At 30.9% G+C, this 57,671-nt stretch carries 53 protein-coding genes, 3 tRNA genes and 2 riboswitches (2 of these 58 only partly in view); of the genes, 48 read left to right on the top strand and 8 right to left on the bottom strand.

All coding sequences use genetic code 11. The features are described 5' to 3' along the window. From GQS57_RS12315 to metK, 5 genes are all read right to left on the bottom strand, one after another. On the bottom strand, positions 1-361 hold the beginning of the coding sequence (locus tag GQS57_RS12315) for a polysaccharide lyase family 7 protein (protein WP_165733145.1). The gene continues 767 nt to the left of window position 1, outside the view; only the first 361 of its 1,128 coding nucleotides appear in the window; its start codon is at positions 359-361; its stop codon lies off the left edge, out of view. Positions 362-368: 7 nt separating this feature from the next. Beyond that, positions 369-1,097 (bottom strand): FadR/GntR family transcriptional regulator, encoded by a 729-nt coding sequence (locus GQS57_RS12310; protein ID WP_165733144.1) that lies wholly within the window; start codon positions 1,095-1,097, stop codon positions 369-371. Positions 1,098-1,141: 44 nt separating this feature from the next. Further along, entirely contained in the window at positions 1,142-2,419 is a 1,278-nt protein-coding gene (locus tag GQS57_RS12305) for an Nramp family divalent metal transporter (RefSeq protein WP_165733143.1), read from the bottom strand. A 21-nt stretch (positions 2,420-2,440) separates the two neighbouring features. Then, positions 2,441-4,339 (bottom strand): NADP-dependent phosphogluconate dehydrogenase, encoded by a 1,899-nt coding sequence (gndA, locus tag GQS57_RS12300; RefSeq protein WP_205860262.1) that lies wholly within the window; start codon positions 4,337-4,339, stop codon positions 2,441-2,443. Between the two features lie 450 nt (positions 4,340-4,789). Then, positions 4,790-6,046 (bottom strand): methionine adenosyltransferase, encoded by a 1,257-nt coding sequence (metK, locus tag GQS57_RS12295; RefSeq protein ID WP_165733142.1) that lies wholly within the window; start codon positions 6,044-6,046, stop codon positions 4,790-4,792. A gap of 420 nt (positions 6,047-6,466) precedes the next feature. After that, a riboswitch (SAM riboswitch) is annotated at positions 6,467-6,590 on the top strand. Between the two features lie 123 nt (positions 6,591-6,713). On the opposite strand from metK, the gene GQS57_RS12290 reads away from it, so the two are divergent. From GQS57_RS12290 to GQS57_RS12160, 27 genes are all read left to right on the top strand, one after another. After that, entirely contained in the window at positions 6,714-7,988 is a 1,275-nt protein-coding gene (locus GQS57_RS12290) for an O-acetylhomoserine aminocarboxypropyltransferase/cysteine synthase family protein (protein WP_165733141.1), read from the top strand. Between the two features lie 87 nt (positions 7,989-8,075). After that, complete coding sequence (gene thrA / locus GQS57_RS12285) at positions 8,076-11,480, top strand: bifunctional aspartate kinase/homoserine dehydrogenase I (RefSeq protein WP_165733140.1); 3,405 nt, start codon at positions 8,076-8,078, stop codon at positions 11,478-11,480. Between the two features lie 152 nt (positions 11,481-11,632). After that, positions 11,633-12,802 carry an O-succinylhomoserine sulfhydrylase gene (locus GQS57_RS12280; protein ID WP_165733139.1) on the top strand — a complete coding sequence of 390 codons (1,170 nt, stop codon included), beginning with the start codon at positions 11,633-11,635 and terminating at the stop codon, positions 12,800-12,802. A gap of 137 nt (positions 12,803-12,939) precedes the next feature. Then, complete coding sequence (locus tag GQS57_RS12275; protein ID WP_205860261.1) at positions 12,940-14,145, top strand: polysaccharide lyase family 7 protein; 1,206 nt, start codon at positions 12,940-12,942, stop codon at positions 14,143-14,145. Between the two features lie 144 nt (positions 14,146-14,289). Beyond that, positions 14,290-14,703: an Rrf2 family transcriptional regulator gene (locus GQS57_RS12270; protein ID WP_165733138.1), complete on the top strand. Its 414-nt coding sequence runs from the start codon at positions 14,290-14,292 to the stop codon at positions 14,701-14,703. 384 nt (positions 14,704-15,087) lie between these two features. Beyond that, a complete protein-coding gene (locus tag GQS57_RS12265; RefSeq protein WP_165733137.1) occupies positions 15,088-15,351 on the top strand; it encodes a DUF2061 domain-containing protein in 264 nt (87 codons plus the stop codon). Beyond that, entirely contained in the window at positions 15,351-15,965 is a 615-nt protein-coding gene (locus GQS57_RS12260; RefSeq protein ID WP_165733136.1) for a phosphoadenosine phosphosulfate reductase family protein, read from the top strand. Before GQS57_RS12265 ends, GQS57_RS12260 begins: the two co-directional genes overlap by 1 nt. Before the next feature lie 10 nt (positions 15,966-15,975). Continuing rightward, positions 15,976-16,881, top strand: coding sequence for a sulfate adenylyltransferase subunit CysD (cysD, locus tag GQS57_RS12255; protein WP_165733135.1), 906 nt, complete (start codon positions 15,976-15,978; stop codon positions 16,879-16,881). Between the two features lie 186 nt (positions 16,882-17,067). Beyond that, positions 17,068-18,315, top strand: a complete 1,248-nt coding sequence (locus tag GQS57_RS12250; protein WP_165733134.1) for a sulfate adenylyltransferase subunit 1 — start codon at positions 17,068-17,070, stop codon at positions 18,313-18,315. 49 nt (positions 18,316-18,364) lie between these two features. Further along, positions 18,365-20,458, top strand: a complete 2,094-nt coding sequence (locus GQS57_RS12245; protein ID WP_165733133.1) for a HEPN domain-containing protein — start codon at positions 18,365-18,367, stop codon at positions 20,456-20,458. 16 nt (positions 20,459-20,474) lie between these two features. Further along, positions 20,475-21,245 carry a uroporphyrinogen-III C-methyltransferase gene (cobA, locus tag GQS57_RS12240; protein WP_165733132.1) on the top strand — a complete coding sequence of 257 codons (771 nt, stop codon included), beginning with the start codon at positions 20,475-20,477 and terminating at the stop codon, positions 21,243-21,245. Between the two features lie 4 nt (positions 21,246-21,249). Next, positions 21,250-21,834: a bifunctional precorrin-2 dehydrogenase/sirohydrochlorin ferrochelatase gene (locus tag GQS57_RS12235; protein ID WP_165733131.1), complete on the top strand. Its 585-nt coding sequence runs from the start codon at positions 21,250-21,252 to the stop codon at positions 21,832-21,834. A gap of 1 nt (position 21,835) precedes the next feature. Continuing rightward, positions 21,836-22,891 carry an NAD(P)/FAD-dependent oxidoreductase gene (locus GQS57_RS12230; protein WP_165733130.1) on the top strand — a complete coding sequence of 352 codons (1,056 nt, stop codon included), beginning with the start codon at positions 21,836-21,838 and terminating at the stop codon, positions 22,889-22,891. Positions 22,892-23,055: 164 nt separating this feature from the next. Next, positions 23,056-23,388 (top strand): 2Fe-2S iron-sulfur cluster-binding protein, encoded by a 333-nt coding sequence (locus GQS57_RS12225; RefSeq protein WP_165733129.1) that lies wholly within the window; start codon positions 23,056-23,058, stop codon positions 23,386-23,388. 8 nt (positions 23,389-23,396) lie between these two features. Beyond that, complete coding sequence (gene epsC / locus GQS57_RS12220; protein WP_165733128.1) at positions 23,397-24,155, top strand: serine O-acetyltransferase EpsC; 759 nt, start codon at positions 23,397-23,399, stop codon at positions 24,153-24,155. A gap of 1 nt (position 24,156) precedes the next feature. Beyond that, the gene (gene cysM / locus GQS57_RS12215) at positions 24,157-25,044 is read left to right on the top strand and encodes a cysteine synthase CysM (protein ID WP_165733127.1); all 888 of its coding nucleotides are present in this window, start codon (positions 24,157-24,159) and stop codon (positions 25,042-25,044) included. Positions 25,045-25,105: 61 nt separating this feature from the next. Beyond that, positions 25,106-25,231: riboswitch (SAM riboswitch) on the top strand. A gap of 51 nt (positions 25,232-25,282) precedes the next feature. Continuing rightward, complete coding sequence (locus GQS57_RS12210) at positions 25,283-26,299, top strand: homocysteine S-methyltransferase family protein (protein ID WP_165733126.1); 1,017 nt, start codon at positions 25,283-25,285, stop codon at positions 26,297-26,299. A 46-nt stretch (positions 26,300-26,345) separates the two neighbouring features. After that, positions 26,346-26,627 carry an antibiotic biosynthesis monooxygenase gene (locus GQS57_RS12205; RefSeq protein WP_165733125.1) on the top strand — a complete coding sequence of 94 codons (282 nt, stop codon included), beginning with the start codon at positions 26,346-26,348 and terminating at the stop codon, positions 26,625-26,627. Next, positions 26,627-29,302, top strand: a complete 2,676-nt coding sequence (metH, locus tag GQS57_RS12200; protein WP_165733124.1) for a methionine synthase — start codon at positions 26,627-26,629, stop codon at positions 29,300-29,302. The genes GQS57_RS12205 and metH overlap by 1 nt, the downstream gene beginning before the upstream one ends. A 56-nt stretch (positions 29,303-29,358) precedes the next feature. Further along, entirely contained in the window at positions 29,359-29,595 is a 237-nt protein-coding gene (locus GQS57_RS12195) for a hypothetical protein (protein WP_165733123.1), read from the top strand. A 178-nt stretch (positions 29,596-29,773) separates the two neighbouring features. Next, positions 29,774-30,730, top strand: a complete 957-nt coding sequence (gene metF / locus GQS57_RS12190; RefSeq protein ID WP_165733122.1) for a methylenetetrahydrofolate reductase [NAD(P)H] — start codon at positions 29,774-29,776, stop codon at positions 30,728-30,730. A 215-nt stretch (positions 30,731-30,945) separates the two neighbouring features. Next, the gene (gene trxA, locus GQS57_RS12185) at positions 30,946-31,263 is read left to right on the top strand and encodes a thioredoxin (RefSeq protein ID WP_165733121.1); all 318 of its coding nucleotides are present in this window, start codon (positions 30,946-30,948) and stop codon (positions 31,261-31,263) included. Positions 31,264-31,343: 80 nt separating this feature from the next. Then, a complete protein-coding gene (locus GQS57_RS12180) occupies positions 31,344-33,905 on the top strand; it encodes a M1 family aminopeptidase (protein WP_165733120.1) in 2,562 nt (853 codons plus the stop codon). Position 33,906: 1 nt separating this feature from the next. Next, complete coding sequence (locus tag GQS57_RS12175; RefSeq protein WP_165733119.1) at positions 33,907-34,821, top strand: DUF58 domain-containing protein; 915 nt, start codon at positions 33,907-33,909, stop codon at positions 34,819-34,821. 66 nt (positions 34,822-34,887) lie between these two features. Then, positions 34,888-34,961 (top strand) — tRNA-Asp (locus GQS57_RS12170). A gap of 153 nt (positions 34,962-35,114) precedes the next feature. Then, positions 35,115-35,188 (top strand) — tRNA-Asp (locus GQS57_RS12165). Between the two features lie 926 nt (positions 35,189-36,114). Then, positions 36,115-36,261: a PID-CTERM protein-sorting domain-containing protein gene (locus GQS57_RS12160; protein WP_240915471.1), complete on the top strand. Its 147-nt coding sequence runs from the start codon at positions 36,115-36,117 to the stop codon at positions 36,259-36,261. Here GQS57_RS12160 and GQS57_RS12155 read toward each other — a convergent pair. Then, on the bottom strand, positions 36,251-36,835 hold the full coding sequence (locus GQS57_RS12155; protein WP_165733117.1) for a riboflavin synthase: 585 nt from the start codon (positions 36,833-36,835) through the stop codon (positions 36,251-36,253). The genes GQS57_RS12160 and GQS57_RS12155 overlap by 11 nt on opposite strands. A gap of 59 nt (positions 36,836-36,894) precedes the next feature. On the opposite strand from GQS57_RS12155, the gene pdxA reads away from it, so the two are divergent. The 10 genes from pdxA (at position 36,895) to GQS57_RS12105 (ending at position 43,916) form a co-directional block, all read left to right on the top strand. After that, positions 36,895-37,929: a 4-hydroxythreonine-4-phosphate dehydrogenase PdxA gene (gene pdxA / locus GQS57_RS12150; protein WP_165733116.1), complete on the top strand. Its 1,035-nt coding sequence runs from the start codon at positions 36,895-36,897 to the stop codon at positions 37,927-37,929. 71 nt (positions 37,930-38,000) lie between these two features. Further along, the gene (locus tag GQS57_RS12145; protein WP_165733115.1) at positions 38,001-38,537 is read left to right on the top strand and encodes a DUF177 domain-containing protein; all 537 of its coding nucleotides are present in this window, start codon (positions 38,001-38,003) and stop codon (positions 38,535-38,537) included. A 1-nt stretch (position 38,538) separates the two neighbouring features. After that, complete coding sequence (gene rpmF / locus GQS57_RS12140) at positions 38,539-38,736, top strand: 50S ribosomal protein L32 (protein ID WP_165733114.1); 198 nt, start codon at positions 38,539-38,541, stop codon at positions 38,734-38,736. Between the two features lie 154 nt (positions 38,737-38,890). Further along, positions 38,891-39,886 carry a beta-ketoacyl-ACP synthase III gene (locus tag GQS57_RS12135; RefSeq protein WP_165733113.1) on the top strand — a complete coding sequence of 332 codons (996 nt, stop codon included), beginning with the start codon at positions 38,891-38,893 and terminating at the stop codon, positions 39,884-39,886. Positions 39,887-39,911: 25 nt separating this feature from the next. Continuing rightward, the gene (gene accB, locus GQS57_RS12130) at positions 39,912-40,373 is read left to right on the top strand and encodes an acetyl-CoA carboxylase biotin carboxyl carrier protein (protein ID WP_165733112.1); all 462 of its coding nucleotides are present in this window, start codon (positions 39,912-39,914) and stop codon (positions 40,371-40,373) included. A gap of 76 nt (positions 40,374-40,449) precedes the next feature. Next, complete coding sequence (gene accC, locus GQS57_RS12125) at positions 40,450-41,787, top strand: acetyl-CoA carboxylase biotin carboxylase subunit (protein WP_165733111.1); 1,338 nt, start codon at positions 40,450-40,452, stop codon at positions 41,785-41,787. A gap of 90 nt (positions 41,788-41,877) precedes the next feature. Beyond that, on the top strand, positions 41,878-42,327 hold the full coding sequence (locus tag GQS57_RS12120) for an Lrp/AsnC family transcriptional regulator (RefSeq protein ID WP_165733110.1): 450 nt from the start codon (positions 41,878-41,880) through the stop codon (positions 42,325-42,327). A 123-nt stretch (positions 42,328-42,450) separates the two neighbouring features. Next, positions 42,451-42,861, top strand: a complete 411-nt coding sequence (locus tag GQS57_RS12115; protein ID WP_165733109.1) for a response regulator — start codon at positions 42,451-42,453, stop codon at positions 42,859-42,861. Between the two features lie 15 nt (positions 42,862-42,876). Continuing rightward, positions 42,877-43,194 carry an Hpt domain-containing protein gene (locus tag GQS57_RS12110; RefSeq protein WP_165733108.1) on the top strand — a complete coding sequence of 106 codons (318 nt, stop codon included), beginning with the start codon at positions 42,877-42,879 and terminating at the stop codon, positions 43,192-43,194. 14 nt (positions 43,195-43,208) lie between these two features. After that, positions 43,209-43,916, top strand: coding sequence for a LytTR family DNA-binding domain-containing protein (locus GQS57_RS12105; protein WP_165733107.1), 708 nt, complete (start codon positions 43,209-43,211; stop codon positions 43,914-43,916). 160 nt (positions 43,917-44,076) lie between these two features. On the opposite strand, the gene GQS57_RS12100 is transcribed toward GQS57_RS12105, so the two are convergent. Continuing rightward, positions 44,077-44,149, bottom strand: a tRNA-Phe gene (locus GQS57_RS12100). Positions 44,150-44,271: 122 nt separating this feature from the next. Between GQS57_RS12100 and GQS57_RS12095 the strand changes: the two genes are divergently transcribed. The 7 genes from GQS57_RS12095 to GQS57_RS12065 all read left to right on the top strand — a co-directional run bounded on the left by GQS57_RS12095 (position 44,272) and on the right by GQS57_RS12065 (position 51,888). Beyond that, positions 44,272-45,003 carry a type III pantothenate kinase gene (locus tag GQS57_RS12095; RefSeq protein WP_306772028.1) on the top strand — a complete coding sequence of 244 codons (732 nt, stop codon included), beginning with the start codon at positions 44,272-44,274 and terminating at the stop codon, positions 45,001-45,003. Then, positions 45,000-46,289, top strand: a complete 1,290-nt coding sequence (locus GQS57_RS12090; protein WP_165733106.1) for a hypothetical protein — start codon at positions 45,000-45,002, stop codon at positions 46,287-46,289. The genes GQS57_RS12095 and GQS57_RS12090 overlap by 4 nt, the downstream gene beginning before the upstream one ends. 15 nt (positions 46,290-46,304) lie before the next feature. Next, positions 46,305-47,627 carry a lipopolysaccharide assembly protein LapB gene (locus GQS57_RS12085; protein ID WP_165733105.1) on the top strand — a complete coding sequence of 441 codons (1,323 nt, stop codon included), beginning with the start codon at positions 46,305-46,307 and terminating at the stop codon, positions 47,625-47,627. 4 nt (positions 47,628-47,631) lie between these two features. Continuing rightward, a complete protein-coding gene (gene lptC / locus GQS57_RS12080) occupies positions 47,632-48,195 on the top strand; it encodes an LPS export ABC transporter periplasmic protein LptC (protein WP_165733104.1) in 564 nt (187 codons plus the stop codon). Position 48,196: 1 nt separating this feature from the next. Further along, a complete protein-coding gene (locus GQS57_RS12075; protein WP_165733103.1) occupies positions 48,197-48,394 on the top strand; it encodes a hypothetical protein in 198 nt (65 codons plus the stop codon). 15 nt (positions 48,395-48,409) lie between these two features. After that, positions 48,410-49,675, top strand: coding sequence for a hemolysin family protein (locus GQS57_RS12070; protein ID WP_165733102.1), 1,266 nt, complete (start codon positions 48,410-48,412; stop codon positions 49,673-49,675). A 122-nt stretch (positions 49,676-49,797) separates the two neighbouring features. Further along, positions 49,798-51,888 (top strand): peptidylprolyl isomerase, encoded by a 2,091-nt coding sequence (locus tag GQS57_RS12065; protein WP_165733101.1) that lies wholly within the window; start codon positions 49,798-49,800, stop codon positions 51,886-51,888. Positions 51,889-52,205: 317 nt separating this feature from the next. Here GQS57_RS12065 and rho read toward each other — a convergent pair whose 3' ends face one another. Then, positions 52,206-53,915, bottom strand: a complete 1,710-nt coding sequence (gene rho, locus GQS57_RS12060) for a transcription termination factor Rho (protein WP_165733100.1) — start codon at positions 53,913-53,915, stop codon at positions 52,206-52,208. 196 nt (positions 53,916-54,111) lie between these two features. On the opposite strand from rho, the gene GQS57_RS12055 reads away from it, so the two are divergent. From GQS57_RS12055 to GQS57_RS12040, 4 genes are all read left to right on the top strand, one after another. Continuing rightward, a complete protein-coding gene (locus GQS57_RS12055; RefSeq protein WP_165733099.1) occupies positions 54,112-54,543 on the top strand; it encodes a DUF4293 domain-containing protein in 432 nt (143 codons plus the stop codon). A gap of 289 nt (positions 54,544-54,832) precedes the next feature. Then, a complete protein-coding gene (locus GQS57_RS12050; RefSeq protein WP_165733098.1) occupies positions 54,833-55,498 on the top strand; it encodes a response regulator transcription factor in 666 nt (221 codons plus the stop codon). A gap of 168 nt (positions 55,499-55,666) precedes the next feature. Further along, entirely contained in the window at positions 55,667-56,362 is a 696-nt protein-coding gene (locus GQS57_RS12045; RefSeq protein ID WP_165733097.1) for a hypothetical protein, read from the top strand. Between the two features lie 33 nt (positions 56,363-56,395). Next, positions 56,396-57,671 carry the 5' portion of a tetratricopeptide repeat-containing sensor histidine kinase gene (locus tag GQS57_RS12040; protein WP_165733096.1) on the top strand. It continues 515 nt past the right edge of the window, so only the first 1,276 of its 1,791 coding nucleotides appear in the window; the start codon lies at positions 56,396-56,398; the stop codon falls past the right edge of the window.

The raw sequence follows: 57,671 nt of genomic DNA, 5'->3' as shown, positions 1-57,671 counted from the left end.
CAGTTTTAGGATACCATTTTTTTACTTGCGCTAATTCTGTTCTTGTATTGTTAGATGTTCCGTGTGTGTTTCCACCGTTAGGTGATTTAAAAACAACCCAATCTCCGCTTTCATCGCTTGTAGCGTAAAAGAAATCTTTGTTTTCAAGGTTGTTTGCAACACCAACATTAGTACCGTCTCCTAATATTAATTTCCAATGATCGAAAAACGGAATAACGTCATTTGCATAAACTGTTTTTTTAGTTTCTTTTTTAATTTCACTTTTATCAGCCTTTTTAGGCTTGCTATTACAACTATTTAATACTAGTAAAATGGTAAGTACAAATATGGTTGATGCAGATTTAATCATTTTTTTATTCATTTTATTTTTATTTAAGTTCAACTTTGTTATCATTTAAATCGCTACTTTTAATATGTGTAGATAATTTATTAAAATGTTTTTTCATCATATTAGTAGCAAGGTTAGAATCTTGAGACTCTATGGCTAAATAGATATCCTCGTGTTTTTTTATTTCAGAAATCAATTTATCTCCTTCACAAACCGTTTTTCTGTCGTAAGTAGCAAGAATAGGTGGCGTAATTAAAAGCATTAACGAAATCATTGTATTGTTTTTACTTGCTTTTGCGATTGCCAAATGAAATAATAAATCCTCTTCTAAATAATCATCTCCTTCAGTAAGTTTAGCCTTAAAATCATTTAAAGTGTCTTTTATACGTTTTAAGTCTGTTTCTGTTCTTCTTTGAGCAGCTAAACTAACAGTCTTTAACTCTAATGATATTCTGGTTTCTACGAGTTCATTAAAAGTAGGAGTGTTTAGAGAAATAATTTCATCTACCATTCCATTAAAACCTGTTAATCCAATACTTAGAATAGTACCGCTTTGAGACATTGATTTTATAACTCCATAAAACTCTAATTTCCTGATTGCCTCTCTAATGTGATTTCTTTTTACATCAAACTTTTCAGACATAATTCTCTCGGAAGGTAATTTGTCTCCTCGTTCTAAATTTTTAGAGTTAATTAAATCTCTAATCATGCAAATTACATTGTTTTCTAAGGTTTTCTTTTCGTTATTATCTATCAGGCTTATCTTCATAAAATTGATTATTCTATTATTTTTAGGGGTTCTACGTAATTATTTTATTGAAAATATTCTAAAAGAGCTAATATTCCATTGTAAGAAATGATGCACGCAAATAGCAGTGATGCATATAATCCTATATTTACAAAAAGACTTGTTTTGTAGCCTTGCATTATTTTTTTATTATTTACTATTAAAATAATTCCTAGAATAACAATTGGTAAAACAAACACATTAAAAACTTGCGATAAAATTTGAATTTCTATTGGATTTGCTCCAAAAGCAGGACCTATTAATGCAACCAAACACGCAATTGCAGTTATGATTCTAAACTGACGCGAATTGGTGTCTAGTTTTCCTGATTGATAATCGGCAATTAATAAAGGAGCAATTAGTAAACACGGGAAAATAGAAGATAAACCAGCACTTAATGCTCCAAAAAAGAAAATTGAAACTGCCCAACTCCCTGCAACAGGTTCTAAAGTATTTGCCATATCTAAAACTTGGGTAACTTCTTTCCCTTGGTAATACAATGCACCTGCAGCGACTGCCATAATAACACCACTAATAATAAAGATTAAAATTGCTGCTGTTATAGAATCCTTTTTTTGTTGATCTAAATTTTTAATAGTCCATCCTTTTCCTTTTACAAACAAAGGCCTTGATAAAAAGGTAGCTGATGCCATTGTAGTACCAACAAAGGCTGCAACTAACATTTTACCACCTGCTACGTCTGGTATTGTTGGTATTAAACCTTTAACTACATCCATAGAAAGTGGCTGTACAAAACATAAAGAAAGTATAAATGAAAGCCCCATTAAGCTTACAAAAATGACAAGTATTTTTTCGAAAAAGGTGTATTTACCTACCAACATTAATAAGTAAAAAGTAATAATTATTACAATTGCAGTAATTAAAACGGTTTCATATTTATAGGCGATTAAACCTTCGAAGTTCATGGCTAATATTTCAAAAATAATATTGGCAGAAATACCTAAAATTCCCATTAAAGAGTTCCATTGGCCAAACGTAATACCAACAATGATTAAAATGGCGAATATTTTACCATATTTAAAATGTTTTTTAAAGCCATAAAGAGCTGTTTCTCCTGTTATTAAAGCATAATTTCCATAAGTAAACATTAGTACACCAGAGAAAAGGCAACTTATTAAAAGTACCCATAAGAGTTGCATGTTAAATTTACTACCTGCAACAATCATAGAAGTTACACTACCTGTACCAATGGTATATCCAATGGCGAAAATCCCAGGGCCAAATCCTAAAATAACTGCTATTATTTTTTGTAGGAATGACTTTTTATTTTGGGGTGTTGTCATAGTTAATTGTTTTTTATTTAGTTAATTATTCCATTCTGTATGATAGAATTTATTTGATTCGTCATTAATTCTTTGGTAGGTATGAGCCCCAAAATAATCACGTTGTGCTTGTATTAAATTTGCTGATGAATTTGCGATGGCAAAACTGTTTAAGAAATTAATAGATTCACTAAAGTTAGGAATCGGTAATTCATTTAAAATACATTCAGAAACTGCTTTTTTAACACTAGGTTTTAGCGTTTTTATTTTATCAATGATGGTTTCATCAGTTAAAATATTGTCTGTAGATTTAAATATGGTAACCAATTCTACCATTAATTCAGATCTAATAATACAACCGTTTGTCCAAACTCTAGCCAATTCACTTAAGTTCAAATTCCATTGGTAGTTTTTAGACGCTTCTTGTATCAATTTAAAACCTTGATAATGATTCACTATTCTTGCAAATTGATATGCTTTTAAAATATCATCAATGGCAACGTTAAAATTAGTGTTGATTTTTGTTGCTAAATTTTTGCTTGCAGCAATTCTTTCATCCTTATAAAAAGAAGTATAACGAGCAAATAGAGCAGTAGCAATCATAGAACTTGGCACTCCTAATTGAGCGGTAGTTATGGTAGTCCAGTTTCCTGTTCCTTTATTTCCTGCCTTATCCATTATTTGGTTCACTAACCAATCATCACCTTCTTTTTTTCTTAAAATATCGATGGTGATTTCTAATAAATAGCTGTTTGTTGTTTCTTTCCAAGATTCTAGAATATCTGCTATTTCATCCGGATTATGCCCTAATGCTTTTAACATTACAAACACTTCTGCTAACAATTGCATTTCTACATATTCAATTCCATTGTGTACCATTTTCACAAAATGACCACTGCCTTCTGTACCTATATAGGTGCAACAAGGTAAGTTGTTGGCATCTTTAGCAGCGATAGCTTCTAAAAAAGGTTGCACGCCTTTATAACTTTCTTTGCTTCCTCCGGGCATAATAGATGGACCTTTTAAAGCACCTTCTTCTCCACCAGAAACCCCAGCGCCAACAAAATGAATGTTTTTACCTTTTAGATAATCAAAGCGTTCTTTGGTTTTATTGTAGTTTGAATTTCCTCCGTCTATTAAGATATCTCCATCTTCTAAAAAAGGCAATAGATCTTCAATAACATTATCTACAATTTTACCAGCATTCACCATTAACATGATTTTTCTTGGCGTCTCTAGAGAATTTACAAAAGATTCGATATGGTCAAACGGAAGACTTGTTGCTAATTCTTTAAATTCATTTTTAAAATTTTTAGCAACATCTTCTTCTATACCTGGAACATGTCTGTTGAATAGAGATATATGAAACCCTTTATTAGCTAAATTTCGAGCAAGGCTTTTCCCCATAACTCCTAATCCGAATAATCCAAATTCCGATTTTTTTGATAATTCCTTACTAATCACTTTTACAATATTTTTAGGCGTTAAACTTATATCGACTTTAATAGCGTTTTTTGGTGCTTCTAAAATGTCAAATTGAGATTTCAATAAATCAGCACTCATAAAATGACCTTCACGTTGATTTATTCTTTCTTTAATTTGATTGAAAGAACCATCAAGAAAAACCCACTTTACACTATCTTTTATGTTTGTGTTTAAAATATCACGATATTTCTCTTTCAATGCAGAACAAACTATAATGCAACCTTTATCCTTTAATTGTTCTATTGCTAATTTGTTTAATGTTTGTAACCAACCGAATCTATCATCATCATTTAAGGCTTCTCCATTAGACATTTTTAAAATGTTTTTCTTCGGATGAAAATCATCTCCATCAAAAAAAGGAACATTTAATTCTTTAGATAATAAGTGACCGATGGTGCTTTTTCCACAACCAGAAACTCCCATAATAAATGTAATGTTTGTTTTAAAATTGCTCATATTTTTTTGGTTAACCAGTTTGGGCACCCAAATATATGTTTTTTAAATTAAAAGTACCTGTATCCTGTTCTTTTTTTTGAAAACAGATAATTGCTTGAAAATTAGTTTAAAAGATGTTTTTTTCTGTAACATAATTCTAATGTGTATAATTTATTAGAATATGGTTTTAAAGGAGTTTAATTTTAGAGGTAGAAAAAAAATGATAAAATATCTATTCGTATAAAGTTTTATCGATGGATTATTTATCAAAAATAAAAGAGTAAAAATATCTTTTGTTGATTAAGTGAGTGTCCATTTATTTGAACGAAATATAAATGAACTTTGTTTTTTAGAATACATTTTAGCTTTCTAATTTCTGATACTATTTTAAGTGTAGTTAAATATATTCAGCATAAAAAAAGCCTCTAGAAAATAAATTCTAAAGGCTTTTTTTAATTATATTTTTAAGTTTTACAACTTAAAAGCTTCTTTAATTGCATCTACATAGTCTAATTTTTCCCAAGTAAAAGTTTCTACTTCTTCGCTCGTAGTTTCTCCCATAGGATTTGTAAATGTAACTGTTTTTACTTCTGGAGTTCTTCCCATGTGACCATAAGCAGCAGTTTCAGAATAAATAGGGCTTCTTAATTTTAAACGTTTTTCTATAAAATAAGGACGCATATCAAAAATAGCTTCTACTTTTTTACTGATTTCTCCATCAGTTAAATCAACAGTAGCTGTACCATACGTTTCAACATTTATACTTGTTGGTTTAGCAACACCAATTGCATAAGAAACTTGTACCAAAACTTCTTTACAAAGTCCGGCAGCAACTAAATTTTTAGCAATATGTCTTGTTGCATATGCTCCAGATCTATCAACTTTAGAAGGATCTTTTCCAGAGAAAGCACCACCACCGTGAGCTCCTTTTCCTCCGTAGGTATCAACAATAATTTTTCTACCTGTTAAACCAGTATCACCGTGAGGTCCACCAATAACAAAAACACCTGTTGGGTTAATGTGGTAAGTAATATTGTCTGTAAATAATTTCTGAAGATGCTCAGGTAATTTTGCAACCACTCTAGGAATTAAAATTTCAACAATATCTTTTTTAATTTTTGCTAACATCACATCATCAGACTTGTCAAAATCATCATGCTGTGTAGAAATTACAATAGCGTCAATTCTTTGTGGTACATTATCATCAGAATACTCAATAGTAACTTGAGATTTAGCATCTGGACGTAAATAAGGAATATCTTTATTTTCTCTACGTAAAGCAGCTAATTCAATTAACAATCTATGAGATAATTCTAATGCTAAAGGCATATAGTTCTCAGTTTCATCAGTAGCATAACCAAACATCATTCCTTGGTCTCCTGCACCTTGTTCTTCTGGGTTTGCTCTATCAACACCTTGGTTAATATCTGGAGATTGTTCGTGGATTGCAGATAAAACTCCACAAGAGTTTCCATCAAACATATAAGCTCCTTTGGTATAACCAATTTTGTTAATTACATCTCTAGCAATTTTCTGTACATCTAAATACGTTTTAGATTTTACTTCTCCTGCTAAAAATACTTGACCGGTTGTAACCATGGTCTCACAAGCCACTTTACTAGATTTGTCGAATGCTAAAAAGTTATCGATTAAAGCATCAGAAATTTGATCAGCAATTTTGTCTGGGTGTCCTTCAGAAACACTTTCTGAGGTAAATAAATATGACATAATAAATCTTTTTTAATATTAAAAATTGATTTTTTTTAAACGTGTTCTTCCTATTGGAAATCAAGAAAAATAAAAAGAGATTGCATAAGTCGCTGAAAGTAGTAGAATATTACTGCTTTAGCATTTTTTGTTTCAGCAGATATAAATATCAGCGTCAGAGGTTGCAATCAGTTCAAATTTTTCCTCTAAAATTCTTTGCAAAGTTACAGCTTAAATTCTAATAACATAATTTTTAAGCATAATATTTTATTATGGTATCATCAATAAAACAAACTTCATTGTTTGTTATTTATTTGATACTTATTAAACAAGGGGTTTTAATGTGATATTTATATTTCTAAAAAATAAATTGATTTTTTCTTGGTTATTAAATTTTTCTAAACATATATTTGCATTCAGAAAGTTCAATAACTTATCGAAATGTTATCAAGAAAGGTGGAGGGAAAGACCCGTTGAAACCTTAGCAACCCTTTTCGTGAGGAAAAGAAGGTGCTAAATTCTACTTAATTTCAGATTCATTTATCAGAAATTGGATAGATAACCCATAAACAATTACACTTCCGTGTATTTGTAAAATTCTTAATAACATTTTTCTAGTAAGTACATCAAATTTTTGATGCATTCGACTTTTGGTTTAATCATTTATTAACTCAAAAAAAATAGAAAAATGAGTACGCACAAATTAGCAACAAACGCACTACATGCAGGGCATGATGTAACACAAAATGGAGGAACAAGAGCAGTTCCTATTTACCAAACATCATCATATGTTTTTAACAACTCAGAACATGCTGCAAACCTTTTTTCATTAAAAGAATTAGGTTTTATTTATACTCGATTAAATAACCCAACAAACCAAATTTTACAAGATCGTTTAGCGGCTGTAGAAGGCGGAATTGGAGCCGTAGTTTTTGCCTCTGGGACAGGTGCAATTGCAACGGGTTTATTAACACTTTTAAAAGCAGGAGACCATATTGTAGCTTCTAGTAGTTTATATGGTGGAACGTATAATTTATTAAGTGTAACCTTACCAAGATTAGGTATTACAACTACGTTTGTAGATGCTGATAATCCAGATAATTTTGCAGCTGCAGTTCAAGAGAACACAAGAGCATTTTTTGTAGAATCTTTAGGGAATCCTAAATTAGATGTGTTAGATTTAGAGGCAATTGCTGAACATTCTAAAGCAGCAGAAGTTCCTTTTATAGTTGATAATACAGTGGCAACACCAGCATTATTAAATCCTATTAAGCATGGAGCAAATCTTGTAATTCATTCTTTAACAAAATATATTGGCGGACAAGGAACTTCTTTAGGAGGAGCAATTATTGATGCTGGAACTTTTAACTGGGCAAACGGAAAATTCCCTGAATTTACAGAGCCTTCTGCAGGGTACCATGGTTTAAAATATCATGAAGCTTTAGGTGCAGCAGCATTTACTTTTAAATTAATTTTAGAAGGGTTACGTGATTTTGGTGCAGCTTTAAGTCCAACAAACGCATTTAATATTATTCAAGGTTTAGAAACTTTACCAGTTAGAATTAAGCAACATTCTAAAAACGCATTGGCTTTGGCAACTTGGTTAGAAGCACAAGAAGAGGTTACTTGGGTAAACTATCCTGGTTTAGAAAGTAATAAATACAAAACGTTAGCAGATAAGTATTTGCCAAAAGGGCAAAGTGGTTTGGTAACTTTTGGAGTAAAAGGTGGTTTTGAAGCAGCAAAAACAATCGCTGATAATACCAAATTATTCTCTTTATTAGCAAATATTGGTGATACAAAATCATTAATTATTCACCCAGCAAGTACAACGCATCAACAATTAGATGAAGCTGCACAAGCAAGTGCAGGTGTAAGTCAAGATTTAATTAGGTTGTCTGTTGGTATTGAAGATTTAGAAGATTTAAAAGCAGATTTAACAGCAGCTTTTTCAAAAATATAATGAGTGTGTCTGTTCAAGCGCAGTCGAGAACTATTATTATTTTTGACTGCGCTTAAATAGACAATAATTTAAAATTCAGTAAATAACTTGGAACATCCATTACAACATATCAAAATAAAAGATTTTACTACAGAATCAGGTGCCTTAATTTCGGAAATGAATTTAAGTTACCAGGTTTTTGGTCAAGATTTAGGAACAGCTCCTATCATTTTGGTAAATCATGCACTTACGGGTAATTCTTATGTTGCAGGTAAAGAAGGTTGGTGGCGAGATATTGTTGGAGATGAAAAGGCAATTAATACTAAAACCTATACCATTTTATCCTTTAATATTCCTGGTAATGGTTTCGATGGAATTTTAATTGATAACTATAAAGACTTTATAGCGAGAGATGTTGCAAAGATATTTTTAGAAGGTTTATCAATATTAAAAATTGAGACTTTATTTGCATTGATAGCAGGTTCTTTAGGTGGAGGAATTGCCTGGGAAATGATGGTGTTAAACAACAATTTAACGCAACATTTTTTACCAATTGCAACCGATTGGAAATCTACAGATTGGTTAATTGCCAATTGTCAAATTCAAGAACAGTTTTTGGTAAATTCTAGCAATCCTGTGCACGATGCAAGAATGCACGCAATGTTGTGTTATAGAACGCCAGAAAGTTTTAAAGAACGTTTTCATCGATCTAAAAAAGAAGATTCAGATATTTTTGATGTAGAAAGTTGGTTGTTGCATCATGGTAAATCGTTGCAAGAACGCTATCAATTATCGTCTTACAAATTAATGAATCAATTATTAAAAACGATTGATGTTACTGTTGGCGGAAAAAAAAATATTGAAATTCTAGATAAAATTGATGCAAATATTCACATTATTGGTGTGAATTCAGATTTGTTTTTTACTGCGGAAGAAAACAGAGAAACACATAAAAAGTTAGCATTAACAAAAGATAATGTTACGTATAACGAGATAAATTCGGTGCATGGTCATGACGCTTTTTTAATGGAATATGATCAATTGCAGAAAATTATTGAGCCTATTTTTAATAAAGATTATAGAGAAAAGAAGATGAAAGTTTTAAAATTTGGAGGAAAATCTTTAGCCAATGGTGAAGGATTAGAAAATGCAATAGAAATTATTGCAAGTAAATATAAAGCCGGAATAAAAGTAACTGTTGTTGCCTCTGCAAGAGGGAATTCTACAAACGAGCTAGAAGCTATTTTAGATAAGGCAGCGTCAAAAAAAGAGTATAAAACCAAGTTTGAAAAATTTAAAGCATATCAATCAGAACCAAATAGTTCTGTAGACTTTTCTCAAGAATTTTCTAAATTAGAAACTATTTTTGAAGGTGTTTCTTTATTGGGAGATTATAGTCATAAAATTAAAGATGAGGTTTTAGCTCAAGGAGAATTGTTGTCTGTAAAATTGGTAGCAAGTTTGTTAGAGAAAGAAAATATTTCTGCAAATGCAGTAGATTCTAGATCTTTAATTATTACTGATGAAAACTTTGGAAATGCACAACCTATTCCTGCGGTTTCTAAAGAAAATGTCATTAGTTTTTTCAAAAATAATGACACAACAGTTAATATTGTTACAGGTTTTATAGCATCCAACAAAAAAGGAGAAACCACTACGTTGGGTAGAAATGGTAGTAATTATACAGCAGCTTTATTAGCTAATTATTTAGATGCAGATGAGTTACAGAATTACACACACGTAAGCGGAATTTTTACAGCAAATCCAGACTTGGTCGCAGATGCTAAAAAGATTGAGCAATTATCGTTCTCAGAAGCGAATGAAATGGCCAATTTTGGAGCCACTATTTTACATGCAAAAACCATTATTCCGTTATTAGAGAAAAACATCAACCTTAGAATTTTAAATACATTTCATAAAGAAGATAAAGGAACTTTAATCACCTCAGAATCTTCATCAGCAAAAGGAATTAAATCTATTGCAACGATAGATAATGTTGCTTTATTAAATTTTGAAGGGAGAGGTTTGTTAGGTAAAGTAGGTGTTGATGCTCGTATTTTTAAAACCTTAAGTGATCGGAATATTAGTATCAGTATTATTGCGCAAGGTTCTTCAGAAAGAGGAATTGGGTTAATTATTGATGCAGATAAAGCACAAGAAGCGGTTGCTGCCCTAGAAAGAGAATTTGAAAATGATTTTTATTCGCAAGATGTAAACCATATTTCTATTGTACATAATGTGGCCGTAATTTCTATTATTGGTCAAGATTTAAGTGAGTTTCATTTACCATATAATGCCTTAATTAAAAACCAAATTGTACCTGTTTTATTCAATAACACGGTTACTGGGAAAAACGTGAGTTTGGTGGTTAAAAAAGATCAATTACACAAAGCTGTAAATGTTATTCATGGGCAAGTTTTTGGAGTTACCAAAAAAATAAATATTGCCATTTTTGGTAAAGGTTTAGTTGGTGGTACTTTAATTGATCAAATTATAGAAAACACACAATCTGTTTTAGAAAGAAGAAAAATTCAATTGAATGTTTTTGCAGTGGCAAACTCTAAAAAAGTGTTGCTAAATAAAAACGGGGTTTCTAAAGATTGGAAACAAAATCTATTAGAAAACGGAGAAGAAAATGTAAATGTTGATGATATTATCGCTTTTGCAAAAGCGAATCATTTTGAGAATTTAATAGCAGTAGATAACACGGCAAGTGTTAATTTTGTAAGTAATTATATTCCGTTTATAGAAGCTGGTTTCGATTTGGTTTCTTGTAATAAAATAGCGAATACATTATCATTCGATTTTTACAAAGAAGTAAGAGCGAAGTTGAAAGAATATAAAAAACAGTACTTGTACGAAACTAATGTTGGTGCAGGTTTACCTTTAATAGATACGATTCGTTTATTACATGAGTCAGGAGAGAATATCACCAAAATTAGAGGTGTTTTTTCAGGAAGTTTGAGTTATTTATTTAATACTTTTTCTGCTGAAAATGTTCCTTTTTCAAATACGTTGCAAGAAGCAATAGATAAAGGTTTTACAGAACCGGACCCTCGTGAAGATTTAGGAGGAAATGATGTTGCTAGAAAATTATTAATTTTGGCAAGAGAATTAGAGTTAGAAAATGAATTTGATGAGGTTGAAATCAAGAATTTAATTCCAGAAAATTTAAGAGAAGGTTCCGCTACTGATTTCTTAGGGAAATTAGAATTATTGAATGATGAATATCAAAAAATAAAAGAAAATCAAGAGCCAAATCATGTTTTACGTTATATTGGCGAATTAAGTGGAGATTTATCTCAAAATAAAGGAAAATTAGAAGTGAAATTAGTTTCCACAGATAAAAGTACTCCTTTAGGTTCTTTAAAAGGTTCTGATGCAATTTTTGAAATTTATACAGAATCTTACGGAGAACAACCAATTGTAATTCAAGGAGCAGGAGCGGGAGCAAGTGTTACGGCAAGAGGGGTTTTTGGAGATATATTAAGATTAGCAAAACATAATAACTAAATAGTTGGCAGTATTTCAGTCAATCACGATTTAAAAAAAGAAACAAGATTAAAAAGAGACAAGAATCAAGACGAAAAAATAAGAGAATTATCAATTTTTGTCTTGGCTCTTGATTCTAAAAGCGAAAGCGGTCTAACAATCTAATAATTACAATGAGCAAACATTTCGAAACAGAAGCAATAAGAAGTCAAACAGAAAGAAGTCAGTTTTCTGAACATTCTACACCTTTATATTTAACCTCTAGTTTTGTTTTTGACGATGCAGAAGACATGCGTTCATCCTTCGCAGAAGAAAAAGAACGTAATTTATATAGTCGTTTTACAAATCCTAACACAACAGAATTTGTAGATAAAATTGTGGCAATGGAAGGAGCAGAGGCAGGTTATGCTTTTGCAACAGGTATGGCAGCTATATTTTCATCATTTGCAGCTTTGTTAAGTGCCGGAGATCATATCGTTTCTTGTAGATCTGTATTTGGATCAACACATGGAATGTTTACTAAATATTTACCAAAATGGAATATTGAAACTTCTTATTTTAAGGTTGATGAGGTAGATTTAATTGAAAGTTTGATAAAAGAAAATACAAAAGTTCTTTATATAGAAACGCCAACAAACCCAGCTGTAGATATTTTAGATTTAGAGTTGATTGGTAAAATTGCAAAAAAACACAACCTTATTTTTATTGTTGACAACTGCTTTGCAACACCATATATTCAGCAGCCAATTAAATTCGGAGCAGATTTGGTAATTCATTCTGCAACAAAATTAATTGACGGACAAGGAAGAGTTTTAGGTGGAGTAACAGTTGGTAGAGCAGATTTATTAAGAGAAATCTATTTGTTTGCAAGAAATACGGGTCCAGCAATGTCTCCTTTTAATGCTTGGGTGTTGTCTAAAAGTTTAGAAACCTTATCAATTAGAGTAGAAAAACATTGCGAAAATGCTTTGAAAGTAGCTTCTTTTTTAGAAGAAAATGAAAATGTAGAGTTTGTAAAATACCCATTTTTAAAGTCGCATCCTCAATATGAAGTAGCTAAAAACCAAATGAAATTAGGTGGAAATATTGTTGCTTTTGAAATAAAAGGAGGAATTGAAGCAGGAAGAAAATTTTTAGATGCTATAAAAATGTGTTCATTATCGGCAAATTTAGGAGATACAAGAACTATTGTAACCCATCCATCTTCTACAACTCACGGACGTTTGTCTGAAGAAGATAGATTAGAAGTTGGTATTACAAATGGTTTGGTAAGAGTTTCAGTTGGTTTAGAACATGCAGATGATATTATTGCTGATTTAAAACAAGCTTTAAATAATAATTAATAATAGTTGTTTTGGTTGTTTAAAGAGTTGGTTTTAATCTCTTTATTTAATTAAATAATAATTTTATTTAAAATTACGCTAAATTGGTTAACCAATTTTGTACTTTTAAAAATTCAATTATTAATGTTATTATTTTTATGAAAATTTCTTTCAGATTATTATTTGTTGGTGCATTATTTTTATCTTATTTTTCTTGTAGTTCTGCAGATTCAGATGAAGAAATAGTAGATATTTTGTCTTTATCTACGATTGCTGAATTTTCTGCAAGTCAAGAAACACAATCGGTTACTGTAACTGCTAATGCCTATTGGTACACGAGTAATAATAATGATTGGATTACAATTTCACCAACAAATGGAATTGGTAATAAAACAATAAATATTTCTGTATCATCAAATACGGAATTTAATACTCGTACAGGTAGCATTACTGTAATTAGCGGTGATTTATCGGAGTCTTTAATAATAACTCAAGCTGCAAGAGAAGAAATAACAGGAGATTTAGATCCTAATAAAGTACCTTCTCAAAATTTTGATTTAGCTACATGGAATTTAAGTATTCCTATTAATAATGGAAGTGGTGTTGCTAAAACAATTACTGTAAGTGAACTTAATGGAGTATATAAAAATGATACTTATTTTTATACTGCTAATGACGGAGGAATGGTTTTTAAGTGTCCAGTAGACGGATTTAAAACATCTACAGGTACAAGTTATACAAGAGTTGAGTTTCGCGAAATGTTAAGAGGAACCAATACTAGTATAGATACCAAAGGAGTTAATAAAAATAATTGGGTTTTTGGTACTGCTCCGCAAGCGGATATAACTGCCGCTGCAAGTTATGACGGAGAAATGTCTGCAACACTTGCTGTAAATCATGTAACAACTACAGGAGATTCTGGTCAGCAAGGACGTGTTATTGTTGGTCAAATTCATGCAAATGATAACGAACCTATCCGTCTTTATTATAGAAAATTAGCAGGTAATACTTTGGGGTCTATTTATTTTGCACACGAACCTGTAGAGGGAAGTGGAGCTGAACAATGGCATGAAATGATTGGTTCTAAAGATAGTTCTGCTTCAAATACTTCAGATGGAATTGCTCTAGACGAAAAATTTAGCTACAATATTAAAGTTGTTGGAGATGATCTCACGGTTACTATTATAAGAGAAGGTAAAGCAGATGTTGTTAAAACTGTAGTTATGGCAAATAGTGGTTATAATAATGGCGGACAATACATGTATTTTAAAGCAGGTGTTTACAATCAGAATAATACAGGAGATGCTGATGATTATGTACAAGCTACTTTTTACGCTTTAGAAAAGTCGCACACTGCAAATTAAGTTATCGTTAAAAATACTTAGATTTTAGATTAAACTATAAACCCACTGAGATAATACTTAGTGGTTTTATAGTTTCAAAAGTTATTTATAAAAAAGTATATCCTACTATTTTAGTATAGTAATTAAATTGTGTAATTTTGTACTATGCTATCAAAGAAAACAAAATACGGAATTAAAGCACTTACTTATCTTGCAAGACTAGAAGATAAAACGCCTGTTTCTATTGCTACGATTTCTAAAAATGAAAATATTTCTTTAAAATTTTTAGAAACTATTCTTTTAACCCTTCGTAAAAACGGGTTGTTAGCGTCTAAAAAAGGAAAAGGTGGTGGCTACTATCTTTTAAAGGAACCTAAAGATATTCAAATGACTACTATTATGAGAATCTTAGAAGGGCCAATTGCCATGATTCCTTGTGTTAGTTTAAATTTTTACGAAAAATGTGCCGATTGTCCTGATGAAAACCTTTGTGCTGTAAATAAGTTAATGGTTCAGGTAAGAGATAGTTCTTTGCAAATTTTTAAAAATACTACTTTGGCAGATTTGTGTAATTGCTAAAACTATAAGTCATTTCGAGGAGGAACAACGAAGCCTTCTTTTTGTTTTATTTATTATTAATTGCCATTTCTAAGCACTAAGCAAGTAGCAATCTCTTAATTATTTCTTTCCGTCTTTAAGTTGATATTCAACTTCTTTTTCCAATTAATATTTAGTACAATACATCTTTACAAATACATTTTATATTCCCTTTGTATTATTTTAATTACTAAATCCTTGTAGTAGTTACATATTCATAATTTATTTGCCGTTTTTTTATTAATCTACTAAATCTATAGGGTTTAGGTAATTTTAAAGATTTAATCCCGACTTTTTGTATAATAATAATGTAGATTTGCATACCCTATTAAAGTAGTAGGGTAATTATTTGAATTAATTTTTTTTATGATTTTAGACCAAATCATTTTTAGTAAAAAAGCACAGACTAAAGGTTTTAAAGAAGATAAAACTTCTGAAAAACCTTTACGAAGTGTGCTTAAGGCATTAAGTTGGAGAGTTATAGGTACAATAGATACTTTAATAGTGTCTTACCTCTTAACAGGGGAGTTATCAGTGGCTACTTCAATTGCATCAATAGATTTTTTAACAAAGTTAGTTTTATACTTTTTTCACGAGAGAGTATGGAATAAAATAAAATGGGGAAAGTAATGAGCTTAAACTTAACACAAGTTAACGCAGAATTAAAAGATAAAAGTCCAGCAGAAATTATAGCTTGGGCTATTTCTTTTGCTAAAAATCCAGTAATCACAACCAACTTCAGACCTTATGAAGTTGCAATTTTAAAAGCGGTTACGGATGTGCAAAAAGACATTAAAGTAATTTGGTGCGACACTGGTTACAATACGATGCAGACGTATAAACATGCAGAAGATATTATAGAAAAACTGAATTTAAATATTCATTTATATACACCAAAACAAACTGCTGCTCACAGAAATGTTGTTTTAGGAGTTCCTTCGGTAGAAGATCCAAAACATGTTTTGTTTACAGAACAAGTTAAGTTAGAACCATTTTCTAGAGCTATGAAAGAGCATCAACCAGATGTTTGGTTTACAAACTTAAGAAAAGGTCAAACTGCATTTAGAGACAGTATAGATGTTGTTTCTCAAAGTAAAGACGGTGTAGTAAAAGTGAGTCCGTTTTATAACTGGACAGATGAAGAATTAGACGCTTATTTAGTAGAACAAAATTTACCAAACGAGTTTACATATTTCGATCCAACAAAAGTAGAAAGTAACAGAGAATGTGGTTTACACATCTAAAAAGATAATTATGAGTAATACAACAATACAAGTAGATGCTTTAGAAAGTGAAGCAATTTATATTTTTAGAGAAGTTGTAGCGCAGTTCGAAAAACCTGTGTTGCTTTTTTCTGGAGGAAAAGACAGTATAACGTTAGTACGTTTAGCTCAAAAAGCATTTTATCCAGCAAAAATTCCTTTCCCTTTAATGCATATTGATACAGGTCATAATTTTCCTGAAACGATTGAATTTAGAGATCGTTTGGCTAAAGAATTAGGTGTTGAGTTAATTGTAAGAAATGTACAAGACAATATAGATTCTGGTAGAGTAAAAGAAGAAACTGGTAGATATGCAAGTAGAAATATGTTGCAAACAGAAACTTTATTAGACGCTATTGAAGAATTTGGTTTTGATGCTTGTATTGGAGGGGCAAGAAGAGATGAAGAAAAAGCAAGAGCAAAAGAAAGAATCTTTTCTGTAAGAGATGATTTTGGTCAGTGGGATGAAAAAAACCAACGTCCAGAAGTATTCGATATGTTAAACGGACGTATAGATTTAGGTCAGAATGTACGTGTTTTTCCAATTTCTAACTGGACAGAATTAGACGTTTGGTCTTATATAGAACAAGAAAATATCGAGATTCCATCAATCTATTTTGCACATAAAAGAAAAATATTTGTAAGAGACGGAATGATCTGGTCTGCAGATGATGAAGTTGTTTTTAGAGATGAAGAAGAAAAAGTAGAAGAAAGAATGGTTCGTTTTAGAACTGTTGGAGATATGAGTTGTACAGCGGCAGTTTTATCCGACGCAGTCGATATAGCAAAAGTTGTAGAAGAAATTAGAGATTCTTCCATTTCAGAAAGAGGTGCAAGAATAGATGATAAACGTTCGGAAGCAGCAATGGAGAAACGTAAACAACAAGGGTATTTTTAGAATACTTTGGGCGTTTTAACGGGCTTTCCACTATATCTTTTTTTGAAAAAACAAAAAAAGGATGTCGTTTCAATCCCTAACGCAACTATTTGCAAACACCTTACAAAATTTAATCGCTTTGTAAGTATTAAAAATGAATACAAATTAAGCTAAAAGCCAAAGGCCAATAGCGAACAGCTCATAAGAATGAAAGTATTAAAAATAGCAACAGCAGGAAGTGTAGATGATGGTAAGAGTACCTTAATTGGTCGTATTTTATACGATACAAAATCATTAACAGACGATAAGTTAGAAGCGATAGAAGAAAAAAGTAGACAACGTGGTTTTGACTATTTAGATTTCTCTTTAGCAACCGATGGTTTAGTTGCAGAACGTGAACAAGGAATTACTATTGATGTAGCGCATATCTATTTTTCTACACCAAGTAAAAGTTTCATTATAGCAGATACTCCAGGGCATATAGAATATACAAGAAACATGGTTACGGGTGCTTCAACAGCACAAGCTTCTATTGTTTTAATTGATGCAAGAAACGGAGTAATAGAACAAACATACAGACACTTTTTTATCAATAATTTATTGAGAATTAAAGATGTTGTAATTGCTATTAATAAAATGGATTTGGTTGAGTTTTCTGAAGAGAAATACAACACCATTAAAGCTGAAATTGAATATTTAGCAAGTAAAAGTGAGTACAAAGGTCAGAATTTAACGTTTATACCAATGTCTGCTTTACAAGGAGATAATGTGGTTCATAAATCTGAAAATACGCCTTGGTATAAAGGAGAAACGTTAATGCATCACTTAGAAAGATTAGATACAGAAGATATTAATGATGCTTCTCAAACTCGTTTTCCTGTGCAAACAGTTATCAGACCAAAGACGGAAGAATACCACGATTTTAGAGGATATGCAGGAAAGCTTTATGGAGGTGATTTAGCTGTTGGAGATGAGGTTGCAGTGTTACCATCGCAAACAAAATCTAAGATTAAAACAATTAATTTTTTCGATAAAGAATTTCAAGAAGCAAAAAGAGGAAGTTCTGTTACAATTACGTTAGAAGATAACGTAAATGTAAGTAGAGGAGATATGTTGGTAAAAGTAAATGAAGAACCAACAATTGCTAAAGAATTAACAGCAACTATCTGTTGGATGGATAAAGAGCCTTTAAAAGCTTCACAAAAATATTATATAAAACATGGTGTAAATGATGCACAAGCAAAAATTACACAATTGTCTAGTATTATAAAAACTGATTTTTCTGGTATTGAAGAAAATCCATCAGAATTGGTATTAAATCAAATAGGAGACATACAATTAAAGTTAAGTAAACCATTAGCTTTTGACTCTTATAAGAATAACAAATCAAATGGATCATTTATTTTAATAGATCCAAAAAGCAACAATACAGTAGGTGTAGGTTTTATAAAATAAACCAATTACCAACCAACTAGCAGCCATTACCAACCATCAATATTAAATCATGCAAAGTTTTAGAACAGAAATAGAAAACCAAGTTGTAGAAAGAGATATTATTGATTTAGCAGATAAAATTGCAAAATTCAATAATCTAGAAATAGACGAAGAGAAATTTAGAAGTTTACGTTTAGCAAGAGGTGTTTACGGTCAGCGTCAAGAAGGCGTACAAATGATTCGTATTAAATTGCCTTATGGTAAAGTAATGAGTAATCAATTACGCAGAATTTCTGAAGTTTCAGACGAGTATTCTAGAGGAAGATTACATATTACAACACGTCAAGATATTCAAATTCACTATGTAGATTTACAAAGAACGCCAGAATTATGGGCAGAATTAGAAAAAGATGAAGTTACTATACGTGAAGCATGTGGTAATGTTGTAAGAAATGTAACTGCCTCAGAAACTGCTGGTATTGATGTAAACGAGCCTTTTGATGTTTCTCCGTACGCAGATGCTGTTTTTAAATTCTTTTTACGTAACCCTATTTGTCAAGAAATGGGACGTAAATTTAAGGTTTCTTTTTCTTCTTCGGATGAAGATACAGGCCTATCCTATTTACATGATATCGGATATATTGCTAAAATAGAAAACGGAGTTAGAGGTTTTAAAGTGATGGTTGCAGGAGGATTAGGTTCTCAGCCTAGACATGCAGAAACTTTATATGAGTTTTTGCCTTCAGATAAAATTATTCCAGTAATGGAAGGTGTTTTAAGAGTTTTTGATCGTTATGGTGAACGTAAAAGTAGAGCCAAAGCAAGAATGAAATTCTTACTAAAAGATATCGGTTTAGAAGCTTTTAAAGAATTAGTAGCACAAGAACAAAAGGCTATCGAATTAAAAACGGTTGCAATAGATGCAGATGGTTATGTTGCGTCAACTCCAGTTTCTGTTGATGCTCCACAAGTAGAAATAAAAAATCAAGAAGCTTTTGATTTATGGAAATCGACCAACTTAATTCCACAAAAGCAAGCAGGTTATGTTGCAATCGGAATTAAAGTTTTATTAGGAGATTTTTATACAGATAAAGCACGTTTATTAGCCGATTTAGTAGATACATACGCAGCAGGAGAAATCCGTTTAACATTGCGTCAAAATATTGTTATTCCTTTTGTAAAAGAAGATTTAGTTCCTTATTTCTATCAAGAATTAGAAAAATTAGGTTTTGTAGAAGCAGGTTATAATAAGGCAGTAGATATTACCGCTTGTCCTGGTACAGATACGTGTAATTTAGGTATTGCAAGTAGTACAGGAATTGCAGCAGAACTAGAAAAAGTAATTGCTGCGGAATACCCGCAGTATTTAAAAAATGAAGATCTTGTTATTAAGATTAGTGGTTGTATGAATGCTTGTGGGCAACACAACATGGCAAACATTGGTTTTCAAGGAATGACTGTAAGAACACCAGATAAATTAGTTGCGCCAGCGTTACAAGTTTTATTAGGTGGTGGAAATTTAGGAAACGGAAAAGCACTTTTTGCAGATAAAGTAGTAAAAGTACCAAGTAAAAGAGGACCAGAAGCATTACGTAGAATCTTTAATGATTTTGAAGCAAATGCAGCTGGAAAATCTTTTGTAGAGTATTATAAAGTGACAGGTGAGCGTTATTTTTATGACTTATTAAACGATTTACAAGATGTTACTAATTTAACTCAAGAAGATTTTATTGATTGGGGAGAAGAAGAGAAATATTTAAAAGAAATAGGAATTGGAGAATGTGCAGGTGTTGTGATCGATTTAATTGCCACTTTATTTTTAGAAAGTGATGAGAAAATTGAAAATGCAAATGAAGCTTTTACAAACGGAGTATATTCTGGTGCTATTTATTATGCATATCAGTCTATTGTAAACTCTGCAAAAGCATCATTATTAGCGGCGGATAAGAAAACAAATACACATGCAAGTATTGTATCTCAATTTGATGAGTTCTTTATTTCTTCAGAAAAAATAGATTTAGGAGGTTCTTTTGCCGATTTGATTTATCAAATTAATAAGTTTGCTCCAACAGAAGAATTTGCAAAGAAGTATATTAGCGATGCAAATACGTTTTTACAGAAAGTAAGAGCTTTTAGAAATGCTGAAACTGCAATTGCAGAGTAAGTTATACAAGAATAAAATGAGTTTAAAAACCCCAAAGTTAACCGTTGTAGGAGCAGGTCCTGGAGATATAGATTTAATAACAGTAAAAGCTATAAAGGTTTTAAAAACTGCCGATGTAGTTTTATATGATGCTTTGGTGAATGAAGAATTATTAGCATATATAAATCCGGAAGCCGAACAAATTTTCGTTGGAAAACGCAGAGGGTGTTATAAATATCAACAAGAACAAATTAATGAGTTAATTGTTGAACGAGCAAAATCTAGCGGACATGTAGTTCGTTTAAAAGGTGGAGATCCATTTATTTTTGGAAGAGGTGCAGAAGAAATGGAATATGCAGCAAATTTAGGTTTAGAGGTTGCGGTTGTTCCAGGAATTTCATCTTCGTTAGCAGTAGCTGCTTATCAAAATATACCTTTAACAAAACGTGGAAGTGCAGAGAGTTTTTGGGTAATTACAGGAACCACAAAAGATCATAAAATTTCTAATGATATAGAGTTGGCTGCAAAGTCTAACGCAACTATTGTGGTGTTAATGGGAATGAGTAAACTGCCTCAAATTGTAAAATTATTTCAAGCTGAAGGTAAAAATAATTTACCTGTAGCCATTATTCAAAGAGGTACTACTTCTAGAGAGAAACTAGGAATTGGTACGGTTGATACTATAGAAAAAATTGTTGCTGATAATGAATTGAAAAACCCTGCAATTATTGTGTTGGGTGAAGTAGTAAAACATCGTCAGGTAATTTTAGATATTCAAGAACAATATGCAAATGAATTAAAAGGATAGGTTTATGGAAAGAAATAATTTATACCCTATTTTCTTAAAAACTAAAAACCTTCAGGTTTTAATAATTGGAGGTGGTTTTGTTGCAGAAGAAAAATTGACGTTCTTATTAAAATCGAGTCCAGATGCAAATGTAACCATGGTTTCTCCTATGTTTAGAGAAGGCACAACTGCATTAGCAAAGAAGGGAAACGTAAAACTGATTAAAGAAAAATATAATAAACGGTATTTAAAAGGAAAACATATTGTTGTGGCAACAACAGAGTTTCCTGAAGTAAACGAAAAGGTTTATAAACATTGTAGAAAGCGAAGTATATTGGTAAATGTTGCTGATAATCCTCCTTTTTGTGATTTTTATATGGGCGGAATTGTAACCAAAGGAAATGTAAAAGTAGCCATTTCTACCAACGGAAAATCGCCAACAACAGCCAAAAGATTGCGTCAGTTTTTTGAGGATGTAATTCCAGAAAACGTAGATGATTTAGTTAAGAATTTAAACGAGTTTAGAAAAACAATAAAAGGAGATTTCGAAGAAAAAGTGGAAACACTAAACGAATTCACCAAAGGATTAATAGAGAAAAAAGAATCTTAAGATGATTACAACAGACATACTTATTATTGGAGCAGGACCAACGGGGTTATTCACAGTTTTTGAAGCTGGTTTATTAAAATTAAAATGTCATTTAATTGATGCGTTACCACAACCTGGTGGGCAGTGTTCTGAGATTTATCCGAAGAAACCTATTTATGATATTCCTGCATATCCAGAAATTTTAGCAGGAGATTTAACACATAAGTTAATAGAGCAAACAAAGCAATTTGAACCTGGTTTTACCTTAGGAGAAAGAGCAGAAACGATAGATAAGCAAGACGATGGTACTTTTATTGTTACAACAAATAAAGGAACAAAACACCATGCTAAAATTGTTGCAATTGCTGGTGGTTTAGGTTCTTTTGAGCCAAGAAAGCCATTGATACCTAACATTGCAGATTTTGAAGATAAAGGTGTTGAATATATTATTAAAGAACCAGAATTTTATAGAGATAAAAAAGTAGTAATTTCTGGTGGTGGAGATTCTGCCTTAGATTGGGCTGTCTTCTTGTCTGATGTAGCATCAGAAGTAACTTTAATTCATAGAAGAAATGAATTTAGAGGCGCTTTAGATTCTGTAGAAAAAGTACAAGAATTAAAGAATTTAGGGAAAATTAGAATGATAACTCCTGCGGAAGTAAAAGGGATTATCGGTACAGATAAAGTAACAGGTGTTGCTGTAGAGAAAAAAGGAGAAGATGCTTTTATTGTAGATACAGATCATTTTATTCCTTTATTCGGATTGTCTCCAAAATTAGGTCCAATTGGTAATTGGGGATTAGAGATAGAAAAAAATGCAATTAAAGTAAATAATGCTTTAGATTATCAAACAAATATTCCTGGAATTTATGCTATTGGTGATGTAAACACGTATCCTGGTAAATTAAAATTAATTCTTTGTGGTTTTCACGAAGCAACTTTAATGTGTCAGAGTGCTTATAAAAGAATTTTTCCGGATAAGAAATACGTTATGAAATATACTACTGTTGGTGGTGTAGAAGGATTTGATGGAACAAGAAAAGATGCACCAAAAGCAGTTGTAAAAGCTATTCAGTAATTTTTTTAGCAAGTTTTCAAAAACCTTATTTGTATAAAATTGTTAGGTTTACTTAATTTAGTAGACAATTAATAAAGAGAATAACATAGACCTCAAAGGTTTTAAAAACCTTTGAGGTCTAACCAAACAAATTTATTACTTTTGGCTTTGGTAAAAAATGTATAATGAGCGTAGATATAAATATTAAAATAACTGATAGAAATGGTGTACAGCATGAAGTTGTAGCACCTACAGACATGGCAATGAACCTTATGGAAGTTGTTCGTTCTTACGAATTAGCAGAAGAAGGAACTATTGGTATTTGTGGCGGAATGGCTATGTGTGCTTCTTGTCAGTGTTATGTAAATTCAGATCACGAATTACCAGAAATGACAGATGATGAAGATGCTATGTTAGCAGAAGCATTTAATGTTGAAGACAATAGTAGATTGGGCTGTCAAATACAAATGACGCCAGCAATGGACGGGTTAGAAGTAGTATTAGCTCCAGAAATGTAAAAGCTAAAATGAAAGAAACAGCACAAATAATTACGTTTAAGAACTACAGCATGTGTTTAAGAGATGCCGTAGAAATTTTCACCAAACAGTTAATTAATAATTTGTTTGATGAACGTCATTTGTCTGAAAGTGGTGCAGAAACAAGATTAAAGTTTTTAAAAATTTTAGAAAGATTATCCGTTGAAAACGGAGGAAATTTGTGGAGTGATTTTGAAAATTCTTTTGTTTCTATTCGTCAAAAATTAGATTTAGATGCTGCTGCTTCAGAAAAAAATGATCCTGCTGCTAAAAGTTTAGAAGAAATTTACTTAGCATATCCAGGATTTTATGCAATTGCAGTGTATCGCTTAAGTCACCAATTATTAAACTTAGGAATCCCTGTTTTTCCAAGAATAATGAGTGAGTATGCACACAGCAAAACCGGTACAGAGATTCATCCAGGAGCAGAAATAGGAGCTTCTTTTCATATAGATCACGGAACAGGAACTGTAATAGGAGAATCTGCAATTATAAAAGATAATGTACAGATTTTTCAAGGCGTAACTTTAGGAGGAATACAAGTAAAGAAAAGTTTAGCATCCACCAAAAGACATCCTACCATAGAAAGTGGTGTTGTTATTTATGCAAATGCTACCATTTTAGGAGGAGATGTTGTAATAGGGAAAAACTCTGTAATTGGAGCCAATGTTTGTATTATGGAATCCGTTCCAGAAAATTCGGTGGTAACAGTGAAATCAGAAAATAATATTTTTCAAAAAAGAAATTAGAATGAAAACCAAAAGCATCATAGATTTTGTTGGAAATACACCACTTGTAGAGGTACAAAATATCTTAAAGAAAGAAGGTGTTACTTTATTATTAAAACTAGAAGGGAACAATCCTGGAGGAAGTGTAAAGGATAGAGCAGCTTATTATATGATTTCTGAAGCTATTAAAAGAAAAAATATAAAGAAAGGTGATACTTTAGTAGAGGCAACAAGCGGAAACACAGGTATTGCATTGGCTTTAATGGCAAAAGTTTTAGGTGTAAATATGGTACTTACAATGCCAGAAAACTCTACTATAGAACGTGTTAAAACAATGAGAGCCTACGGGGCAAAAGTAATTTTAACTCCTGCAGATGAGGGGATTGAAGGTGCAATTGATTATGCTTTAAAGCTAAAATATAAAAAGGGATACTTTCGTTTAAATCAGTTTGATAATTTTGACAATCCGAAAGCACATTTTAATACAACAGGACCAGAAATTTGGAGAGATACAGAAGGAGAAGTAACTCATTTTGTTTCTGCCATGGGAACTACTGGAACTATTACTGGAGTTTCTGATTATTTAAAATCACAAAACGAAAACATCACCATTATTGGAGCACAGCCAACTGAAGGGGCAAAAATACCTGGAATTAGAAAGTGGTCTGAAGAATATATGCCAGCTATTTTTAAAGCTAAAAAAATAGATCAAATATTTGAAGTAAGTGAAGAAGAGGCAAAAGAAATGACGGTTCGTTTGGCAAAAGAAGAAGGCATTTTTGCAGGAATGAGTAGTGGAGGATCTGTTGCTACCGCGTTAAAAGTAGCAAAATCAATAGATAAAGGTGTTATTGTTGCTATTATTTGCGATAGAGGAGATCGTTATTTATCATCAGATATCTACGAATAAATTATTAAAACAAGAAAAAAGTTCGTTACTTTGTAACGTAATTTAGTTCATTTATTAAATATTGTTATCAAGAAAGGTTGAGGGATTAGACCCGAGGAAGCCTTGGCAACCCTTTATCTTTAAAGAAGGTGCTAATTTCTACTGATTCTTTCTGAACTAGGTTCAGAACCTTTCAGAGAGATAACGGAAAAAGTATCAATTCTTCTTTTCCTGATAACACAAAAATTAATTTTCAGGAATGTCAAATATATACAAAGCTTTACAAGAAAGAATTTTGGTTTTAGATGGTGCCATGGGTACTATGCTACAAGCCTATAAATTCACGGAAGAAGATTTTAGAGGAGAACGTTTTAAAGACTATCCATCACCTTTACAAGGTAATAATGACTTGTTATCAATTACGCAACCAGAAGCAATAAAAACCATTCATGGTAAATATTTTGAAGCTGGTGCAGATATTATAGAAACCAATACTTTTTCTGGAACTACTATTGCAATGGCAGATTATCAGATGGAAAATTTAGTGTATGAACTAAATTATCAATCAGCAAAAATTGCCAAAGAAGTTGCAAATGAGTTTACAGCAAAAGAACCACACAAACCTCGTTTTGTAGCAGGTTCTATTGGTCCAACAAACAGAACTGCAAGTATGTCTCCAGATGTAAATGATCCGGGTTATAGAGCAGTAACTTTTGATGAATTAAGAATTGCTTATAAACAACAAGTTGAAGCATTATTAGATGGTGGTGCCGACTTATTGTTAGTAGAAACGGTGTTTGATACTCTAAATGCCAAAGCAGCATTATTTGCTATTGAAGAAGTAAAAGACGAGCGTAGTATTGATGTTCCAATTATGTTAAGTGGTACCATTACAGATGCTTCTGGTAGAACTTTATCTGGGCAAACTGCGGAAGCTTTTTTAATTTCTGTATCTCACATTCCTTTATTATCTGTAGGGTTTAATTGTGCTTTAGGAGCCAATTTATTACAACCCCATTTACAAGCTATTGCAAACAAAACAGATTTTGCTATTTCTGCACATCCAAATGCAGGATTGCCAAATGCTTTTGGAGAGTATGATGAAACTGCAGAAGAAATGGGAGAGCAGATAGAAGAGTATTTAAAGAAAGATTTAATCAATATTATCGGTGGATGTTGTGGAACATCACCAGAACATATTAGTGAGATTGCAAGGATTTCGGGAAAATATAAGCCAAGAGCCTTTGTTGTAAATAAACAGGTTTTAGATATATAAAAAGCAGTGCTACGCAAGTAGTAATCTCAAAATAAATAAAAGGAAAGTGATTCTAGAAGTAGCCATTTTAAACATAAAAGTAGGCCTTTCAAAAGATTTTGAGTTTAATTTTAAGAAGGCAGAAAAGATTATTTCTTCTATGAAAGGATATAGCTCTCATCAATTAAAGAAATGTGTTGAACAAGATGACAAATATATTTTATTGGTCAGTTGGCAAACAATAGAGGATCACGAGGTTGGATTTAGAAAATCTGATGAATATGAACAATGGAAAGAATTATTGCATCATTTTTATGAACCATTTCCAATAGTAGAACATTACATATAATGAAAGTGAAACAAACAAAATATATGCGTTTATCAGGATTAGAACCTCTAGTCTTGAATGAAAATAGCAATTTTATCAATGTAGGAGAACGTACAAATGTTGCAGGTTCTCGTAAGTTTTTACGATTGATAAAAAACGAGCAATTTGATGAAGCTTTAGATATTGCAAGACATCAAGTAGATGGTGGCGCACAAATTATAGATATTAATTTTGATGACGGTTTAATTGACGGGAAACAAGCCATGGTTCGTTTTTTAAATTTAATTGCAGCAGAACCAGATATTTGTAGAGTGCCAATTATGATTGATAGCTCTAAGTGGGAGATCATAGAAGCAGGTTTACAAGTTGTTCAAGGAAAATGCGTTGTAAACTCAATTTCACTTAAAGAAGGAAAAGAAAAATTTATTTGGGAAGCAAAACAAATAAAACGATATGGTGCTGCTGTAATTGTAATGGCTTTTGATGCCGAAGGACAAGCAGATAACTATGATCGTAGAATTGAAATTGCTAAAAAATCGTATGATATTCTAGTAGATGAAGTTGGTTTTCCTAGTGAAGATATTATTTTCGATTTAAATATATTTCCTGTTGCAACAGGAATGGATGAGCACAGAAGAAATGCCATCGATTTTATTGAAGCTACACGTTGGGTAAGAGAAAATTTACCAAACGCAAGTGTTAGTGGAGGTGTTAGTAACGTGTCGTTTTCTTTTAGGGGAAATGACGGAGTTAGAGAGGCAATGCATTCAGTGTTTTTATATTATGCGATTCAGGCAGGTATGAACATAGGAATTGTAAATCCTGCACTTTTAGAAGTGTATGATAATATTCCGAAAGATTTATTAGAACGCGTAGAAGATGTGATTCTTGATAGAAGAGAAGATGCAACGGAGCGTTTATTAGATTTTGCTGATACAGTAAAAGGTTCTAAAGTAGAAAAAACGGTAGATTTATCCTGGAGAGAAAACCCTTTACAAGATAGAATTACACATGCTTTGGTAAAAGGAATTGATGCTTTTATTATTGAAGATATAGAACAAGCAAGACAAGAAGCAACCTCGCCAATAGAAGTAATTGAAGGTCATTTAATGATTGGAATGAATGTGGTTGGAGATTTATTTGGAGCAGGAAAAATGTTTTTGCCGCAAGTAGTAAAATCTGCACGTGTAATGAAAAAAGCGGTAGGTTATTTAAATCCGTTTATTGAAGCAGAAAAAGGAGACAAGCAAGAGCCTGTTGGTAAAATATTAATGGCGACTGTAAAAGGTGACGTGCATGATATTGGTAAGAATATTGTGAGTGTTGTTTTAGCGTGTAATAACTACGAAATTGTAGATTTAGGCGTAATGGTTCCACCAGAAAAAATTATTGAAATGGCTATTAGCGAACGTGTAGACGCTATTGGTTTGTCTGGTTTAATTACACCCTCTTTAGATGAAATGGTGTATTTAGCAAAAGAAATGCAACGTAAGAATTTTGTGTTGCCTTTGTTAATTGGTGGTGCAACAACCTCTAAAGCGCACACTGCAGTAAAAATTGATACGCAATATACAAATGCGGTGGTGCATGTAAATGATGCTTCTAGAGCAGTAACTGTTGTAGGTGATTTATTAAATAAGAAAACATCTCATGAGTACGTTGCTAAAATGAAAAAAGATTATGATGAATTTAGAACTAAGTTTTTAAAACGAGGTAAAGAAAAATCATACATTTCATTAAAAGAAGCACGTAAGCGTAAATATAAAATAGATTGGGAAACGTCTGAAATTGTAAAGCCTAATGAATTAGGTATTCAGACTTTAGAACAATTAAGTTTAAAAGAATTATTACCTTTTATAGATTGGAGTCCGTTTTTTAGAAGTTGGGATTTACATGGTAAGTTTCCAGCTATTTTAAAGGATGAGGTTGTTGGTGAGCAAGCTACTATTATGTATGATGAAGCTCAGGCAATGATTAAAGAAATTATTGCGAAACAATTGTTAAAACCAAAAGCTGTTTTTGGTTTGTTTGAGGCAAATACTATAAATGACGATGATATAGCTGTAAAGAAAAAAGGAGGAGAAGAATTTATTTTTAGAACTTTACGTCAGCAATTAAAGAAGAGAGAAGGAATTCCGAATCATGCGTTATCAGATTTTATTGCACCAAAAGAAACTGGTAGAACAGATTATATAGGATCATTTTGTGTAGGGATTTTTGGAGCACAAGAATTAGCAGAAAGCTATAAGGCAAAAGAAGACGATTACAATGCAATTATGGCGCAAGCTATTGCAGACCGTTTTGCAGAAGCTATGGCAGAATATCTGCACAAACAAGTTAGAACGAAACATTGGGGTTCTGATTCAGATGAAGGTTTAACAAATGATGATCTAATAAAAGAAAGTTACAAAGGGATACGTCCTGCACCAGGATATCCTGCGTGTCCAGATCATTTAGAAAAAGAAACCATTTGGGATTTGCTTAAAGTGGAAGAAAATATTGGTGTTACATTAACAGAAAGTATGGCAATGTGGCCAGCGGCAGCAGTATCTGGATATTATTTTGCAAACAAAGAAGCTAAATATTTTGGTTTGGGTAAAATTACAGATGATCAGGTAACAGATTATTCAACAAGAAAAGGAATTACAAAGGAGAAAGCTAGAAAATGGTTGCATCCAACACTTGCTGAAGAATAATAATTAACTCTGAAAGGGTTAAAACCTTTCAGAGTTATTCTCACAAAAAAATATATATGGAGTTTATAGAATTACATTTAGGAAGTTATGTTATCTCTCATGGTTTTGATAAAAACAATAAGGAGAAAATGACTCCAATTGCAGCAGAGAAATTTGGAAAGAAGTTAATTGCAGTTTCTAGAATTAAATCTTTAAGCGAAAAATATATTCTGACTGATTATGTAGATGGAAGATGGATTTATTGGGAATACAAAGAAGATTTCGAAGATGTAAAAAAGCTGCTTAACAGGTAGCGTTAGCGATTGAAACCTTTCGACTACGCTCAAGATAGGCTCTATCCTTTTTGCTTTTTCGGCAAAAAGATATAGAGTAAAGCGCGACCCTTGTGGTAACGCTCAAAAAGATAAAATAAATATTAATACAAAATAACCCGCAACAGTTTCCCTCCTTTGGAGGGATTAAGGGAGGCTAATGAAAGTTACAGATCACATTAAAAATGCAAATGGTAAAACATTATTTTCTTTTGAAGTAATACCACCTCAGAAGGGAAAAAATATTCAAGATTTATACAACAATATAGATCCTTTAATGGAATTTAATCCACCTTTTATAGACGTAACAACTTCAAGAGAAGAATATGTTTACGTGGATAAAGGAAACGGACTTTTAGACAAGAGAATTACTAGAATGCGCCCAGGAACGGTAGGTATTTGTGCTTCTATTATGCATAAATATCAGGTAGATGCAATTCCGCATTTATTGTGTGGAGGTTTTACCAAAGAAGAAACCGAGTACGTTTTGGTAGATTGCCATTATTTAGGATTGGATAACGTGGTTGCGCTAAGAGGAGATGCTAGAAAAGATGAATCTTATTTTAAAGCAACCCAAGGAGGTAATGCCTTTGCGAGCGATTTGGTACAACAAATATCTGATTTAAATAAAGGAAAATATTTACATGATGATATTAAAGTAGAGCATAATTATGATTTTTGTGTGGGTGTTGCAGGATATCCGGAAAAACACATGGAATCTCCGTCTTTAAATACAGATTTAAAACGTTTGAAGCAAAAGGTAGATGCGGGTGCAGATTATGTGGTAACACAAATGTTTTTTGATAATAATAAATATTTCGAGTTTGTTAAAAAAGCTAGAGAAATAGGAATTACAGTGCCAATTATACCAGGAATTAAACCACTTGCTGTAAAAAGACATTTACAGGTTTTACCACAAGTTTTTAAAATAGATTTACCAGAAGATTTAATTGATGCTGTAGAAGGTTGTAAAGATAATAAAGCGGTAAGACAGGTTGGTATTGAGTTTGCTATTCAGCAATCTAAGGAGTTAAAAGAGGCAGGCGTACCATTTTTACACTATTATTCTATGGGTAAAAGTGATAATATACATGCAATTGCATCTAAATTATTTTAAAATAATAAAGTGTAGTTTCTTTAATTAGGAATTAAATTTATAGAGAATCATCAGAAAACTACTTTAAAACAGTGTTTTTTTGATGATTCTCTATTTGTATGCATAACAACTATTTATAGACAAATAGGAAAAAGTAATTTTTAAGAAAACTACTAAGTGAATAAAATGATTACTTTTGTAGTTCGAAATTGAAATAATAATTTAAAAATATAAAAATGGCATTAGAAATTACAGACGCAAACTTTGACGAATTAGTATTAAAATCTGACAAACCAGTATTAGTAGATTTTTGGGCAGCTTGGTGTGGACCATGTAGAATGGTAGGGCCAATTGTTGATGAAATTCATACTGAGTATGAAGGAAAAGCCGTAGTTGGTAAAGTAGATGTTGATGCTAACCAAGAATTTGCAGCAAAATACGGAGTACGTAACATACCAACTGTTTTAATCTTTAAGAACGGAGAAGTTGTAGACAAACAAGTAGGTGTTGCTCCTAAAAATGTGTATACAGGAAAAATCGATGCAGCTATATAAGTAGTATTCATCTTTTATAATATTAAAAAGGTTTGGCTAACGTCAAACCTTTTTTTATTTTTAAAATCTAAATTCTTTACATGAAATTTTATCTATCATTAATAGTTTGCCTACTCATTTTTATTTCTTGTGATAAACAAGAGAATCAATTAAGACTAGAAAAAGGAATTTCTTTTGAATTAGCTAAATACAGAAAACAGCAAATTGCTGATGTTGTTTATGATGTGCATTTTAAAATTCCGAAGGAAAAAGAAAAGGCTATTGCTGCTATATTAGAAGTTAAATTTACCGTTATTGATTTAGAAAATGATGTTTACTTAGATTTTAACGAGGATGTTTCTAAGTTGAAATCTATAAAAGTAAACGGAGAAATATCCGAAATAAATCATCAGAAAGAACACGTTATTATTGATAAAAAACGATTAAGTCTAGGTCAAAACGCAGTAGAAATACTATTTGACGCAGGAGAAAAATCACTCAACAGAAATGAAGAGTTTTTATATACCTTATTAGTTCCGGATAGAGCAAGTACATTGTTTCCTTGTTTTGATCAGCCAGATATAAAAGCTAAGTACAATCTAAAAATTACTGCTCCTAAAGATTGGCAAGTTCTTGCTGGTGGTTTTGAAGAAAGTAGTTTAGAGATAGATGGTTTTACAGAACATACTTTTGCAACGTCAGATTTAATGAGTACTTATTTGTTTTCTTTTGTAGCTGGTAAATTTACATCAGAAACTAAAAATCCAGGAGCGTTTGATATGCGTTTTTTATACAGAGAAAACGACGCGGAAAAGATAAGTGAAAGTGTAGATGAGGTATTTCAAATTCATCAGAAATCGATCGATTTTTTAGAAGAATTTACACAGGTTAAATTTCCATTTCAAAAAATGGATTTTGCTGCAATTCCGCCTTTTCAATATGGAGGAATGGAACATGTTGGTGCTATACAATACAGACAATCGTCTTTGTTTTTAGATAAGAATGCCACTCAAAAGCAAAAAATAAGCAGAGCAAAGTTAATTGCACATGAAACCTCGCACATGTGGTTTGGAGATTTGGTAACCATGCGATGGTTTAATGATGTTTGGATGAAAGAGGTGTTTGCTAATTTTATGGCAGATAAAATTATGAATCCTGTTTTTCCGGAAGTAAATCACGAACTTAATTTTATGATGACGCATTATCCAAATGCCTATTCTGAAGATAGAACAAAAGGAACAAACGCCATTCGACAGTATTTAGGAAACTTAAAAGATGCAGGTTCTTTATACGGAAGAATTATTTACAACAAAGCGCCAATTATGATGCGTCAGTTAGAAGCTTTATTAGGAGAGGAGGCTTTTAAAGAGGGAGTTCAAGAATACATAAAAAAGTATCAGAATTCTAATGCAGATTGGAATGAGTTGGTTGCTATTTTAGATAACAAGTCGCCAGGAAATATAAAAAATTGGTCTGATGTTTGGGTGAATTCATCTGGAAGACCTGTTTTTTATGAAGAAATAGAATTGAATGATAAAGGAAACGTCAGTAAATTTATAATTCATCAAAAAGCAGAAGATGGTTCTAATAAAGTTTGGACACAATCTTTTAAAATTAAATTGATTGATAAAAGAGGGTATGAGAAAATTATCAACCTTAAGAATATGGGGAAATATTTTGATATTACATCAGCAACAAAAGATTTTAAACCCGGACAAGTTTTGTACAATACAAACGGGTTTGGTTATGGTGTTTTTCCTATTTACAAGAAAGAAGTTGATACTTATCAGCATCTAAATGATGAAGTTTCTAGAGGGTCTCAATACATTAATTTATATGAAAATATGTTGATAGGAGAGGTTACTCCGTTAGAAACATTTAAGGTTTATACTTCCGCAATTAAAGATGAAAAAAATGAGTTGATTACCAATTATTTGTCAGGAAGAATTCAAACAATATTTTGGTCATTTTTAACAGAAGAAGAGCAAGATGAAGTGCAACAAAAAGTAGAAAAAGAGATTTTAGGATTGCTAGAAAGCAAGGTGTCTAAAAATATAAAAAGAACGCTGTTTGGTTTGTATCAATCGATTGCTATTTCTGAAAGAGGAAAAGAAACTTTATATAAAATTTGGAATAAGGAGAAGAAAATTAACAACTTATTTTTAAATGAAAGTGACTTTAGTTCTTTGGCAATGAGATTAGCTGTTTTAGAACATGCAAAAGCAGTAGAAATTTTACAAGAACAGCAAACTAGAATATCTAACAACGATAGATTAGATCGTTTTAAATGGTTGTTACCTTCGTTATCTGCGGATGTACAAGTAAGAGATACTTTTATGAAATCACTTTTAGAAAAAGAAAATAGAGAAAATGAATCGTGGGTAGAAGCAGGGTTACAGAATATTCATCATCCGTTAAGACAAAAAGAGGCAACAAAATATTTAAAATCGGTTTTAGAAAAATTAGAAGAAGTGCAATTAACAGGAGATATCTTTTTTCCTAAAGGTTGGTTGGCAAGTTCCATTGGTCAATATTCCTCTAAAGAAGCAAAAGTTGTTTTAGATCAATTTTTAGAGGAACATCCAGATTATAATGCTATCTTATTAAAGAAATTATTACAGACGACAGATAATTTAACACGAGCTCAAAATATTAAAAAATAATATGGATTTATCTGAAGTGAAATCAGACATTAAAAACCTAGACTTACTTGCTAAACAAGTGGTAGAAGGTTTTATAACGGGAATCCATAAAAGTCCGTTTCATGGATTTTCTGTTGAATTTTCTGAGCATAAGTTATACAATAAAGGAGAAAGTACGCGTCATATAGATTGGAAACTGTTTGCAAAGACAGAGAAGTTGTACACTAAAAAATATGAAGAAGAAACCAATTTAAGGTGTCATATTATTATAGACAATTCTGCATCCATGCATTATCCTATTGTAAAAAAGCAAACGGTAGACAATTTAAACAAAGTTGGATTTTCTGCAGTTGCGGCAGCAGCATTAATGGAAATACTAAAAAGACAAAGAGATGCAGTTGGTTTAAGTATTTATGGTGATAGTTATGAATATTATGCTCCAGAAAAGGGAAGCGAGCGGCACAGAAAGATGTTGTTACATCAATTAGAGCAATTATTGGTTTCAGAATCTAAGTCTTCTACAGAGACCTATAAATACTTGCATGAAATTGCAGAGAAAATACACAGGCGTTCATTAATTTTTGTTTTTACAGACATGTTTCAACCAAATAAAGATAATGAAACACTTTTTGAAGCTTTAAAACATCTTAAATTTAATAAACATGAGGTTGTTTTGTTTCATACGTATGATGGAGAAACAGAATTTAACTTCAATTTTGACAATAATCCTAAAAAGTTTGTGGATGTTGAAACCGGAGAAGAAATTAATATATACGCAGAAAACATTAGAGAAAAGTACACTGCGTTAGTTGGTGATTATTTTAAAGAATTGAAAAATAAATGTTTACAATATAAAATTGATTACATCCCTGTAGATATACGTAAAGGATACAATGAAATTTTAACGGCATATTTAATTAGTAGAAAAAAAATATAAACTTTTTTTAATTTTATGCTTGTGTATCTAGAAATACATTGTATATTTGCAACCGCTTAAAGCAACGGTCTGGTAGTTCAGCTGGTTAGAATACCTGCCTGTCACGCAGGGGGTCGCGGGTTCGAGTCCCGTCCAGACCGCGAAAAGCACTTCATTTATGAGGTGCTTTTTTTGTGTCTAAATTTTAGTTGAAAAGCATCAAAATTATATAAAATGAAATTATTTTTAAATTCTTTCATTTTTTTGTTGCGTATGTAAAAATAGATTGTATATTTGCAACCGCTTAAAGCAACGGTCTGGTAGTTCAGCTGGTTAGAATACCTGCCTGTCACGCAGGGGGTCGCGGGTTCGAGTCCCGTCCAGACCGCAAAAAGCACTTCATTTATGAGGTGCTTTTTTTGTGCTTATAAGTTTCTGTATTGCTATAGTCTTGTTGTGTTAGTTTAAGAGCGAATTGGAGCCCGAATTGTTTATGAAAATCAGGTTTTAATTCTTGAAAAATTACTTTGGATAATGCGTTAAATATAATTGATTAGAATCTGTTGTTGGCAGATGAAAAGTATCTTTAGAAGAGAGTTTTGTGTTGAGTTATTTGATGATAATAATCTTGCATGTCTTTTAATGGGTTTTCTGTAACCTAAATAGCTAGTTAATTCAGAGGGGTTAAAAACAAATGTATGAAGATTTATTTAAAGACAAAGTTTTTGAAAAAAAATACATCAAGAATTAAGGGGTGTAACTATATAGTTGGTGAGGTGGTTGTATGTTATTTAATAATATTGTAATGCTGTTTACTTTATTGTTTAATAGTGTATGTGAAGTAAAAATAATTCAAATATTTTAGGGTAGAATTATCTATGGATTTTTTTAACTTGTAAAGTTAGGTGTTGATACAAATGTTGAGTTTTAGTTTGGTAGATAGAGTGAGTTGTTGTTTTGGTTCGTTTCATTTTTTTTTTTTTTTTTTTGCATGAGTATAAAGAGGTGGGGTAAATTATATTTAAAACTTAAGAGAAAAATTGTGATTAATTAAGAAAAGTATATATATTTGCCCCATAAAACAATTAGGTACTATTCTGATACTCAAAATAGTTTATTGTTTTTATAAGAGTTGAAAAAAACTGTTTTTGTTTTTGATGTAATATCAAGTGAGATCGCTCTTTTCTTCTTATTAAGAAAGAAATATACATTTGTTCTAACAAATGATATATATTGTATAAAGTTTAATTAATATTAATTTTTAATCTGGGGGGATATAAAATGATAAAGAAAAAACATTTCGCATTTATAATAATGCTAGCATTTACTTATGTAGTTAGCGCGCAAAACGTGCCGCAGCCTGCAGGACCGCCACCGCCACCTGGTTTAGCAATAGACGGAGGTTTAGTTTTCTTAATAGTTTCAGGAATTATTTACGGAATTAAAAAGGTTAAGAATTAGTAAGTCTACTAACGTACTTTCCAATAACATCAAATTCTAAATTTACACAATCATCTAGTTTTAAAAACTTAAAGGTTGTGTTTTCTGTTGTATAAGGTATTATAGCAACACTAAACTCATTCTTTTTAGAGTTTACTACCGTTAAACTTACACCATTTACGGTAATAGATCCTTTTTCTATAGTTACGTTTTTAGTAGAAGCATCATAATTAAAGGTGTAAACGGTACTTCCATTTTCATTTTTAATATTTACACAAGTTGCAGTTTGGTCTACATGTCCCTGTACTAGATGGCCGTCTAATCTGTCTCCTAATTTCATACCTCTTTCTAGGTTTACAGAATCAGTTTTAGATAAACTACCAATATTTGTTTTGTTTAAAGTTTCTTTAATAGCTGTAACAGTATACTCATCATTTTTAATATTTACCACCGTTAAGCATACGCCATTATGAGCAACGCTTTGATCTATCTTTAATTCATTTGTGAAATTACTCTTTACAGTTAAATGAATGTTGTCTTGTTCTTTAGTGATATTTGTGATTGTACCAAGGGTTTCTATAATTCCGGTAAACATATTTGTAAAATTTAGTTACTTTTGTGATATTCAAAAATAGGAATAATAGAAGAGTTACTATGGATAAATCTGATAAAATTATAGTTGGTATTTCAATAGGAGATTTAAATGGAATTGGTTTAGAAGTTATTCTAAAAACCTTTCAAGATAAAAGAATGTTAGATTTTTGTACGCCAGTTATTTTTGGAAGTACAAAGGTGGTTACTTATCATAAAAAAGCGTTAGGGGCAGAGACTCCTGTTCATGGAATTACGTCTATAGAACAGGTTAATCATAATAAGGTTAATGTATTAAATATATGGAAAGAAGAAGTTTCTGTAGCGTTAGGGGAGGCAACTAAAGAATCTGGTGAGTATGCGGCAAAATCATTAGAGATAGCTACTACTTATTTAAAAGAACAAAAGATTGATGTTTTAGTAACCGCACCAATTAATAAAGAAACAATACAATCTGATACTTTTAATTTTCCAGGGCATACAGAATATTTAGAAGATAAGTTAGAAGGAAAGAGTTTGATGATTTTAATGACGGATGCATTAAGAATAGGGTTGATAACAGGTCATATTCCTATATCTAAAGTAGCAGAGTCTATAACTCCGACATTAATTAAAGAGAAAGTAGGTACTATGTATACTTCTTTGGTGCAAGATTTTGGTATCAATAAACCAAAAATAGCAGTTTTATCATTAAATCCACACTGTGGAGATAAGGGAGTTATTGGTGTTGAAGATGATGAAATTATAAAGCCAACTATAGATGAAATAAAAGAATCTGGTAAGCTGGTTTTTGGACCTTATGCAGCAGATGGTTTCTTTGGTTCGGAAACATATAAGCAATTTGATGGTGTTTTAGCAACGTATCATGACCAAGGGTTAGCGCCATTTAAAGCGTTGTCTTTTGGTAGTGGCGTAAATTATACGGCAGGTTTAAGTGAGATTAGAACATCTCCAGACCATGGTACAGGCTTTGATATAGCTGGGAAAAACATAGCAAACCCATCTTCTTTTAAAGAAGCATTATTTACTGCTATCGAAATTTATAAGACAAGAAAAGAATATAAAGAGCTCACAAAAAGTCCTCTTTTAGTAAAATAAAAAACTTTTAATAGAAAACAGTGTAGAATAATAAAATTTTATATCTTTGCACGCTTAATTGATATTTGGAAATGAAAGACTTAAAGGAGTTCGACATACAGTTTGTAGGATTAAAGGAAGGAATTCATTTGTTTGAATATGAAATTAACAATACGTTCTTTAGTGTTTTTAATTTTGATGAATTCGAAAGTTCATCAATTAAAATATCATTAAATTTTATAAAGAAGAGTACGTTACTAGAATTAACTTTTACCGCCAATGGTTTTGTAGAAGTACCATGTGATGTTTCTAATGAACTTTATAAACAAGATGTTCAAGCTGTTTTACCTTTAGTTGTAAACTTTGGACCAGAATTTAATGATGAAAATGAGGAGATTTTAATATTACCTCACGAGGCGTATGAGTTTAATGTAGCTCAGTTTATTTATGAAATGATTGTATTATCAGTTCCTAATAAAAGAGTTCATCCAGGAGTTTTAGATGGAACAATGGACTCTGAAGCATTAAATAAGTTAAGAGAATTAGAAATAAAAGAAGTAAAGACTGTTGAAGAGACAGACCCAAGGTGGGATAAATTAAAGAATTTAATAACAGAAAAAAAGACATAAAATGGCACATCCTAAGAGAAAAATATCCAAAACTAGAAGAGACAAAAGGAGAACTCATTATAAGGCATCTTATCAGCAGATTGCTACAGACCCTACAACAGGAGAGTCTCACTTATATCACAGAGCTCACTGGCATGAAGGTAAATTATACTATAGAGGACAGATCGTATTAGAATCTGCATCTGCAATAGAAGCATAAAAGAATCAAAAGTTTTTTTTAAAACCCTCATTAATTGAGGGTTTTTTTGCGTTTTTAAATTAGAAATTAATTCTTTTGATAATTTTTACTTTAAAAAGTGAAATAAATTTCACTACTTTTGATTTTCCTAACCACACGGAAAACAACGAAAATTATGACAAAAATCACTGCAGCAATTACAGCAGTAGGGAAGTATGTTCCTGAATATGTTCTAACTAATAAAGAGTTAGAAACCATGGTAGACACTAATGATGAGTGGATTACCAGTAGAACAGGGATTAAAGAAAGAAGGATTTTAAAAGGAGAAGGTTTAGGTACTTCTTACATGGCAATAAAAGCTGCGGAAGAATTATTACAAAAGTCAAACGTAGATCCTGCAGAAATAGATTTAATTATTATTGGTACTGCAACTCCAGATTTACCTATAGCATCTACAGCTGCTTATGTGGCATCAGAAATAGGAGCAGTAAATGCTTTTGGTTACGATTTGCAAGCAGCGTGTTCTAGTTTTTTATATGGTATGTCTACAGCAGCTAGTTATATAGAGTCTGGTAGATATAAAAAAGTATTGTTAATAGGAGCAGATAAAATGTCTTCTATAATAGACTATAAAGATAGGGCTACTTGTATTATTTTTGGTGATGGAGCAGGTGCTGCTTTGTTTGAACCAAATTTTGAAGGGCTAGGTTTACAAGACGAGTACTTAAGAAGTGATGGTATCGGACGAGACTTCTTAAGAATAGAGGCAGGTGGGTCTTTAATGCCAACAACTAAAGAAACTGTTGCTGCAGATAAACACTTTGTATATCAAGAAGGAAAAACTGTTTTTAAATATGCAGTTTCTAATATGGCAGATGTTGCTGGAAAAGTATTAGAAAGAAATGATCTTTCAGAAAAGGATATTCAATGGTTAGTAGCACACCAAGCTAATAAACGTATTATTGAAGCAATCGCTAAAAGAGTAGGAGTGCCATCAGAAAAAGTTATGATGAACATTCAAAAATACGGAAATACTACATCTGCAACTTTACCACTTTTACTAGCAGATTATGAAAGTCAATTAAAAAAAGGAGATAATTTAATTTTTGCGGCATTTGGTGGCGGTTTCACATGGGGAGCAGCTTACGTAAAATGGGCGTATAATTCATAAACACAACAATTAAACAATTATGAGTATGGATATTAAAGAGATTCAAAATCTTATAAAATTTGTAGCTAAATCTGGCGCTAGCGAGGTAAAGTTAGAAATGGAAGATGTAAAGATTACAATTAGAACTGGTTCTGGTAAAACAGAAACAACAATTTTACAAGCAGCTCCGATGGCTGGTATGCCTCAAGTTGCACAACCTGTTGCAGCAGCTCCTGTTACAGTAGTAGCAGAAAGTGGTGATTCTAAATATATTACTGTAAAGTCTCCTATTATTGGAACTTTTTATAGAAAACCATCACCAGATAAGCCTAATTTTGTAGAAGTAGGAACAGATATTTCTGTAGGAGATACTGTTTGTGTTATTGAAGCAATGAAATTATTTAATGAAATAGAATCTGAAGTTTCAGGTAAGATCGTTAAAATATTAGTGGATGATTCTTCTCCTGTAGAATTTGATCAGCCATTATTCTTAGTAGACCCATCGTAATAGAAAGAGTTTAGATTTTTGAGTATAGATGTTCTAACTCAAAATCTTATAACTTATAACTTATAACTCTTAAATTATGTTTAAAAAAATATTAATTGCCAATAGAGGGGAAATAGCACTTCGTGTTATTAGAACCTGTAAAGAAATGGGCATTAAAACTGTAGCAGTATATTCTACTGCAGATGCAGAAAGTTTGCACGTAAGATTTGCAGATGAAGCAGTTTGTATTGGTCCAGCACCAAGTTCTGAGTCTTACTTAAAAATGTCTAATATTATTGCAGCTGCAGAAATTACAAATGCAGATGCTATTCACCCTGGTTACGGATTTTTATCTGAAAATGCTAAGTTTGCTAGATTATGTGAAGAGCATAATATAAAATTTATTGGAGCAACAGGTGATATGATTGATCAAATGGGAGATAAAGCGAATGCTAAATCTACCATGATTGCTGCTGGTGTACCTTGTGTACCAGGAAGTGAAGGTGTTATTGAAGACTTTGAAAGTTGTGAAAAAACAGCTATTGCAACTGGTTATCCAGTAATGTTAAAAGCTTCTGCAGGAGGTGGAGGTAAAGGAATGCGTGCTGTTTGGAAGCCTGAAGATTTAAAAGATGCTTGGGACTCTGCAAGACATGAAAGTAAAGCAGCCTTTGGTAATGATGATATGTATATGGAGAAGCTTATTGAAGAGCCTAGACATATAGAGATTCAAATTGTTGGAGATTCTTACGGGAAAGCTTGTCATTTATCAGAAAGAGACTGTTCTGTTCAACGTCGTCATCAAAAGTTAACAGAGGAAACTCCTTCTCCTTTTATGACAGATGCTTTAAGAAAGAAAATGGGTACTGCAGCTGTAAAAGCAGCAGAGTTTATAAAGTATGAAGGTGCTGGAACTGTAGAGTTTTTAGTAGATAAGCATAGAAACTTCTTCTTTATGGAGATGAACACTCGTATACAAGTAGAGCACCCTATTACGGAAGAAGTAGTAAATTACGATTTAATTAGAGAGCAAATTTTGGTAGCTGCAGGTGTACCAATTTCTGGAAAAAATTATTTTCCTCAAATGCACTCTATAGAATGTAGAATTAACGCAGAAGATCCGTATAATAACTTTAGACCAGCTCCAGGAAAGATTGCAACTTTTCACTCTCCAGGAGGACATGGGGTAAGAGTAGATACTCATGTGTATGCAGGGTATATGATTCCACCAAATTACGACTCAATGATTGCGAAATTAATAACGACTGCTCAAACAAGAGAAGAAGCTATTAATAAAATGAAACGCGCATTAGATGAGTTTGTAATAGAAGGTGTTAAAACAACAATTCCTTTCCATAGACAATTAATGGATCATCCAGATTATGTTGCAGGAAACTATACGACTAAATTTATGGAAGATTTCAAAATGAAATAATACATAATATTTAAGTTTAAATTGATATTAAAATAGAGAACACAATTTGTGTTCTCTATTTTTTTTACCTTTATAGTCTAAGATATAAAGATGAAGATAGACGGTATTGATAAAAAAATTATAAGAAGTTTAGTAAAAGATGCAAGAGTACCTATTTTAAGTATTGCAAGAGATGTTGGTATATCTGGAGCAGCAATTCATCAAAGATTAAGAAAGTTAGAGAAATCTAAATTAATCGATGGTTACCAAATGAAGATAAATCCAGAAGCTTTGGGGTATACTACAATTGCTTTTGTTGGTGTTTTTTTAGATACAACAGCAGTATTATCATCAATTATAAAAAGGCTTAAAGAAGTTAGAGAAGTCGTAGAGTGTCATTATACAACCGGTAATTTTACAATTTTTATAAAAGTATTATGTAAAGATAATGAAGACTTAATGTGTTTGTTAGATACTAAAATAAAAATGATTAATGGTGTTACTAAGTTTGAAACATTTATTTCTCTTAACCATCAAATAGATAGACAGGTTTATATATAGCATTATATTAAACATTAAATCTTTACCACTTAACGAGTTTTTACTTCAAATAAGCTAACAAATATTTTTTTTTAATTTTATTAGTTCATTTTTACATCATCTTAAAATAAAATGTAAGAAAACATGAACTTCCTCTCCATATTACTTGTTGATGATGATGAAATAGAAAGAATGAAGTTTAAAAAGGTGTGTAATGATAATAATTGCCGCTCTAAAGTAGTAGAAGCAATAGACGGAAAACAAGCATTACGTATTTTAAATAATGCAGAACATTCTTTTAATATTATTATTATGGATTTGCATATGCCAGAAATGAATGGGTTAGATTTTTTAAGTAATTTAAAATCTAATGTTAAATTTAGAAACATTCCTATAATAGTTATGTCTAATTCTGAAGATGATACAGAATTAAAAAAATGCTATGATTTTGGAGTTTCGGGATTTTTTACAAAGCCGTTACAATTTTCTGCATATTCTAAAAAAGTAGAATCACTATTAAATTATTGGAAAGAGAATAAACTTATTAATGAATGAATAATATGAATAAAGATGGAAGAACCTAATTTAAATTATATAAAAGATCTTTCTGGAGGAGATAAAGAATTTGAAGAGAGTATTTTAATTGTTTTAAAAAACGAATTTCCAGAAGAATGTTTACTTTTTAATAAATATTATAATAATAAAGAGTATTCAGAAGCTGCAGACAAAGTACATAAGATAAAACATAAAATTAGTATTTTGGGATTAAAAAAAGGTACTGAATTAGCTTCTAAATTTGAAAAAGATTTAAAAAATAATGACACCAAATTATATACCGATTTTATAAATGTTTTAAACAAAATTCATGTATATTTAGAAGTCGAATAATTTTTAAAAATAGTATGAATTGTATAGTAATTGATGATGATGCAACTGCAAGACTGATTATTAAAAAGCTATGTGCCGATTTTAAGGAGATTGCTGTTTTAGAAGAGTTTGGTTCTGCTATAGAGGCTATAAAATATCTTAACTCAAATGAGGTAGATTTAATATTTTTAGATATTCACATGCCTACATTTTCTGGCTTCGACTTTATCCAAACCTTAAAATCTCCCCCAAAAATAATTTTAACAACATCAGATAAAAATTTTGCGCTTCAGGCATTTGAATATGACTGTGTAGTAGATTATCTTTTAAAACCTATTGCTAAAACAAGGTTTAATAAGTCTTTGCAGAAATTAGCTAATTTAAAAAAGACAGGCAGTTCCACGAGCATAACTAATGCATCAAAGGAAGATTCTGATTTTATTTATGTAAGTGTAGAGAGAAGACTTGTTAAAATTAATATTCCTAGTATTTGTTTTGTAGAAGCAAAAGGAGATTATATTAGCATTAGAACAGGTAGCAAGAGCTATATTGTGCATTCAACATTAAAAAAAATAGAAGATAAATTACCCTCTTCTTTATTTCTTAGAATACATAGGTCTTTTATTATTAATATTTCTGAGATTGTAGATATTGAGGATAACAGCGTACTTATTCAAAAAAGTGTAATACCAATTAGTAGATCTAATAAAAGTGAATTGATGAGAAGGTTGAATTTACTTTAACATTCTTTTAAATATCAAATTTCGTTTTAATTAAACAATCTAAGATTTACTATGGTTTGTTTATAGTATTGAGGTGTTTCTAAATTTTAGAGTACACCTTTTTTATTTAGTATCCTAAAAAGTAAAAACCCTATAAACAGTGAGTTTATAGGGTTTTAAGTGGTACCTCCAGGAATCGAACCAGGGACACAAGGATTTTCAGTCCTTTGCTCTACCAACTGAGCTAAGGTACCATTACTTTAAAAGTTAGATTAATATCTTTCCCTTAGCGGTGGCAAATATACAACCTTTTTTAAGATGTGCAAGCATCTTTTTAAAAAAATGTATTGTATTTTTGATTTTTATAAATATTGTAATGATGAATTTAATAATTGATGCAGGTAATACAAGAGTTAAGGCTGCTGTATTTGAGGGTGATACCATTTTAGAAGTGGTTTTTATTGACCAGAAAAAAATTTTATCAGAAATTAAAAAAATTTTAAAAAAATATAAAATTAGCCAAGGAATCTTGTCTTCGGTTAGTTTTATATCAGAAAAAACGTTGAATAAGCTTCAAGATTTAATGCAATTGACGGTTTTGTCCTCTGCTACAAAAGTTCCTTTTGTCAATTTGTATAAAACACCAACAACTTTAGGAGCAGATAGAATTGCATTGGTTGTGGGGGGAGTAGATGAGTTTCCAGAAAAAAACACATTAATTATAGATGCTGGTACTTGCATTACTTTCGATTTTGTAAATAGTAAGTCAGAATATTTAGGTGGTGCAATTTCTCCAGGAATAAAAATGAGGTTTGATTCTTTAAATCATTTTACGGCAAATTTACCATTACTGCAAAAAGATAAAGTGAATAGCTTTATTGGTCGCAACACTAAAGAAAGTATGAATTCTGGTGTTGTAAATGGAGTTGTTCAAGAAATTGATGGTGTAATTAATCAATATAAAAAGAAATATATGGATTTAACAGTCGTTTTAACAGGAGGAGACACAAAATTCTTGTCAAAGCAATTAAAAAGTAGCATATTTGCCAAGAAAAATTTTCTTCTTCAAGGATTAAATAGAATATTGATATTTAATATAGACAAATGATTAGAAACATATTATTAGTTTTTATACTAATAACCTCTTCAGCTATAACAGCTCAAAGAACAAGTTCATCACCATACTCTTTTTTTGGTATAGGAGATGAATTTAACCCTGTTACAGTAGAACAAAGTGCAATGGGTGGTATTGGAGTAGCTTTTAACCACTACAAATATTTAAACTTTACAAACCCAGCAGCGTATGCTAACTTAAGATATACAACATATTCTTTTGGTTTGTTAAATAATAAATTATCAGTAGAGAATGACGGTGTTAAACAGTCTTCAAATTCTACTAGTTTAAGTTATTTTGCTTTGGCATTTCCTATTGGAAAGAAAGCAGGTATGTCTTTTGGATTACAACCCGTATCTTCTGTAGGGTATTCTTTATCTAATTCTATTTTAGATGACGAGGAAAATATTTTAGAGCGAACTCGTTTTACTGGTGAAGGCGGTGTAAGTAGAATTTACACTAGTTTTGGTATAAAAGTATATAAAGAATTATCTTTAGGGGTAGAATTAGATTATAAATTTGGAAGTATAGATAATAGTATTCTTAATGAAAGGTTAGGGGTTCCTTTAGCTACAAAATATAAGGAAGCCACTACTGTTAGAGGTGGATCGGTTACACTAGGAGCACAATATAAAAAAGCACTTAAAAATAAACTGATTATAAGCGGTGGAGCTACTCTTAAAATGGGTAATGATTTAGAAGTTACTGGAGATGACTATTTATACTCTCTTACATTAACTAATTCTGGAGGAGAATTTGGAAGAGATACTATTTCTCAATCGGAAATTAGCGGAAATTATAAATTGCCTTTAAAAGCAATTTTAGGTGCAGGAGTAGGAAAAGATGATCAATGGTATGTTGGTTTAGAGTATGAACAACAAGAAGCAATAGAAGCTACAGGTTTCCTAGCGACTTCTAACAATGCATACAAATATGGTGAGTCAAATAGAATTTCTTTAGGAGGGTTTTATATTCCTAAAATTAATTCAATTTCAAACTACTGGGAGAGAGTTACTTATAGAGCTGGTGTTCGTTTAGAAAAGACTGGATTATTAGTAGATGGAGCAACTCCATATACAAATTTTACGGAAGTTGACGACTTTGGCATATCTTTTGGTTTAGGTTTACCACTGAAACAGTTATCCTCAGTAAATATGGGGTTTGAATTTGGTCAAAGAGGTACAACTGCTAATAATTTAATTAAAGAAAATTATTTTAATTTTAGATTAAGTTTATCTTTGACAGACACTAATTGGTTTCAGAAAAGAAAAATAGATTAACAAAAAACTAATAAAATGAAGAAAATTACGTTTTTACTAGCTGCAATGTTGTTATTGGCATCAGCAAAAACAAATGCGCAAGACGATGCAAAAAGAGAATGTACTATTAAGTATAATCTTTTTAAAGGAGATTTCCAATCTAAAAAGTATGATGAAGCTTATACCAATTGGATTTATTTAATGGATAATTGTAAAGATTTATCTGTAAATATTTACAAACGTGGTTCTACTTTGGCTGAAGATGTTAGAAAAGATCCTGTTTTAGCAAAAAGAGTATATGAGCAAAGATTACAATATTTTCCTAATGACAATCCAGCAAAATTACATAGTGATTATGCAACTTATTTGCTAGATAATAAATTAGCATCTAATGATGAAGTATTTGCTATTTTAGAAAAAGGATATAATATCGATCCTACTAAAATGGGGGTAAAAAACTTGTATATCTATTTTCAAGGAGTTACAGACAGAAATAAAGATACAGATCCTCAAAAGGTATTTGATACTTATGATGATGTTTTAGAATCTGTAAGTACAAAATTGGAAGGATATGCTGCAAAATTAAAAGATCTTTCTAAAGATTCTGTAGCTAACAAAAAATTAATACATGCATATTCTACAAACTCAAGAGCCTTGGGTACTGTAGAAGGAGGTTTAGATAATATTATTTCAGAAATAGCAACTTGTGAAAGGTTAATACCTATTTACAAAAGAGATTTTGAAGCAAATAAAGATGATGCAGTTTGGTTAAAAAGATCTGTATCTAGAATGTTTAACAAAGGATGTCAAGAGGATCCTTTATACCAAGAATTAGTAAGAGCTTATGCTCATGCTTCTCCATCACCAGAAGCATTCTCTTTCTTAGCAACTGTATTAGAGGATAATGGAGATAATGCTGGAGCGAATGAAATGAGAGAGAAATCTTTCAATTTAGAAACAGATCCTTTAAAGAAAGCAAAGTATAAATTAAAATTCGCACAATCAGCTAAATCTAGAGGTCAGTTAAGTAAAGCTAGAAGTTTAGCAAGAGAAGCTTTACGTTTTAACCCTAACTATGGTAAAGCATATTTATTTATTGCAAGATTATACCAATCTAGTGTAAATAATTGTGGTGATAATGAGTTTGAAAAAAGAATGGTATATGTTGCTGCATTAAACCAGGCGCAAAGAGCTGCATCTGTAGATCCTAGTATTTCTGCTACTGCAGGTTCATATATTAGAAGTTATAGAGGTAATGTACCAAGTTCTAAAGTTGTTTTTACTGCAGGTGTTACTCCTGGTAGTAGTTACACTATAAAATGTTGGATTGGTGAAACGGTAAGAGTACCTTCAAATTAATTTTTTGAAAAACTTAAATAAAATATTATATAAAAGCATTACTGTACTATTTGTTACAGTAATGCTTTTTTCTTGCTCTAACAATACAAAGGAAGTGAGGGATTTTTTGGTGTCTAAGAATTTGCCTATCGGAATTGCTAAAGATGCATTTCATGTATATAAAGATTCTGGTAGAATTACATCAAAACTAATTACGCCGTTATTGTATGATTTTAGTAATAGAAAACAACACCCTTATAATGAATTTCCAGAAGGTATTGAAATTATAAATTTTGATGGAATCGATTCTGTTACTATTTCAGGAAATTATGCATTATCATATTCAAACACTCAGATTTCTGAAATAAAAGGAAATGTGGTAGTTGTAAACCCTAAAGAAAATTCTAAATTAGAAACAGAACAATTATTTTGGGATCAAAATACGAAGTACTTTTTTTCAGAAAAAGCATTTACTTTAACCACTTTAAAAGATACTATATACGGTGTTGGGTTTGAGTGTAAAGAAGATTTAAGTAAGCATTTAGCAAAGAAAACAACAGGAAGGTTAGTAACATCAGAAGGAGAATAATATGAATACAGTTTGGAAAATTTTTCAATATGGCTATTTAGTAGTCGCTTTAATATGTTTGGTAGAAGGTTTCCTTAGTTGGGGAGCAGATAAGCAGAAATCTTATATGTTTTTTGGTGCTTCTATTTTTATTATCTTAGTTTTTTTCTTTAAAAGACATTTTAGAAAGAAAGTAGAAACTAGAAATAACCAAAAATAGATTATAAATTTCTTAATGGAAATTGAAATTATCATAATATTGACCTCTATTATTCTTTCCGCTTTCTTTTCGGGAATGGAAATAGCATTTGTTTCTGCGAATAAGCTGCACATAGAATTAGAGAAAAAAAGAGAAGGCTTTATACCGAGTGTTCTTAATAAAATTACTCAAAAATCATCAAAATTTATTACTACAATGTTAGTTGGTAATAATATTTCTTTGGTGATTTACAGTTATTATATGGGAGGGTTCTTAATTAGAATTCTTCCCTTGAATACCTATAATGAGTTTACTACGCTTCTTTTACAAACAATTATATCTACCATAATAATACTAATTACTGCTGAGTTTTTACCAAAAGCTATTTTTAGAATCTATGCAAATGAGGTTTTAAAATTATTTGCTGTACCTGCCTATTTTTTTTACGTTTTATTTCACTTTTTTTCTGAAATTATTTCTTTTATTTCAGATTTTTTTCTGCGTGTATTCTTTAAAACAGATGCAGAAGAGCAGCAAACGGAATTCAGTAAAGAAGAACTAGGTTACTATATTACTGAGCAATTAGAAACAGGTAACAATGATGAAGAAGTAGATTCTGAAATACAAATTTTTCAAAATGCACTTGACTTTCATAATGTTAAAGCAAGAGAAGTTATGGTTCCTAGAACCGAAATTGTTGCGGTTGAATTACATGAAAAAGTAGCGAACTTAAAAAATATTTTTATAGATTCTGGATTGTCTAAAGTGTTGGTTTACAAATCATCTTTAGATGACGTGATCGGGTATGTAAATGCTTTTGAATTATTTAAGAAACCAAAGACTATTAAATCTATTTTATTGCCAGTAGAGATTGTACCAGAGTCTATGATGATAAACAACATTTTAAACAGTTTAATGAAAAAACGTAAAAGTGTTGCTGTTGTTGTTGATGAATATGGAGGTACTTCTGGTATGATAACCGTAGAGGATATTGTAGAAGAATTGTTTGGTGAAATTGAAGACGAGCACGATACACAAGAATTTTTAGAAAAGAAAATATCTGAAACAGAATTTAATTTTTCTGCAAGATTAGAGGTAGATTATTTGAATGAAGAGTACAGTTTGAATATACCAAAATCTGAAGCTTATGAAACTTTAGGAGGCTTTATTATAGAGCAAACAGAAAGTATTCCTAAGGAAAATGAAGTAGTTGATATTGAAGATTTTGAAATTAAAATCTTAAAAATGAGTAGTGCAAAAATAGAAGAAGTACGCTTAAAAATAGTAGATGAAGATGCTTAATAATTCTCTTTGTTTTTAGAACTATTTATAAGCCAATTTAATTACTACTAATAAGTATAAAATCGATTGCAATATTAAATCCCAAATCGTATATTCGCAAACTGAAAATTAAATAAATTCGTATGGCAATTTTATCAAAAATTAGAGAACGTTCAATGTTCTTAATCATTATAATTGGTTTAGCACTTTTTGCTTTTGTATTGGACCCATCTACTTTAGGTGATTTTTTCGATTCAAGTAAAGTAAATCAAGTAGGTGAAATAAATGGAGAGAGTATCTCTTTACAAGAGTTTACAGGAGAGTTGGAAGCCTATAAGCAACAAGTTGGTAGCGGTGTTACTGAAATGCAAGCCTCTAAAAATGTTTGGGATAATATTGTTAGAAAAAAAATCTACCAAAATCAATTATCAGAAGCAGGAATTACCGTTGGTGAAGCAGATGTATGGAATGAAGTAATTAACGCTCCTTCTGTAAAAGACAATCCTCAATTTCAAAATGAAGTAGGATTTTTTGATGAAGTTAAATTCAAACAATTTTTAGCAGACACAAAATTAAATAATCCAGAAATGTGGGGAGCTTGGTCCAACTACATGACTCAAATTAGAGATAATGGAGAAAGAAATACGTACAATAATTTAGTTACTGCAGGTCTTGGAGCTTCTTTAAAAGAAGGAGAGTCTCAGTATTTTGCAGATAATACTAAATTAACTTCTCAATTTGTATTTGTTCCTTATACTTCAATTGCAGATAGTTTAGTTAAAGTTTCTAAAGGAGAAATAGAATCTTATATAAAAGCAAACTCTAACGATTTTAAAGTAGAAGAGTCTAGAGATATTTCTTATGTACAGTTTAATATTGCTGCTACAACAGAAGATGAAAATGCTATTAAAGCTAGTGTTGCTGAATTAATTGAAGATTTTAAAAATACTTCTAATGAAAGTGTGTTTTTAAGCGAAAATGATTCTGATACTAGTATTGATGATAGTTTTAAATTTCAAAAAGAGATTAATGCAACAGTAGCTTCAGAAATCTTTAAAGGTACTAAAGGTGATGTTTTTGGTCCTTATAAAGAACAAGGATATTTTAAAATATCTAAAATTACTGATGTAACTACTATGCCAGACTCTGCTAGAGCAAGTCATATTTTAATTCCTTTTATAGGAGCTCAAAGAGTTGCTGCAGATGTAACAAGAACACAAGATGAAGCTAAGGTTTTAGCTGATAGTATTTTAAATGTTGTAAAAAGAAACAAAAATAAATTTGAAGACTTAGCTAAAACAATGTCTTCGGATCTTGGTTCTGGAGCAAAAGGAGGAGATTTAGATTGGTTTACATATAACAGAATGACTCCTGAATTTAGAGACTTTGTTTTTGAAGGTAATACTGGTGATATCGATGTTGTTGAAACTCCATTTGGTTTTCATATCATTAAGATTAATGGACAAAAGAATAACCAGACAGCTTTAAAACTAGCTACTTATAGTAGACAGATAATAGCTTCTGAAGCTACTGAAAATGCTATTTTTCAAAAATCAGAACAATTTGCTTTAGCATCATCAAAAGACAAAAAGTTTTTTGAAGTAGCAAAAGAAAATAATTACGTTACAAAACCTGCTATTGGTTTAAAAGTTTTAGACGAAAATGTACCTGGTTTAGGAAACCAAAGACAAATTATTTCTTGGGCTTTTAGTAATGATACTAAACCTGGAGATTTTAAGCGTTTCGATTTAGAAGGTAGTCATGTGGTTGCTTTTGTAACGGCAAAAACTGAAAAAGGATTAATGTCTGCTGCTAAAGCAACAAATACTGTAAAGCCTATTTTAGTAAACCAAAAGAAAGCTAAATTAATTGCAGATAAATTTAATGGAAGTACGTTAGCAGATATCGCTAAAGAGAACAATACCAATGTTAGAAATGCAAGTGGTATTAATTTAAAAAGTCCTACGTTGTCTGGTGCTGGTTCAGAGCCTAAGGTTGTAGGAGCTATGTATAACGCAGAAATTAATAAAGTTTATAAAAATATAGAAGGTAATAGAGGTGTGTATGCTTTTGCTGTAACAAACAAAGAGTTGCCAACTGCTTTACCAAACTATGAAACTTCTAGAAAGAGTATTGCTGAGTCTAGAAAAACAAAAACTTTTGCAATTTATGAGGCAATTAAAAATGCTGCTGATATAGAAGATAACAGATCAAACTTATACAGAAGTAACTAGTATAAGTTTTATTTAAAATATAAAAATCCGTTCAAGTTTTTGAACGGATTTTTTATGCTTTAGATTTAGCTGAATAGATCTTGTAAATCTATTTAGATGTGAATTGTTGCTTTGTTTATGTCATGATAAAAGCAAGTAGGTTTAGCCTTGATTGAAGCATTTGTTTGAGCTCATTATTATTGGAATATTAAAAGCGAGTGCCTTTCGATTACGCTCAAGATAAACTCCAATCAGGAAATTGCTTTTAATAAAAAAAACCTTCTTGATTGCTCAAAAAGGTTTTCTATAAAGTATAATTTTTTATCTAAAGGTTACTTCTAACCGTTCATAGAGATTAAAAATTCATCATTATTCTTAGAGAATTTAATTTTATCATTGATAAATTCCATTGCTTCAATAGGGTTCATGTCTGCAAGATATTTACGTAAAACCCACATTCTTTGTACTGTCTTAGCATCTAATAATAAATCATCACGTCTTGTAGAAGATTTAATTAAGTCGATAGCAGGATAAATACGTCTGTTAGAGATATTTCTATCTAATTGAAGTTCCATGTTACCTGTTCCTTTAAATTCTTCGAAGATTACTTCGTCCATTTTAGAACCAGTTTCTGTAAGTGCAGTAGCAATAATGGTTAAAGAACCACCATTTTCTATGTTTCTAGCTGCTCCAAAGAAACGTTTTGGTTTGTGTAAAGCATTTGCATCGATACCACCAGAAAGTATTTTACCAGATGCTGGTGCAACGGTATTGTAAGCTCTTGCCAAACGGGTAATTGAATCTAATAGAATTACAACATCATGCCCACATTCTACCAAACGTTTTGCTTTTTCTAAAACAATATTGGCCACTTTTACGTGTTTGTCTGCAGGTTCATCAAAAGTAGAAGCAACAACCTCTCCACGTACATTACGTTTCATGTCTGTAACCTCTTCCGGACGTTCATCTATTAATAAAACAATTTGATAAACTTCTGGGTGATTTGCTGCAATTGCATTTGCCACATCCTTTAATAACATGGTTTTACCAGTTTTAGGTTGTGCTACAATCATACCACGTTGCCCTTTCCCTAAAGGAGAAAATAAATCGATAATTCTTGTTGATAAAGAACTTCCTTTTTCTGCTAAATTGAATTTTTCTTGAGGAAATAACGGAGTTAAGTGTTCAAAAGAAACTCTGTCTCTAACTAAGTTAGGGTTTAATCCGTTAATTTTAGAAACTCTAATTAAAGGAAAATATTTTTCACCTTCTTTTGGTGGACGTACATTTCCTCTAACGGTATCTCCTGTTTTTAATCCAAATAATTTAATTTGAGATTGAGATACATAAATATCATCTGGAGATGATAGGTAGTTATAGTCAGAAGAACGTAAGAAACCATAGCCATCAGGCATCATTTCTAATACACCTTCACTTTCAATAATTCCATCAAATTCGAAATCGGGATCTTTATAACGGTTTCCAGATTTATTACCATTACTTCTATTAGAGTTGTTTTTGTCTCTAGTTTGGTTAGGGTTTTTCTTTGGAACGTTCGTTTTTGGTTGAGGCTTGTTTGGTTGTGTTTTATTTTGAGTATTTGCAGGTTTTGGTTCCTGTTTATCTACTTTTTGAATAACTATTTCTTTAGCTGCCTTTGGTTTAGTTTCTGTCTCTGCTTCAACTTCCTTTTGTACAGTTTCTTTTTGTACTGGTTTCCTAGGATTAGGTTTACGTTGAATTGTTTTTTCTTGTTTTACCTTTTTTTCAGGTGTATCTAAAGTAGGTTGTTCAGTTTCTGCTTCGCTTGGTGCTTTTACAGAATCAGTAGCTTTAGAAACTCTTTTTCTTTTAGGTTTTTCTGTTTTTTCTTTTACTTCAGTTACAGGAGTTGAAGAAGTATCTACAGGGTTTGCAGCTTGTGTATCTAATATTTGATACACTAAATCTAATTTTTTAAGTTGACTCGTCTTAGATAGACCAATAGATTTTGCAATTACTTGTAAATCAGCAAGTGTTTTTGCTTTTAGTTCTGAGATTTCGAACATTCGTTATATGTTAAGTTAAATTGTAAACCTTATTTAGATAAGATTAATTATAATTTTTTTAGAGTTTATGTATTGTATATAGTACTATACAATATTTAATAGGTGGTTACTGTATTACAAATATATGCAAAATTTTTAAGTTTTAGGTTTTCTTTTTAAAAAAGAAAGTTCTACTTTTGTATTTCTATTTTTTAATATGATTCAACGAATACAGAGTATCTATTTATTGTTAGCAGCCGCCGTTTCTGGAGGATTGGTATTTGTATTTGATATTTGGAGTACTATTAAAGAAGAAATTTTTGCTTTGGATTTATTTTTTAGAGATTCTATGCTTTTAAAAGTAATTCCTTTATTATATTTGCTTTCTGCAATCGTATCTTTTGGAACTATTTTTTTGTTTAAAAATAGGAAGTTACAATTTGTTGTAGGGCGTTTAGTAATTTTGATCAATCTTTTTTTATTAGGATTATTGATTTATGTATCTCTAACTTTACCTGGAGAAGTTTCGATTTCGGAGAAGGGTATTGGGATGTTCTTACCAATTTTAGTTATTTTGCTTATTGTTTTGGCAAATAAAGCTATTAAAAAGGATGAAGATCTTGTGAAATCTGTAGATAGATTGCGATAAACCTATCATATTAGTATATTTAGTGCGAAAAAAAACCGAGAATTTATTTCTCGGTTTTTTGTTTTCTAGATCTTTCTAGAGTTTAAATCTAATTTGAATATTTAATTTGTATTTTTATTAACTTAAATAATATAACCTTATGAGGGTTTAATGTGTTGTAAACTAGTTATATAAGATAGTGGTCTCACTGTTTTCAGTGAGAGGGTTCACTGAAAACAGTGAGATTGAAATTTCACCTAAAATGGGTATTGTAAGTTTATAAACTGTACTCTAAATTTGTAATATAATAATGAAAGAAAAGATATACGTTCACGTAGCAGATGATCACAAAATTTTAATTGAAGGCATCATCGCTGTAATAAATACTGATAAAGAGATTGAAATTAAAGGATATTCTTTAACAGGACAAGAAGTAATTGATTGGTTTGATCAAAAAGAAAACTCGGCAGATGTTTTAATATTAGATATTACAATGCCAGTTCTAGATGGTTTTGAGGTTTTAAAGCACTTTAGAAAAAGAAAAATAGACCAAAAAGTTATTATTTTATCTAGTTATGATGATCTTAAAATTGTTCAAGAAGTTTTATCTCTTGGTTCTAATGGGTATATCTCTAAAAACAATGCTGGAGAACATATTGTAAATGCTATAAAAGCAGTTGCAAAAGGCGAGCAATATTTTAGTGATGATATTCAGAAAATGTTATTACAATCTTTATCCGGTCAAATGGTTCCTAAAGGAGAAGTGCCAGACAAATACTTGTTAGAAAGTTTAACGGAAAGAGAATTAGATGTTTTAAAATTAATCACAAAAGAGTACAGTACTATTGAGATGGCAGATTTAATGCACCTTAGTAGGAACACCATTGAAACATATAGAAAAAGTTTATTAAAAAAATTAAAAGTAAAAAATGCAGTAGGCTTGGCAATGTATGCAGTTAAAAACAATATAGTATAGTTCTTATGCCCCTAAAATAAATAACTATTAGACTTTGATTTATTTATAAATCGATCCCCTAAAAAGTTTAATAGTTAATTCAAAGAATACTAATTGTTGCATGCATTCTAGCTTACTAAAAATATGAATAGTTAACCCTAATTAAATATAATATTAATTATCTCCCTTATGAAAAATTTTAACTTATTTGCAGCAGTAGTTTCGCTAACATTAGTTTTTACTTCTTGCTCATTCAATGAAACAGTGTTGCCAGAAGAACAATCTACAGATTTATTAAAAACACATACAATTAAAAGAGATGTTGATGGAACATATTCTTTAGATTATAGTTTAAATGCAAATGCAGCAACTGAAAATGTTGTAGATGAGTCTACGAATACAAATTATATTTATTTATATTCAGCAGAGAATAAACTTAGCAGTAAGGTTACTCAAGATTTTACCATTGATGGTAATCAGCTTAAAATAGGTTTTGTAGATACTAATTCTAGTAAGAAATCTCAAATTACTATTAAAGATGAAGATGCTAAATTTTTTAAAACTAAAAATGAAGATATGTTATCTGAGTATAGTATTTCTGGAAACGAAGATGGAACATATACTTTAAATTTTAGTGTAAATAATAAAGTGAAAGTAGATTTTGTTTTTAATGAAGAGTTAAATATTTATGAAGTTCATTTAGAAGAAGGAAAGTCTGATGAAACTACTTTCTCTAAAGTTTTTGATAAAATAGATGGTGAAGCGTTAAAAATAGATTTTGTAAATCATATTCGTGAAGATGATAATATTTCTGCCAAATCAAATGGTGAAGATGATGGGTATGTTTTTACAAAAGAAAGAAGACCTGAGGTAATAATAATATAATAAATATTGAAAACTTTAAATAAAATATTTTTAATGTTTTTTTTGGTAGTTGTATTTAAGACACTATCCAATAAAAAAGAAGCTGTATTACATACAGCTTCTTTTGATATACAATTAAATGATAGTCTTTTAAATAAAAGTTTTCGAAATGTTACTAAATTATATGAGGAGAAAAAATTTGATTTAGCATTAAAAGAAGCTTTTATCTTATTAGATAGCTCAAAAAAAAATAATCAAATTTTTTACAAAACAAACTATTTAATAGGTAATGTTTTTTACGAAACATTAAGCTTTAAAGTTGGAATTAAATATTTTAGAGTTAATGTAAATGATATTCTAAAAGACTCTATCTTGTTAGATGGTAATAACCATAATTTTAATAAAAAATTTTTAATTCAAAATTATTTTCGTTTAGGTAGTTCTTATCACAAACTTAAAGAAAGAGAGCATCTAAAAGATAAAGAGCAATTAAAAAAGTATAGAGATAGTACTTTGTATTTTTATGGAAAAGTTATTGATTTTAATGGTGTAAGTGATGATGTTTTAGGAGAGAAAGCGAAAGCATACAGTAATTTATCAGCTTTTTATATAAATGATTCCTTATATGATTTGGCGGAAAAGTATGCAAATCTATCCATAAGTATTCATAAGTCTAAAAATGATAAGATTAACCAAGCTGCGGGGTTAGGTAATTTAGCTAGTATCTATTTAATTCAAGAAGATTATAAGTTGGCTAAAAAGACTTATTTAGAAGGATTAGAATTAATAAAGAATGATAATAGTGCGAAAGCAATAAGATTTAAAGCAAGTTTATATGCAAACCTATCTTGGTCTATGTATAAATTAAAAGATTATAAAGCGTATGAATTTCAAGAAAGGTCCTACGGTATAAAAGATGGTTTAAGAGAAGCTGAATTTAGAGCAATCGTTAAAAAAATTAATGCAGAATATGATGTTGATGCTGTTAAAAAATTAGTTTTAAAAGAGGAAGAAAATAAACGTCTTAAAAATCAAAGAACGTTCTGGTCTTTTGGTATAGGAGGTTTAATTATAATTATTACGTTATTATTTGTATTGAATTATTATAAACTTCGACAGAAAAATTTACGTTTACAATTATCGCAAACACAGTTGGTACAGCTTCAAGATTTAGAAAAAATAAAATCAGATGCTCAAGTAAGAATTTTAAATGCTACTATAGATGGTAAAGAATCAGAGCGAAAACAAATAGCAGAAACTTTACACGACAGTGTAAGTGCTCTTTTATCATCTTCAAACCTTCATTTACAAGCAGCAAGAGGTTTGTTTA

This window comes from Polaribacter sp. 20A6, from assembly GCF_011378915.1.
GTDB classification, from domain to species: domain Bacteria; phylum Bacteroidota; class Bacteroidia; order Flavobacteriales; family Flavobacteriaceae; genus Polaribacter; species Polaribacter sejongensis.
The sequence above is the reverse complement of the archived record's forward strand: the minus strand, read 5'-3'. Positions and strand labels throughout refer to the sequence as shown.

What these genes read in the sequence shown, in the direction of transcription:
- GQS57_RS12180 (WP_165733120.1), top strand. Translation starts at nt 31,344, where the DNA reads ATGAAATTTTATCTATCATTAATAGTTTGCCTACTCATTTTTATTTCT.
- accC (WP_165733111.1), top strand. Translation starts at nt 40,450, where the DNA reads ATGTTTAAAAAAATATTAATTGCCAATAGAGGGGAAATAGCACTTCGT.
- GQS57_RS12250 (WP_165733134.1), top strand. Translation starts at nt 17,068, where the DNA reads ATGAAAGTATTAAAAATAGCAACAGCAGGAAGTGTAGATGATGGTAAG.
- cysD (WP_165733135.1), top strand. Translation starts at nt 15,976, where the DNA reads ATGAGTAATACAACAATACAAGTAGATGCTTTAGAAAGTGAAGCAATT.
- GQS57_RS12110 (WP_165733108.1), top strand. Translation starts at nt 42,877, where the DNA reads ATGGAAGAACCTAATTTAAATTATATAAAAGATCTTTCTGGAGGAGAT.
- GQS57_RS12235 (WP_165733131.1), top strand. Translation starts at nt 21,250, where the DNA reads ATGGAAAGAAATAATTTATACCCTATTTTCTTAAAAACTAAAAACCTT.
- metH (WP_165733124.1), top strand. Translation starts at nt 26,627, where the DNA reads ATGAAAGTGAAACAAACAAAATATATGCGTTTATCAGGATTAGAACCT.
- pdxA (WP_165733116.1), top strand. Translation starts at nt 36,895, where the DNA reads ATGGATAAATCTGATAAAATTATAGTTGGTATTTCAATAGGAGATTTA.
- GQS57_RS12045 (WP_165733097.1), top strand. Translation starts at nt 55,667, where the DNA reads ATGAAAAATTTTAACTTATTTGCAGCAGTAGTTTCGCTAACATTAGTT.
- GQS57_RS12065 (WP_165733101.1), top strand. Translation starts at nt 49,798, where the DNA reads ATGGCAATTTTATCAAAAATTAGAGAACGTTCAATGTTCTTAATCATT.
- cysM (WP_165733127.1), top strand. Translation starts at nt 24,157, where the DNA reads ATGAAAACCAAAAGCATCATAGATTTTGTTGGAAATACACCACTTGTA.
- GQS57_RS12090 (WP_165733106.1), top strand. Translation starts at nt 45,000, where the DNA reads ATGATTAGAAACATATTATTAGTTTTTATACTAATAACCTCTTCAGCT.
- accB (WP_165733112.1), top strand. Translation starts at nt 39,912, where the DNA reads ATGGATATTAAAGAGATTCAAAATCTTATAAAATTTGTAGCTAAATCT.
- rho (WP_165733100.1), bottom strand. Translation starts at nt 53,915, where the DNA reads ATGTTCGAAATCTCAGAACTAAAAGCAAAAACACTTGCTGATTTACAA.
- GQS57_RS12095 (WP_306772028.1), top strand. Translation starts at nt 44,272, where the DNA reads ATGATGAATTTAATAATTGATGCAGGTAATACAAGAGTTAAGGCTGCT.
- GQS57_RS12160 (WP_240915471.1), top strand. Translation starts at nt 36,115, where the DNA reads ATGCTAGCATTTACTTATGTAGTTAGCGCGCAAAACGTGCCGCAGCCT.
- GQS57_RS12175 (WP_165733119.1), top strand. Translation starts at nt 33,907, where the DNA reads ATGGATTTATCTGAAGTGAAATCAGACATTAAAAACCTAGACTTACTT.
- GQS57_RS12290 (WP_165733141.1), top strand. Translation starts at nt 6,714, where the DNA reads ATGAGTACGCACAAATTAGCAACAAACGCACTACATGCAGGGCATGAT.
- GQS57_RS12230 (WP_165733130.1), top strand. Translation starts at nt 21,836, where the DNA reads ATGATTACAACAGACATACTTATTATTGGAGCAGGACCAACGGGGTTA.
- GQS57_RS12245 (WP_165733133.1), top strand. Translation starts at nt 18,365, where the DNA reads ATGCAAAGTTTTAGAACAGAAATAGAAAACCAAGTTGTAGAAAGAGAT.
- GQS57_RS12105 (WP_165733107.1), top strand. Translation starts at nt 43,209, where the DNA reads ATGAATTGTATAGTAATTGATGATGATGCAACTGCAAGACTGATTATT.
- GQS57_RS12115 (WP_165733109.1), top strand. Translation starts at nt 42,451, where the DNA reads ATGAACTTCCTCTCCATATTACTTGTTGATGATGATGAAATAGAAAGA.
- cobA (WP_165733132.1), top strand. Translation starts at nt 20,475, where the DNA reads ATGAGTTTAAAAACCCCAAAGTTAACCGTTGTAGGAGCAGGTCCTGGA.
- GQS57_RS12145 (WP_165733115.1), top strand. Translation starts at nt 38,001, where the DNA reads ATGAAAGACTTAAAGGAGTTCGACATACAGTTTGTAGGATTAAAGGAA.
- GQS57_RS12195 (WP_165733123.1), top strand. Translation starts at nt 29,359, where the DNA reads ATGGAGTTTATAGAATTACATTTAGGAAGTTATGTTATCTCTCATGGT.
- GQS57_RS12075 (WP_165733103.1), top strand. Translation starts at nt 48,197, where the DNA reads ATGAATACAGTTTGGAAAATTTTTCAATATGGCTATTTAGTAGTCGCT.
- gndA (WP_205860262.1), bottom strand. Translation starts at nt 4,339, where the DNA reads ATGAGCAATTTTAAAACAAACATTACATTTATTATGGGAGTTTCTGGT.
- GQS57_RS12070 (WP_165733102.1), top strand. Translation starts at nt 48,410, where the DNA reads ATGGAAATTGAAATTATCATAATATTGACCTCTATTATTCTTTCCGCT.
- GQS57_RS12155 (WP_165733117.1), bottom strand. Translation starts at nt 36,835, where the DNA reads ATGTTTACCGGAATTATAGAAACCCTTGGTACAATCACAAATATCACT.
- GQS57_RS12210 (WP_165733126.1), top strand. Translation starts at nt 25,283, where the DNA reads ATGTCAAATATATACAAAGCTTTACAAGAAAGAATTTTGGTTTTAGAT.
- epsC (WP_165733128.1), top strand. Translation starts at nt 23,397, where the DNA reads ATGAAAGAAACAGCACAAATAATTACGTTTAAGAACTACAGCATGTGT.
- GQS57_RS12260 (WP_165733136.1), top strand. Translation starts at nt 15,351, where the DNA reads ATGAGCTTAAACTTAACACAAGTTAACGCAGAATTAAAAGATAAAAGT.
- GQS57_RS12305 (WP_165733143.1), bottom strand. Translation starts at nt 2,419, where the DNA reads ATGACAACACCCCAAAATAAAAAGTCATTCCTACAAAAAATAATAGCA.
- GQS57_RS12265 (WP_165733137.1), top strand. Translation starts at nt 15,088, where the DNA reads ATGATTTTAGACCAAATCATTTTTAGTAAAAAAGCACAGACTAAAGGT.
- rpmF (WP_165733114.1), top strand. Translation starts at nt 38,539, where the DNA reads ATGGCACATCCTAAGAGAAAAATATCCAAAACTAGAAGAGACAAAAGG.
- GQS57_RS12310 (WP_165733144.1), bottom strand. Translation starts at nt 1,097, where the DNA reads ATGAAGATAAGCCTGATAGATAATAACGAAAAGAAAACCTTAGAAAAC.
- metF (WP_165733122.1), top strand. Translation starts at nt 29,774, where the DNA reads ATGAAAGTTACAGATCACATTAAAAATGCAAATGGTAAAACATTATTT.
- GQS57_RS12050 (WP_165733098.1), top strand. Translation starts at nt 54,833, where the DNA reads ATGAAAGAAAAGATATACGTTCACGTAGCAGATGATCACAAAATTTTA.
- GQS57_RS12275 (WP_205860261.1), top strand. Translation starts at nt 12,940, where the DNA reads ATGAAAATTTCTTTCAGATTATTATTTGTTGGTGCATTATTTTTATCT.
- GQS57_RS12085 (WP_165733105.1), top strand. Translation starts at nt 46,305, where the DNA reads ATGAAGAAAATTACGTTTTTACTAGCTGCAATGTTGTTATTGGCATCA.
- trxA (WP_165733121.1), top strand. Translation starts at nt 30,946, where the DNA reads ATGGCATTAGAAATTACAGACGCAAACTTTGACGAATTAGTATTAAAA.
- GQS57_RS12270 (WP_165733138.1), top strand. Translation starts at nt 14,290, where the DNA reads ATGCTATCAAAGAAAACAAAATACGGAATTAAAGCACTTACTTATCTT.
- GQS57_RS12120 (WP_165733110.1), top strand. Translation starts at nt 41,878, where the DNA reads ATGAAGATAGACGGTATTGATAAAAAAATTATAAGAAGTTTAGTAAAA.
- metK (WP_165733142.1), bottom strand. Translation starts at nt 6,046, where the DNA reads ATGTCATATTTATTTACCTCAGAAAGTGTTTCTGAAGGACACCCAGAC.
- GQS57_RS12135 (WP_165733113.1), top strand. Translation starts at nt 38,891, where the DNA reads ATGACAAAAATCACTGCAGCAATTACAGCAGTAGGGAAGTATGTTCCT.
- GQS57_RS12225 (WP_165733129.1), top strand. Translation starts at nt 23,056, where the DNA reads ATGAGCGTAGATATAAATATTAAAATAACTGATAGAAATGGTGTACAG.
- GQS57_RS12055 (WP_165733099.1), top strand. Translation starts at nt 54,112, where the DNA reads ATGATTCAACGAATACAGAGTATCTATTTATTGTTAGCAGCCGCCGTT.
- GQS57_RS12280 (WP_165733139.1), top strand. Translation starts at nt 11,633, where the DNA reads ATGAGCAAACATTTCGAAACAGAAGCAATAAGAAGTCAAACAGAAAGA.